Below are 57,671 nucleotides of genomic sequence, written 5' to 3' on the forward strand. Positions count from 1 at the left end.
GTTGCGTTCCATCATATCCTTGGCAACGATAGCCATAATCTGATCACCGTCCAGAATCTTGCCGGTTTCATCAACGACGATGGTACGGTCAGCGTCGCCATCAAGGGCTATACCAATATCCGCTCCGACTTCCTTGACCTTTTCAGCCACAACTTGCGGATAGAGAGAACCAACTTTCCGGTTAATGTTCATCCCATTGGGTTCAATCCCAATAGGGAAGACAGTCGCTCCGAGTTCTTCAAAAACAAGCGGGGCCATGCGATACGCCGCCCCGTTGGCACAATCTACCGCGATTTTGAGACCATCAAAGGTCATGTCCAATGGAATGGAATTCTTGAGGTAAACGATATACCGGCCGGGGCTATCTTGAATTTTACGGGCACGTCCGACGGATTCCGGCGTCGGATAATCCCATTCCGTGTTGGGATCCATCACTTTGGCCGAAATTTCATTTTCAACATAATCAGGTAATTTGAAGCCTAACCCATCGAAAAACTTGATTCCATTATCCATATAGGGATTATGGGACGCTGAAATAACCACCCCGACATCGGCGCGCATGTTCTTCGTCAAAAATGAAATCGCCGGCGTGGGCATTGGTCCCACCATGAATACATCCATTCCGGCAGCACAGAATCCCGAGGTCATGGCATTTTCAAAAATATACCCGGAAAGACGAGTGTCTTTACCAATAACGACCCGATGACGCTTATGACCATTGCGGAAATATTGCCCGGCTGCCAATCCCAGCCGCAAGGCGACTTCAGGAGTCATGGGATGTATATTGACCTGGCCACGAAGCCCGTCTGTTCCAAATAGTCGCCCTGTCATGTCCCCTCCGATTTGAGAATTCGCTGTCATCTGCTCGAACGGCAGTCCATTACATTTTCAATACGATAAGACGTCTCCATGGAATCACGCATCCATGCAACATCGTCTTCTGAACAATCCGTCTACGTTACGGAGTGGGTTCGCTCGTGGGAACCGCAGGCAAAGGTACGGAAACCTGAATCGTCTTTGGTTTTTTCTCGATCAGGCTTACCCCTTCGGGGCCGACCACTTCGTATTCAAGTTCGTGGAGTCCCGGTTCAAGCGTCGAGGGAAGTTTGAGCACAGCGCGTACTCCATCATTCAGCTTGCCCTGCTGCTCCATCAAAACAGGAGCATTCACAACAACACCGACCTGCTTAGGAGAGTAAGTAATATTGCCACCGGGATCGTTGGGTATAATAAGCGGCACAGTAAGACGCACTTTTTTAAATACAGGAGCCATGACAAGACTGGCCTCCACAGAAACAGGATTGGCCTCCACATTGTCCGGCATATCGAGTTCAATAGGAGATTTCCATTGAGTAAATGGTTCCGCAGGAATCACCAAAGGAAGTGTTTTAATTTCATCAATTTCAGACACATCGGACTTGGGCCCACTCAACTGCGCCGTGTTCGGCGTTGGTTGCGCCGAAGAAATACGATACCCGTCAGGAATCTTTCCTTTCAAAACAAGTTTAACAGGAACGGTCTTCGTCAATCGTTGAGTGGCCACGACCTCCATCTTGGATGGATCGATAGCAACGACCTGAAAGATACTACTGAGTGGAATATTTGCCGGATCAAAATTGATAACATTATTTCCGGGCTTAATACGGCTCAAATCAAGATTGTAGGCAAGACCCGCCGTATCGAAACGTTGCATCATCCCTTTGGGACCACGGACAAGGACAGCAATGGTGTTGCGGATACCACGCTCAATATAAACACCATCAGGCATCCCTGACATCTGCACACGCACATCCACCCACGAGTCCACTTTCTCCTGCCCGGTCACGATAAACCAACAAAATATAGCCAGACCCAAGGCAAGCAGACGATATGACCAATTGCCTATCATGACTGCCCCACCCACAATTCAAACAACGATTGTTTCAGCTGACTTTCATTCATGGGAGATGAAAGCCGTCCATTCACAGCAACGGTCACCGATCCGCGTTCTTCGCTGACAACCAAGGCGGCGGCGTCGGTTTCTTCTGTGATCCCCAAAGCGGCACGATGCCTTGTCCCCCAATTAGGATCCATATTCAGACCGGTAGCCAAAGGAAGGATGCAGGACACAGCCACAATTCGATCACCTTTCACGACAACCGCTCCGTCATGTAAAGGGGCTGCAGTATTGAAAACACTCAGCAAAATTTCCTTTTTAATGGGAGCTATGAGCTCCGTCCCTTTCGCCATGACATCGCCAAGAGGGACAGATCGCTCTAAGACGATCAATGCTCCCGTGCGAGTTTTCGCCAGGTGAAACAAGGTCAACACCAACTCTTGGACAATTTCTTCGCTGGGGAGCGTTTTCTTTTGCATGAAAATAAGCCGCGTTGCTCCCATTTGCGATAAGCCCTTCCGGATATCGGCCTGAAAAATAATGACAATGACCAAAATAAAGGAACCCAGAAAGTTGGTCAGAAGCCAATGCAGCGTATAGAGACCAAATGTACCGGAGAGGTAGTACAAGACAAGCAACAACACCATGCCATAAATAATGGACACAGCGCGTGTGCCTTTGATGAGTAGAAGGAGCCGATAAAATATCGTGGCAACTAGAAATACATCTAAGGCCTCTCGCCAACCGATATCAAGAGTTGTCAGCCATTGCAGCATGGTTTTATCGTACTCAAGGAGGAGTGTTTGGAATTATGTATCCCGAAGAGCCAAAGGAGATCGTGGCCTACCGGGGAGGAAACGTCATAGTGTGGCGTTTAACCAATCGATATTGTTTTTTCATGCGAACTTGCGGTCTTGTCAAGAAAACAAACATCCTTGCCACATCCGCACAGTAATTCTCTCACGCCTCAGATGCTGCCGTGATCGCATGCGCCGTGACCAATCCTTGACGAGCAGCCGCAACATCGTGAACCCGGTGAATACCGACTCCGCGCATAAATAACGTAACCGTTGCTGCGAGCGTTGCCGCGCCTCGGTCCGCCGTGGCCAAGCCCAACAAATGTTGAAAGAGCGACTTGTTGGATAACCCCATAAAAACAGGTCGTCCCAAACTCATGAGACGATCCACGTTTCCAAGCAACATCAAATTGTGTTCAAGCGTCTTACCAAAACCAATACCAGGATCAAGTACAATTCGCTCTTCGCGTACTCCTGCGCGTGTCAGCACGCCGAGACGCTCTTCGAAAAATGCTATGACGTCATCAACCACGTTATCGTATTGTGGATTGATCTGCATCTCCTTTGGGCGTCCTGAGGAATGCATCAAAACGTATCCGGGATTTTCCTGAGCAATGACATCGATAAGAGCCGGATCAAATCGACATGCAGAAACATCATTAATAATACTCGCACCGGCATCCAAAGCAGCAGCAGCTGTACTCGCACGATACGTATCTACAGAAATGGCAACAGGTCCTTCAGGGCGCTCCAACCGATACAATCCCTCAACGACTGGTGTCACACGGCGACGCTCTTCTATCATACTCACAGGATCGGAGCCGGGACGCGTAGACTCTCCGCCGATATCAAGAATGTCGGCCCCCTGCTTCAGCAGGGTGATGCTGTAGGCCAAGGCGGTTTTCGCATCGTGCAGCCGTCCACCATCAAAAAAGGAGTCCGGCGTCACATTGACTATGCCTGCAATCAAAAAAGGGGCAGGGCCGAGAACCCTGCCCCCTCGTATTTCCCATGAGACAGTCGGGATGTTCGAATTAGTGTTCATCATCTCCCGAATTCCCGCCATCTTTTCGCGGTTGTCCGACATTGCCATACCGACTTTTAGACGCTTCGTCCGCCGATGCAGACGATTCGGATGTGCCCTGCTCGTGCTGTTCTGTGTCGGCATTTCCGTTCGTGTCCCCACCGCTCGTTTCATCGCTGGCTTCCGTGTCATCATCAGATTCCAGCTTAAACTCTTCTTGCGCCTGGGAACCCGTTGGACTCTGTTCTGCAGGACTTTGGGTGGACAATTCCGGTTCGGGCAGCGGCTCGCCTTTCATAATACGTGTAATATCGTCACCGGAGATGGTTTCGCGTTCAAGCAACGCGGCTGCCACTTTTTCAAGTTCATCGCGGTGATCTTCGAGGAGCTTACGAGCCTCCTTATGAGAAGTTTCAACAATCAGACGAACTTCGGCGTCGATTTCCATGGCGGTCTGTTCACTGAAATTCTTGTGGTGAACCAACTCACGGCCAAGAAAAATCTCATCGTCTTTCTCGCCGTATGAAAGAGGACCGAGCTTGTCACTCATCCCCCACTTGCAGACCATGCTACGTGCCAAGTTGGTAGCACGCTCAATGTCGTTGGAAGCGCCGGTGGTCAATTGATTGAGAATCATCTCTTCTGCGACGCGCCCCCCCAGCAAGACCTGAAGGTTGTTGAGCAGAAAGCTCTTGCTGTAATTATGTCGTTCATCCACGGGCAGTTGCTGCGTTACACCCAACGCGCGACCACGCGGAATGATAGAAACCTTGTGAACAGGATCGGTTCCGGGAAGCAACATCGCCACTAACGCATGGCCGCCTTCATGGTAGGCCGTCGTCGTTTTTTCTTCTTCACTCAAAATAACGCTACGGCGTTCCTTGCCCATCAAAACTTTGTCTTTTGCCGTCTCGAAATCCAGCATGACCACAGCGTCACGACCAAGTTTGGCAGCAGCCAGCGCGGCTTCGTTGACAAGGTTCTCAAGGTCGGCTCCAGAAAAACCGGGAGTTCCCCGAGCGAGGACTTCCAAATCTACTTCCCCGGCCAACGGTGTTTTCCGCGTGTGGACTTCAAGAATCTTCTTACGGCCGCGCAAGTCCGGCGTTGGTACAACGACCTGACGGTCAAAACGACCGGGACGTAAAAGAGCCGGGTCAAGAACATCCGGACGGTTGGTGGCGGCAATGAGAATGACGCCTTCGTTGGATTCAAAACCGTCCATCTCGACAAGCAATTGGTTCAAAGTCTGTTCGCGTTCATCGTGTCCGCCTCCCAGCCCAGCTCCACGCTGCCGACCAACTGCATCGATTTCATCGATAAAGATAAGGCACGGTGCATTTTTTTTGCCCTGAACAAACAAGTCGCGCACACGGGCCGCACCAACACCAACAAACATTTCCACGAAATCCGAACCGGAAATGGAGAAGAAGGGAACGCCAGCTTCCCCGGCAACAGCGCGGGCCAAGAGTGTTTTCCCTGTACCGGGCGACCCGACGAGCAACACCCCTTTCGGAATGCGACCGCCAAGCCGGGTAAACTTCTTGGGTTCACTCAAGAACTCGACAATTTCCGAGAGTTCTTCTTTGGCTTCATCCACCCCTGCCACGTCTGCAAAGGTGACACGCGTTGTATCCTGTGAAATCATGCGCGCCCGAGATCGGCCAAACGACAAGGCTTTGCCTGATCCGTTCTGCATCTGGCGCATGAAGAAAATCCAAACCCCAATAAGCAGGAGCATCGGAAACCATGATACAAGGATTGTCATGTACCACGGTGATTCCTCCGCCGGCTCGGCCATAACCTGCACTTTGTTTTTGATGAGCTTGGAGACAAGCGTAGGATCTTCCGGCGCATATGTGACAAAGCTCTCATCGTCGCTTGTCACACCATTGATACGCTGGCCGTGCATTTTCACAGCCGTAATTTTGCCGCTGTCAACCTTTTCGATAAAATCAGAATACGAAAGCTTGCGTTGCCCCTGCTGAGGCTGGTTGAAAAGATTGAAAAGAACGACCATGAGCAGGGAAATGGCCGCCCACAGCATCAGGTTCTTGGCGAAGCTATTCAAACGGGAAACCTCCGTCGAAGTGTAAACAATTGGTTGCGTGCGAAGTACGTCATGTCAATTGAGACAGTGCAATCAAGCATGTCTATTTTTAGCAAGAAACCGGCGTGCATCACATTATCGTCCATCCTGGATACAAGGGGTAGGAAAAACACCTGTTGACCCCAGCCCGAAAATTGATATTTTGAGCGCCCCACGCAAATGGAAGCGTATCGTCACCGGTGTGGCGCCTGGACTTCAAATCCAGTGGACGGTCGAAAGGTCGTCGGTAGGTTCGACTCCTATACGCTTCCGCCACCATCTTCAAGAGCTTGAAGCCACATCTCGATATCCGATATTTGTTTTTCAACATTTTGATACGCCGTGCCTCCGGGAGTCGTCCGTCTGGCCACAGCGGTTTCATACGCTAAAATATCGGCCACGTCCTCATTAATGAGGTCACTGAATTCTGCGAGTTCTTCAAACGGGAGCATTTCAATGCCGAGCCCCTTCTTCTCACAGTGTGCGACAACCGCACCGGTGACATGGTGTGCCTCACGAAAGGGCATCCCTTTGGTCACAAGGTAGTCGGCTAATTCCGTCGCATTAAGGAAACCGGCCTGCACTGCACGGCCCATGTTTTCCGGACGAAAAATCATGGCATGCATCATATCCGCCATAATCGAAACAGAAGCCGAGACGGTCGCATCGGCATCGAAAAATGGCTCTTTATCTTCCTGCATGTCCCGATTGTAGGCGAGAGGCAAGCCTTTGACCATAGTCAACAGCGACATGAGGTCGCCATACACACGACCAGTTTTGCCCCGCATGAGTTCTGCCACATCAGGATTCTTTTTTTGCGGCATGATGCTTGATCCTGTAGCAAATGCATCAGGCAACGCAACATAGCCGAAATTCGGATTCGCCCACAGAATGATTTCTTCACATAATCGACTTAAATGCGCCATAATAACGCTGCCAACGAAAGTCGCTTCAAGCACATAATCACGATCAGAGACTGCGTCTAGGCTATTGGCGAAATGCGATTGAAATCCGACTTCAGCCGCAGTCATAGCCGGATCAAGTGCGTACGTCGTCCCGGCCAAAGCAGCCGCGCCCAATGGTGAAACTTCAACACGGGCCAAGGCATCCCCTGCACGGTCGAAATCTCGACGAAACATCTGGGCATAGGCCAAGAGATGGTGTCCGAGGCTGATAGGTTGAGCCGGTTGAAGGTGGGTATAGCCGGGAAGAATGGTGTGAACATGTTGCGATGCCCGATCAGCCAGCACCTTGACCAAACGAGACAGCAACAGACGCCATTGCCTGAGCCGAGACGAAACATACAGTCGAAAATCAAGATTGACCTGGTCATTTCGGCTGCGACCGGTGTGCAGCTTGCGGCCGAGAGGACCAAGAAGTTCGGTCAACCGGTGTTCGATATTCATGTGAACATCTTCAAGATCATCACGCCAACTCAGCGCACCGGACTCGATTTCTTGGAGAATCGTATCCAGTCCTTCACGAATCTTCTGCGCTTCGTCCGCTGTCAACACGCCTGCTTTGACGAGCATGGCAGCGTGTGCCTTCGATCCGGTAATGTCCTGTCTATAAAGGAGTCGGTCAAATCCGACCGACGCTGTATATGCCTCGACTTCAGCGGCCACGGATTCGGTAAAGCGGCCGCCCCACATTTTTTTCGTCATGTCCTTTTCCACGCTCAAAACCCAGTGGGTTCTGCTGGTGTTACTTCAACAGTATGTCATGTGCGGCCCGTATACAACATCATGTGCAACCGTGGTATAGCCGGGGAGGTCGCCCTCCCCGATTTCCGGTTATTCCGCCTGGAATCCACCGGTTACATCTCATCGTTCAAATTATTTGCCGCTCTTATATCCGCGAAGTCGCAGACCATTGAGCCGGATAAATCCAGCAGCATCAGCCTGATTATAGACATCATCGGCTTCAAACGTGCTCAATTTTTCATCATACAGCGAATACGGCGATTTACGACCAAGCGGAATAGCATTGCCTTTGTAGAGCTTGACGCGCACTGTTCCGGTCACACGTTTCTGGGTCGCGTCAATAAACGCTTGCAGTGATTCACGCTCAGGCGAGAACCAGTACCCATTGTATATCATCGAGGCGTACTTGGGAATGAGGCTATCACGCAAGTGCAAGGTTTCTCGATCCAGCGTCAAGCCTTCCAAATCACGGTGAGCAGCATGAATGATAGCACCGCCTGGAGTCTCATACACTCCGCGCGACTTCATGCCGACAAACCGGTTTTCGACCATGTCGAGACGTCCCACACCATGCTTGCCGCCCAGCGTGTTCAGTTTTTTGATAAGGCTGGCCGGGCTCAAGCGTTCACCATTGACGGCAACAGGATCACCAGCTTCAAATTCGATTTCAATAATTTCCGGGGTATTCGGAGCATCTTCCACAGGAACACACAACAAGTGACATCCTGCTTTGGGTTCACTCCAAGGGTCTTCCAATTCGCTGCCTTCAAAGCTCAAATGCAACAGATTGCGGTCCATGCTGTACGGCTTCTCTTTCGTCACAGGAACGGGAATACCGTTTTCTTTGGCAAAATTGATCAAGTCCGTGCGCGACTTGAAATCCCACTCGCGCCACGGCGCAATGGTAGCAAGATCCGGAGCCAACGCCATCGTGCTCAACTCGAAACGGACTTGGTCGTTGCCTTTGCCTGTCGCGCCATGCGCAACGGCCTGAGCGCCTTCTGCACGAGCGATATCGACAAGGCGTTTGGCGATAAGCGGCCGGGCAATAGAGGTGCCGAGCATGTAGCGCCCTTCATAAATTGCCGCAGCCCGCAGCATGGGGAAAATAAAATCTTTGGCGAACTCTTCGCGCAAATCGTCTATATAAACTTTCGAAGCTCCGGTACGGGTGGCTTTTTCGTCAAGGCCATCCAGTTCTTCTTCTTGTCCGAGGTCAGCTGTCAGCGTAATGACCTCGCAATTATATGTTTTGGCAATCCACTTCAGGATGACCGAAGTGTCCAAGCCACCGGAATAGGCCAGAACTACTTTATTGATATCGCTCATGGTACGTTGTCCTCAAAGACGAAGTATCGGGTTGACAGTTCACTAAAACGCCACATGCGGTCCAAGATGACCAATGGGGTTAATGCGTGCCGGTACGGGATAGATACTGTAATCGACGTTGCCAAACACCCATTCCAAAATAGCCTTTTGCATGTGTAAACGATTTTCGGCTTGATCCCAAACGATGGACCGTTCTCCTTCAAGCACCTCTTCACTGACTTCCTCGCCACGGTGGGCTGGCAGGCAATGCAGCACCTTGCACTCAGGCTTGGCATGTTTGAGCAGTTCTTCGGTCACCTGATACGGCGCAAAAATACGTTCACGTTTCTTTTGCTCAGCTTCCTGTCCCATGGATGCCCACACGTCGGTGTAGACGAAATCGGCGTCTTCCACCCCTTCGACCGGATCATGTGTCATGTAAATCTTAGCCCCGCTTTTTAAAGCAAGGTCGATAACATTCGTATCGGGATTGTAACCTTCTGGGAAGGACAGAAACAGTTCAAATGGGAAATATATTGCCGCATTGATGAGTGACTGAGCAACATTATTACCATCCCCCACCCAGGCAACACGCGTTTTATCCAGTCCCGGACCATGCTCTTTCATTGTCAGAATATCGCTCATAATCTGGCATGGATGAAAGCTGTCGGACAACGCATTGACAACAGGAATGTCCGAATACAGGCGCATTTCTTCCAAATTGGAATGGGCAAACGTCCGCACGACCAAACCATCGACATACCGCGACAAGACGCGGGTGGCATCTTTAATCGGCTCATCACGACCAAGTTGCGACTCGGCTGGCGTCATGAAAATAGTTTGTCCGCCCAGATGGCGTATCGCCACATCAAAGGATATCCGTGTCCTGGTCGAGGCTTTCTCGAAGATGAGTACAATTGTTTTCCCGGCAAGGAGGTCGCTTCTATAATCGACCTTCTTCATTTCTTCGGCACGGGCGAGCACGCCGAAGGCCTGCGAATACGGAATATCCTGCACGGTGAGAAAATGTTTCAGCATGGTTGTTGCCCTTCGATGTCATAGGAGAAAAGAGTTCAGGTAAAGAAAAAAATGGCTCCTGTCAAAGCGCCATGGAGCAATAGCAATACATATCCTGATCGGAAAAAAACGTCACCGCAAAAAGAGAAGGGAAAAGAAGACGAGTTTCATGCAAAGAGATGTACTAGCACATGAACCGCTCCCGGCCACTGCCAGGGCCAGGAACGGTAAGTACGAGAGCGATATCGTTACAGAATCTGTTCAAGAAACTTCTGCGTACGCGGATTTTTGGGTGCCGTATAAAATTCTTCCGGCGTGGCAATTTCCAGGATTTGCCCACCATCCATAAATACAATGCGGTCAGCAACTTCGCGGGCAAAGCCCATTTCATGCGTTACAACGACCATCGTCATGCCCTCACGGGCAAGCGTCACCATAACATCAAGCACTTCCCCGATCATTTCCGGGTCTAGAGCCGATGTCGGTTCGTCGAACAGCATAATCTTCGGACTCATCGCCAACGCCCGCGCAATGGCAACGCGCTGCTGCTGTCCACCGGAAAGCATGGTCGGATAGACATCAGCCTTCTCGCGAATGCCAACCTTATCGAGGAGCTTGTAGGCCATTTCTTCGGCAGTGGCGCGCGGCATCTTTTTGAGCTTCATCGGAGCCAAGGTCAAATTCTGCAGCACGGTTTTATGGGGAAACAGGTTGAAACTTTGAAAAACCATGCCGAGTTCCATGCGAATTTTATTGATATCATTCGCCGGGTTATCGAGGTCAAAGCCATCAACAACAATTTTTCCTGAAGAAATGTCTTCAAGGCGGTTGATTGAGCGCAACAGCGTACTTTTTCCCGAACCACTCGGCCCAATAATGACAACTTTTTCCCCACTGTCGATATTGAGACTCACGTCTTTCAACGCCGCGACGGTATCGAAATACTTACAGACATTTTCAATGGTAATAATATAATTAGGCTTTGACATGACGGCTCAGCCTCTCTTCCATCGTGCTGACGAGCTTGGACAACACCAGCGTGATAAGCAAATACACCAACGCCACCATGGTGTACGTATCAAAATACAAAAAGGTCGTGGAGGCGAATTCACGGCCGCGGCGCAACAAGTCGGCAATCCCCAAAATTGAGATGAGTGACGAGTCTTTGAGCAGCATGATGAATTCGTTACCGATGGGCGGCAAAATAATACGCCAAGCCTGTGGTAAAATGACGTACATCATCGTTTGGGTTCGGTTAAAACCCAACGATCGGGCAGCCTCAGTTTGTCCCTTGTTGATGGACTTAATGCCTGCACGAAAAATTTCCGCCATATAGGCCCCATAGCAGACACTCATGGCAATAACGGCAGCTGGAATGCCGTCGACCCGCAAGAACTGGCCCATGGCGTAATACAGGTAGAACAGCTGAACAAGCAGCGGAACCCCGCGCACCACTTCAACATACGTTGAAGCAATGAGGTTAATCCAATAATTTCGTGAAATGCGACCAAGCCCGGCAATAAACCCGAAACACAACGCCAAGACCATAGAATAGATCGTAACTTTGAAGGTAACGAGAATGCCGTCCGGTAAAAACATGAGCAGATCGGCGTACGGGTCAGGCTTGGTAACGACGAGGTAGATAAGAATGGCTATGGCGCCAACAAAGGAAATTCTCCAGGCAGAAACGAGTCCCTTGTCTCCCTTTTTGGGAATGGCGGGGCCATCATGATATTCAATGGGGGCATTTTCCTCAGACATGGATACTTCGCGCTCTCAGGCGGGCAAAACAAAAAAATGCCGGCGACCGGCCCAATCGGCCGCCGACAAAAAAGGCAAAACGTATGGACGTTATTTGCCGATCCATTTTTCAATGAGCTTCTTGTCGATGCCCTTTTCTTGGACGGCTTTGATACCCTTGTTGATAAGATCGAGCACTTCCGTGTCGCCTTTTTTCACCGCGACACCATAGTATTCAATATCACCAGTTTCGATAACAGCGGCAATGACGAACTTATCTTTATATTTTTCGGTCTGCAGTGCATAGTTGGCGGCAACTGGATCGTCGCACACAACGCCGTCGATACGGCCATTGTACATATCTTCGAATGCGAGACCGACTTCATCGTAGGATTTGTCTTTGATGCCTTCGGCATTTTTGACGGCAAAATGTCCGGTAGTGGAAATCTGCGCGCCCAAGGTTTTGCCCTTCATGTCTTCAAGCCCGTGAACGTCCTTGGCAACCTCTACAGGCACAACCAACGCCTGGCGAACTTTAAAGTAGGGAACAGAGAAGTCCATGGCTTTTTTGCGTTCTTCCGTAATGGAAACAGAAGAGCAAATGGCATCGTATTTGCCAGTACCCAAACCAGCGAAAATACCGTCCCACGCAACAGCTTCAAATTTAGGTTCAAACCCGGCGAGCTTACCGGCTTCGGTCATGTAATCAATGGCAAAGCCGACGATCTGTTTATTGGCATCGACAAATTCCATCGGAGGCCAGGTGGCATCCGTGGCAAAGGTGATAACACGGGCGAATGCCGGCTGAGACAATAGAGCAAGAAAGACAAACGAGAAGAGTAATTTCTTCAACATAATAACCTCCTAAAGGAAAATAAAAACCAGGCACACAAAAAGGCTGTCAATAAATACCTTTACGTATGCGTCACAGTTTTGCAGTGACCATAATTGTCAAAAACACTGATTAATAGATCGAACCCACTAAAAAGACAAGCCGCTTTCTTTGGTATCAGAAAGATTCCTTGTAAAGAACCATGTCTTGCCAATAGTCCACAAACATGGAATGCGTTCTTCTTTTCCCAAATGAGATACGCACCCTTTCAGACATGGAATTGACGACATGAAATCGAACGCACTTCGTGCTGACATCCTGCTTTTCATCACCGCTGCTATATGGGGAGTCGCGTTTGTTGCTCAACGCGTTGGAATGGATAACGTCGGCCCGTTTACATTTAACGGTGTCCGCTTCGCGTTAGGCGGCCTTGTCCTCCTCCCTCTGGCCCTCAAACGTTCGAATCTCCCTCCTCTGCCCCATACTTTGGAAAAAAAACGTATTTCCTTATGGCTGGCCAGCATACTTGCCGGAGTGTTTCTGTTTGGCGGGGCATCGCTGCAACAGGTCGGGTTATTGTATACAACGGCTGGTAAAGCCGGTTTTATTACCGGTCTTTATGTCGTTCTTGTCCCGATAGGCGCGTTTATCTTCAGCAAAGCCAAGCCCGGCCCCGGAGCTGTCGCTGGCGCAGGGTTGGCTGCCCTCGGTCTCTATTTTCTCAGTATGAATGAATCGTTCTCCCTCGCTTTTGGGGATCTGCTTGAACTCATGTGTGCCGTTCTTTTTGCCGGCCATGTGCTGATCATCGGCCGACTGGCTCCCATGGTCGATCCACTCCGACTGGCTGTAGGCCAATACATGGTCTGTGCCCTGCTGAACCTGCTTGTTGCGGGATGTGTTGAACCTTTGGCTTCGCAAGACATTCTTGCCGCAGCAATTCCCATTGCGTATGGCGGCATCATGTCGGTCGGGATCGCGTACACTCTCCAGGTCGTTGCCCAACAGCACGCCAAAGAAAGCCATGCTGCCATTATTTTGAGCCTGGAGTCTGTTTTTGCTGCGCTCGCTGGTGCAATTATTCTCCATGAATCGCTTGGTCTTCGAGAACTTCTTGGCTGTAGCCTCATGTTCGCCGGCTTTCTTGTGTCTCAACTATGGATCAAACGTAACGAAGCCCAAACATGAGTCACATACAAGAGGAACAGTGTTTGGAGAATGGAGAAGAGAAAAAAACGTAATACAGCTACATTCGTTTTTTGACGAAAAAAAGAGGAAAGGAGAAATATCCCCACTATGCAAGATGGCGATATTTCTCCTTTATTACATTGCGTTGTCAAAAAAGCATATAACCTATGGCACAATCTGCATGATATAAGGCTGATTTTCATCGAAGAAACGTTTCGCCGCATTGCGGACATCGACCGGCGTCAGTTTCTCGGCTTCTTCAATGACCTTCTGATTCCTGTCAACATCGAACCCGCGCCCCACCAATCGTGCGGCTTCTTCACTGCGACTCCGCAGACTTTGGTGATTGCGGTAGTAATCTCCGAGGAGAAGATTCTTGGCGCGTTCAATTTCTTCGGCAGGCAGGTCATTCTGCATGACGAATTGGACAACGTCGTCAAACCCGGCCATGGCCTGTGTCGCTTTCTCCGGTGAAGTCCCAATATAGAACGCGAGGAACCCACCCTCTTTGGCCTGCCACAACATCGCCGTTACCGTGTAGCCAAGTCCTTGTTTGTCTCGAAGCTCACGGAACAAAATCCCCCCCTGCCCAGCCAAAGCGGTTTTCAACAGTTTCAAAGCCGGGGTATCCGGACTTTCACTGCCTGGAACAGGATAAATTTTCAGGATATGCGTCTGATTCCGATCCTGAAGCGTCAGTTTTTTCTCATGATTGTTGCTCCACTGAGGAGCCGTAAAAGCAAACGGCGTAACATTCTCTTGGGCCGCGGCCAACTCACGAGCTAATGTCAATATTTCATCCTGATCAAATTGACCGCATACGGCCAACGCCCACGGCATACTCCGCTGTTTTTCCCAAAAAGAAACCAACTGCGCCGGCGTATATGCTTTTACTTCGTCCGGTATGCCTTGCCGGTAGTAACTGTAATGTCCGGATGCGAAGAGAAATGGAAAGAGCTGTCGAAATGCCAACCCCATGGGCTGGTCATTTTGCGACCGAATGGAAGCGAGCTGATTCTGAATGGATAATAGAACTTCCTTATCGACAAAGGCTGGATGCAACACCGTTGCTTTGAACTGATCCAAGACCTCCGACCCAAAGCGAGCCGGATATTTCGCTGTCACGGCAAACGAATCACGACCGTTGGACGCCCAAATGGCTGAAGCACGATCCGATAATAAGTCCTCAATCTCTGTTGCCGACCGGGTAGATGTCCCCCGCGTCAAAGCACGTGCAGCAAGGTCGGCAAGTCCCTGTGTTTTTTCATCCAGTAAAGCATCTCCACCATTGTACACCAGGGAGACAGCCGCATACGGCAAGGTGGGATCGGGCAAAAAGATGACGCGACGCCCCTGCCCTAAGTCCACGATTTCCTTGTGCGCCGTATCCTTTTGAACATGTGTTACACTCTGTTGTTTTTGAGGAATGGCTTGACGAACCGTATCTTCCATAGACTGCGTCAAACTCGCCGTGTCGGCTCCATCCTTTGCCGGAACCAGAGCCGAAACAAAAAGCGCACTGGGACGAACATACGTCGTAATCAGCTTTTCCAGCTCAGCCCGATCGACATTCGCCAAATTGGTCAGGTAGTTGGCTTCTCCATTCGGCCCATAGCCAAAAAAACGGAAATAGCCGAGCTTCATCGTCAGTCCACCCAGTGTTTCTTTGGCCGTAAATAAGGAATCTTCAATATTGAGCTTACCCCGATCAATTTCTTCCTGGGTGAAGCTGTCGGCCGACAAAGAAGATAATTCTGCAATAAGATCTTTCCAAAACGTCTCAAGGTTGGCTTCATCCAAGGTTGCATCAATATAGAGCAACCCTGCGCGCTCCAACGTCAACGATGACATGGAAATCGAATCCACAAGACGTTTGTCATATTTGAACATACGATACAGCTTGGATGTACGGTCTCCACCAAGCAGTTGGGCCAGCAGCTCCAATCCGGCTTCATTGGCGGTGTTCATTCCCGGGATGGGAAACACCGCATGCAGATAGACTTTGTTCCATTTACCTGCCTCCACAACAACCTTAGGGCCGACAGGCAAGCTTTCCGCGGCGATATGTGGTGGAGGAGTCTGCACATGCGTATTTTTCAGATCACCGAACACCTCTTGCGCAGTGGCAACGACATTCTCAGCCTTGATACGACCGCAAACGGCAAGAAGCATAGACTGCGGTTGGTAATGCTCCCGAATATATTGGCGCAAATCTTCGGGAGTGATGGCGGAAACCGAATCTTTGAAGCCGATGATAGGCCATCCGTAAGTTGTCCCGGAAAAAACTTCCGATTGCAACGTCTTAAAAAGACGGTTGGACGGATTGTCTTCCCCCCGAGCAAGCTCGGACAGCACCACTTGTTTTTCTCGCTCAAGTTCTTTGGGGTCGAACTTCGCTGAGAAAATCATGTCCTTGAAGACTTCCAACGGCAATTTCACATGTGCATCAGGGACGTCGGCAATAAACACGGTGTAATCGAAACTCGTTGCCGCATTCACGTCACCGCCAACACGCTCGATTTCTTGGGCAGCATCGCCGCCGTTACGGGTATTCGTCGGTTTGAACACCATATGTTCGAGCAAATGGCTGATACCAGCCTGTTTCGGCGTTTCAAACGCCGATCCCGTGTGAACAAATAATCGTACAGCAGCCAGCGGGAAGCGATCGTCTTCCATGACAACCACGGTCATACCATTTTCAAGAACAGTAACATGAACATCATCAGGTATTTGATCGGGAGCGGCCAGGGCGATACTCTCCCCCAAGGGACTAAGTACTTGCAGCATAGCAAGAACCCCGATCAGGTGCAGAAAAAATCGTTTCACAATGCCTTCCTTTTGTTCTCGTCACAAAAGCTGGAGAAAAGAGAACGAAACCAAAGAACGCTCTTTTCCCACTGAAAAACCATGGAAAAAAAGACGCTCTCAACAATGAAACCCCCATCACCAGCATGCGTACCCGCCTTCTGTTTCGGTTTTCGAGAACACACGCAGTGTACGCGTTTCGATGCAGATAATAAAGCCAAGAGCCCGATGGTCAAGTCAGAACGATACGTTAACAGGCAGGCAACGCTTACAGGGAATACAAAAATGAGAGTTTCGGTTGTCGGATTGTCAAAAAAACAGTAAGAATCAGCATATTACTTTAGGGCCTTCGAACAAACGTTCCCATTTTGCCCCTTGCCAGTATCAAACCCCAGAGCCACAGGATGACCATGGACATCAAGACATCTGGCCTCTATCGTCTTATCGTCAAACAGGATAAACCAACCTGGGCACGTATTGTTTTTACGGCTGTTGCCGCCGGCTTACTCCAAGGCGGCATTGTGGTCATCATCAATACCGCGGCAACGACCATCGGTGATACCGGACTCAACCTGCGCGCGCTTCTCATGTTTTTTCTCGTGTTAGGAGCCTACGCCCTCGCGAGTCATTATGCTGCCTCGCGAACAATTCGCCTCACGGAATCGGCCCTGTTTGCCACAACGGTAAGAATCGCGGAAAAACTCAGAAGCACGCGCCTTATCGCCTTTGAACGCCTGGGCAAAACACGCATCTATACGACACTCCACACCAATACAGACATTATACTGGAGACTTCAAAAGGCCTCGCCCATGTCGCGGCTGGCTGCGTCATGATCGTGTTTTGCGGCGTGTATGCCGCGTTGCTCTCTCCACTGGCGCTTGGCGTAGTGGCACTATTCTATCTCTTCGGCATTCTGGTCTACACCATCAATCTCAGAAGCATCCAATCACGACTTCGTGAAACCGAACACCGGGAACGTCGTTTCAAACATTTCTTTCAATATATTATCGAAGGATTCAAAGAACTGCGCATCACAAGCGCCATGACAAAGGACATCTTCGACAACCACATCCGCCCTGCCGCATCAACAGCCCTGGAAGAACGCATTCAGGTAGAGAACCAACTGAGCAGCAATACGGTCTTTGTCCAATCCTTCTACTATCTGCTCGTCGCCTCCATGATATTCCTTCTGCCGCGTATCAGTTCCATAAGTCAGGTGAATGTCATCAAAATCGCCGCCATTGTCCTGTTTTCCTATGGTTCGGTGACGCGCATTGTGCAGTCCATTCCGCTCATCCTTAAAGCCGAGAAGGCCGTTGCCTCTCTGACCGACCTGGAAGAGGCTCTGGACAATGCGCAGGTACAAGAAGCATCGGCTCGGCCTGGCCGATTTACCACACGCCCTTCGGAAGATCGGCATATCCGCTTGGAGAATGTGACATTCAGTTATCCATCTCATATTGAGAACGAGCCCGGCCATTTCGCTCTCGGCCCCATCGCGTTGGACATCACTCCGGGAGAAATGCTCTTTATTGTGGGGGGAAATGGAACAGGAAAAACAACGCTCCTGAAACTCATTGCCGGACTCTATGAGCCGAGTCAGGGCGAACTCTTCCTAGGAAAAACCAGCATTACAGACACCAACCGAGCCGATTATCGTAACTTGTTTTCCATAGTTTTTCCGGATTTCTACCTCTTTGACCGTTTTTATGGACAAGAGAGACTGGATGACGAACGCATTCATCAGGCGCTTGCATCCATGGGATTAACGGAGCATGTCACGTGGAGTGATGGCCGCTTCGGGGAGCTGGAACTCTCGGCAGGACAACGGAAACGACTTGCCATTGCCTGCGCTATCGTGCGTGAGGCCCCAATTCTGCTCTTCGATGAAGTTGCGGCCGATCTTGATCCCGTATTCCGTCAATTTTTCTATGAACAATTTTTGCCCGATGCGCAAAAATCAGGGAAGACCATTATCGCCGTCTCACATGACGACGCCTATTTCCACGTGGCCGACCGCGTGGTCAAACTCGATGCCGGGCGCATCGTCCAACACCGGGGAAGACAATCATGAATCCATTGACTTTCTTTCGTCAGCACAAAATCATCAGTATTTCATTTGTGTTCGTCATGCTGTTCCTGTTTGTCTACCTTTCACCGTTGATGTTCGTGTATATCTATCCGGGCCAAGCCGGCGTCTATTTTAATGCTTTGGCTCAAGAGCCGCTGGCCGACGACATTTATCGCGAAGGGCTCTACATGATTGCCCCGTGGAATAAGATGTATGTCTACACGGTGACCAAACAGAAGCGAACATTGCAAGTCGACGCGCTGACCAATAACGGCTTGTACGTCAGTATGAGCGTCTCCGCTATTTTTCATCCGCAGCCTGAAGGGTTGAAGGAGTTGGTTCGTCATATTGGTCCCAATTTTACGGACAATATTTTGGTGCCTGTCATTTATTCGGCAACACGCCAAGTGATAGGCAAATATCTCCCTGAAGCCCTCTACACGTCAGCACGCACAGAACTCCAGCGCGATATTCTGGCCGAAGCCAAGAAAGAACTGGACGGGCAACCGTTTGCCTTTGAAGACTTGGTTATTGAAAAACTTGAGCTTCCCAAAGCCATTAACGCCGCCATAGAAGACAAACTCAAGCGACAGCAAGAAGCCTTGTCCTATCAGTATTTGCTTCAACTCGCCTCGGATGAGGCCAAACGCCGGCGCATTGAGGCCGAGGGCATCAAGCAATATCAAGAGATTGTCGGCAGCAACCTGAGCCCGAACTTGCTCCGCTGGCTGGAAATCAAAGCCATGTCCGACGTGTCGCGCTCCGACAACAGCAAAGTGGTTGTCATCGGTAGTCCGGAAAACATGCCTCTGGTTCTCGATGCGGGTGGAGGGAAATGAGGGAAGGAAGAAGAATGCCTCCGGCGGATCAAGAAACTTTTTGAAAAAAGTTTCTTGATAATCTTCAAAAACTTTAGCTGCTTAAGGATCATTTATAGGGTGTCGAGGTATTTATTGAACGGTGCAGAGTATTCACCAAGACGTGGTGGACACTCCACGTAACGTTACTTTCCTCGACACACCCCACGCGACGAGGTCCGCATAAACTCCATCAAATGGGCAATATGCGGGGACGGCGGAAAGTCTTCCAGTTGCTGCAACGCACTGGAATAGGTCAGGCCGGAACGAAAAAGCAGTCGCAAAGCGCGTTTGAGAAGACGTTTATCTTCATCGGAAAATCCGGCGCGGTCCAGTCCGACACTGTTGAGCCCGACAACGCGTGTCGGCTGTCCTGCCACGGTCATATACGGGGGGGCATCCTGGATGGTTTTGGAATACCCACTGATGGTGGCGTTACGGCCCACTCGTACGAACTGATGCACCGAGGCAGCACCACCGATGTAAGCCCCTTCTCCTACGGTGACGAATCCTCCCAGATTGACCGCATTAACCAACGTAACATGGTCCTCCACCACACAATTGTGCCCAACGTGGCTGTGTGTCAGAAACGCACAATGGTTGCCGACAACGGTCCGCCCTTCTCCCTCGGGAGTAGCTGCATTGATGGTGACATATTCTCGAATCAAATTGTGGTCGCCAACAATGGTCTGCGTGGGTGCTCCAGCATAGTGTAAATCTTGCGGCCAACTGCCGATGACCGCACCAGCAAAAATATGATTGTGCATTCCAACGCGTGTATGCCCCTCGATGGAGACGCGTTCTTTGATGATGGTTCCTTCACCAATTTCGACATCACCGGTGATAAGGGAAAACGGCCCAATGGTGACTTGGGGGCCAATCTCTGCCCGGTCGTCAACAATGGCGGTGTTGTGAATATGTGCGGTCTCATGAATGGACATCGTTTCCCTCCCTCTTGGTCAACATGATTTCCCGTACAGTCCAAACTATACGGTCCACATCGTCATCCGTCAGTCCATGATGAACGGGTAAGGCGAGAATGGAACGACTTACGCTCTCGGTCACCGGCAATGCCGTCGCCATCTGCTCGAACGCCGGTTGTTCATGGACGCCTTTGGGATAATGAATAGCCGTCCCGATATGCCGTTCGGCCAATTGTGTGGCCAGCATATCGCGAGTGACCCCGGTCTGTGCTGCATCGACGCACACACAGAACTGATGCCATGCCGACTCCCCATGTGGGGATATGGTCTGCATGTGTAGCCCGGGAATGTCGCAAAGACCATCGTGGAGTCGAGACGCATTACGGCGTCGTTTGGCAAGCATGGCTTTAAGATGACCGAGCTGAACGCGCCCGATCGCCGCTTCCACCTCACTCATACGCTCGTTCAATCCACTCATGACGTGTTCATACCGTACACGTTGCCCCTGATTGGCAAGGCAGCGAATACGCTCGGCAAGGGTTTCGTCCTGCGTCGTCACCATGCCCCCTTCTCCAGCCGTCCCCACATTTTTGGTGGGATAGAACGAATAACAGCACAACCCGGACAAACTGCCGACATCCCGACCTCGGAAACGTGCACCATGCGCCTGCGCCGCATCCCAAATGATGTGCACACCATGTGTCTCGGCAAATCGGCACACGACGTCGGCGTCACACGGATTACCAAAGAGATGAACCGGAATAATCGCTCGGGTTTGCGGAGTCAGCTTTTGAGCGGCATCGTCCATATCCATGAGGAACGTTTTCGGGTCAATATCACAGAATACGGGCCGACATCCGGCCCGAACTACCGCTCCGGCCGTCGCAAAGAAGGTCAATCCGGGAACAAGCACTTCATCACCGGGTTGCAGCACGGCCAAACAGGACAACAGCAACGCGGCCGTACCACTGGCACAGGACACGGCATGACGTGCCCCCACTGCCGCGGTAAATTCAGCTTCGAACGCTCGACACTCCTGACCGGCGCTCACCTGGCCGGAACGAAGAACGGCAACGGCGGCATCAATAGCATCGTCACCAAACGTCACGTGTGCCGGAGCAAGATATTTTTCCATACCGGTCCATTCCTTCACGTTTCTGTTGGTCCTCATTGCCCGTTAAGACCATGTGGACATCGCGCTGTATCATCTCGACAGAATCCGCCACATTGAGCAGCGCATTCATATCGTGCACCGGTATATCCCGCTCTCCGCTCATTGCGCCACGCACGCGAGACAAAAACAAATACATTTGCAAGGCATACAACTGCGGTTCCCAAGCAAACGAAGTTTTCCCCGCAGGCATATCGTAACGAGGGTGATGCAACTCCACAGAGGAATCAATATCCGGCGTAATGGAAGCCAGAAAGCGCCCGTTCTCGCCATGGATTTCAACCCACTGGCTGAAGGTCTCTGACGTCATATCCGCGTGCAACGCGAGCGAAACGCCGGTTGACGTTGTGCCACGGACCAACACATCGTCCTCGACATCACTCTGTATGGTTTGTCCATCGCATATATATTCGGAATGCTCGTTTTTGGCATGCACAAGCTCGGTATCCGCGAGTCCACCCCAAAGCCAGTGTGCCAAATCAAGCATGTGGACAAGTTTCTCATAGACAGCCCCGCCCCCGAACGCACACTGATACATCCAGGCACGTGGAGCACGGCCACCGATATGGAAACGCGCCGTGTGCAGCTTTCCGAGCGGATTGCGATGTTCATGGATAACACGATGCAACCAGACAAAAGCCGGGACGAATCGGTAGAGATACCCCACTTGTAAAACACATTGCTGCGCGCGGGCTCGCTCGACCAACGTGACGGCTTCATCTCGTGTCCGGCAGAGCGGTTTTTCACAAAACACATGCACTCCGGCCGACAAAGCCTTATGAACAAGCGGAAAATGGCTGGATGTCGGTGTGCACACCATCAAGGCGTCACAGCTCCGCGCCAAAGCGTCGTCAAGATCATTCACCGTCGCAACATGGGCGTCCGCGGCCAACGCCGCCGCTCGGCTCCGATCCACATCAAACACCATAATTTCCACATCGTGTCGCGAAGAAAAATATGCCACATGCCGCCGAGCCTGATTACCACAACCAGCAAAAGCGAGTCGAAAAGGTTGTGTCATGAAAAACGCCTTTCTATAAAATGAGTTCAGATGAAACAATACAATGTGCCAGCATAGCATACAACCGCCGGACACGTCAGATACAAGAATACTTCTTGTAAAATTGAAGTTTTTTATGAAAAAGTATTTGGGGAGTGCCACAAATATTCCCCTCAAAACCCAACCAATATGGAGATGAAGATATTCCCCATGCCCTACAACGTTTTCATCTTGTATGCTCGTACTGACAACCAAGGCGCTTGAATCAACAATGTGGTTACACTTCTCAAAACCATGTACCAAAGAAAGACTGAAAGAAGGATAATGAAAGAGCAATACCGCAAGATCCCTCTTCCAACACAAGAAAGGAGCCTGTCATGAGAAAAATCTGTCTTGCGCTTTTGACCTGCACGCTATTATTCGCTGCTTCGGCGTATGCCAAGGAATGCAAAAAAACGTACGGCGACGGTGAAGTCTTCAGCATTGCCACGGGAAGCCCCGGAGAACTGGGATTACTGGAAGTTCTGGCCGACGCGTTCAATGCAAAGCACGGGTCAGCCATGTGCTGGAAGAAAGCCGGATCTGGGGCTTCACTGATGCTTTTGAAAGAGAAAGATGTTGACGCCATTATGGTGCACGCGCCCGCAGCTGAAAAAAAGGCGGTGTCAGATGGCTGGGCGCGCAATCGCCAACTCATTGGTTCCAATGAATTCTACATCGTAGGTCCCAAGGATGATCCTGCGGGCATCAAAGGTGCAAAGTCTGTGGCCGAAGCATACAAGAAAATCAGCGACGCCAAGGCGTTGTTCCTGTCGCGTGGTGATAATTCAGGGACGCACAAAAAAGAAATGGCCATTTGGAAAAAAGCCGGCGTGGATCCTTCCGGAGACTGGTACGTGACCACCAAGGACTTCATGATGGCCACGCTGTTGCGTGCAGACAAGGACAAAGCCTATTTTATGACGGATTCCTCCACCTGGGTGGCGGGCAAAAAAGACATCGAGAATCTGGATGTGCTTTTCAAAGGCGACATGTTCATCGTGAACACCTATCACGGCCTCTGCCAGCCTGAAGGTGCCACAAAGGGGACAGATCTGGGCTGCGCCTTCATCGAGTTTGTAGGCTCCGACGAAGGACAGAGCATCATCCGTGAATATGGCAAAAAAATGTACGGCGAATCGATGTACAACGACAAGGAATACGCCAAGCAGTACGACCACTGAGTTGTTGACAATCTGAAAAAAGAAATGAATCGAGCGACAAGCGTATTGTCTGAGAAAAATACGCTTGTCGCTCCGTTGCCCCAAAAGCCAAAGCATTTCTCGCAGGAATTTATAAATACAATTTCAGTGTGTTGTTTACTGTCATCCTCCACTATCGTTTGATTCCAATACACGATAGTCAAGGGGATAATGTAACAGCACCCAGAGCGTTCGCAGAGAATCTCCCGTCCCTACCGCACCCGCACCGCTTCAAAATGCGCGGCATTGAGTTCCTTGATGACAGCGTCAGCGTGCTTTTCATCCCTGGTCTCAATAATCAGTTCATAGGCTGTGGACAGCGGCGACGACGCATGAAATATGGGGTCGTACTCCAGGTTAACCACTTCGGCCCCTGTTCGATTCAGCACTGTTGCAATGTCAGGATAGACGTCGGCATGACCGCCATGAGAAACGACGCGAATTTGCGTCAACCGGCCCTGCAAGTACATGTCACGCTGTAACAACGTTGCGAAAAGTCGGGCATCAATGTTGCCTCCGGTGATTGGGGTGACGACCTTCTTTCCGGTAAACATGCCGTCGTATTGCAGGAGGGCGGCAACACCCACGGCTCCCGCCCCCTCGGACACCAATTTGTGCTCGGCCCAAATACAGGTGATAGCGAGAGCGATGTGCTCCTCGTCCACCACAAGCACATCTTCCAGCAAACGTTCGTCAATCGCATACGGAAGTCGACCTATGGTGTGAACTGCGATGCCTTCGGCAAGGGTCTCGCCCCCTGTTTTCACGGGTTGATGATGTAGCATTTGATACATGGCCGCATAATGCGCTGCTTCTACCCCGTAGACCTTGAGTTTCGGATTGATGGCCTTGGCCGCTGTTGCACATCCAGCCACGAGGCCGCCACCGCCAACAGGTACCAAAAGTATCTCGGCGTCAGGCAAATCTTGTATGATCTCCAGCCCAACAGTGCCCTGCCCGGCGATGATCAGAGGATCGTCAAACGGATGAATGAAGGTCAGCCCATTCTGCTCAGCTTTTTCAAGTGCAAAAGCCAGAGATTCATCGAATTCCTCGCCGTGAACGATCACGTCACCGCCCAGATTGCGCGTACGACGAATTTTGCTATGCGGAGTCACCGTAGGCATGACAATGGCCGAGGCAATACCAAGCTGAGTGGCGTGATAGGCCACAGCCTGAGCATGGTTGCCCGAACTGGCCGCAATCACCCCCCGTGACCGTTCGGCGGGATTGAGTGTTGCCATTTTATTGTAGGCTCCACGCTCCTTGAACGCGCCGGTGTACTGCATATTCTCAAGTTTAAGAAAAAGGTTGGTTCCTGTACGCTTCGAAAGTAGACCTCCGTCCACGAGCGGTGTGCGTAGCACATGCCCCTTCAGCCTTGTCGCAGCTTCGTTCACGAGTCCAGGCGTCATCGCGACCTGGATGTCGTTCTCCCCAGCGAAAGCTGCCCTGGACAGCCCGGGCAGGGTCAGTGCGACAGCGCTCGACAACATACTACGCAAAAAATCACGCCTCTTCATTCCAAGAGAAGGTAAAGACATATCATCGACCCCATCTCTAAAACGTTCCGATCATGAATACTCCACGAAACCCGATGGACTTCGCATTCCAATATTGAATCCAAAATCAGAGCCAAATAGTATCTTAAGCAAATCGCACTTCGTCAAAAAAACGCCCTTAAATTGTATTTTGAGTTTCACAAGGCTTATGGAGAGTTCAGAAGCAATATAACAAGATCGGCGATATAGGAAAGATTGTCTATCGTGCATGTCTCCAGACGTTCCAGGCTGGTGGCGATCACGTGTTCTGCATCCGAGACGGTTGCTGCGGCAAAAGTGCAGCTGGGATAGAGCTTGGTTCCCCCCACAACAGCCGTAACAGGGGTCACTGTGAATGTATGCGAGTTCAAAGTCAGCCCGAGGGCGTCGCAGATGTCCCCTGTGGGGACGGAATTAAAAATGCACAGCATCATTCTATGGCTCATGTCAGCTTTACCGGGGCTGCCGCCGATGGCCACGCCGTATTGGAGCTTGACGAGTTGATCGAGTTCAGCCCATTCGTCATCCCCTCTGGCCAAGGAGCGTGCGAGCGTGCCATCCTTGTTGAACCAGCTGAGAATGGGATGGATAGACGTATAGCCGATATACGTCGATAAAAGACAACTCCCATCCGAATACACGAGCATATCCCCAGGGATACCGTTTTTTTCTTCATACTCGTACGGCGCAATTTCGTTCATCCAGTTGACCTTGCCGTCTTTGTCGATCTGGAAGAGCAGTCCTCGATAGTCGTATGTCACGCTGCCTACGCCGACATACACGACGTATCCATTGTCGAATTCTCCCACGGCGAGGTTATTGTTGTAGATGTACCTTCTCGTGGTTTCTCCTGCTCTTGTGTAGTACGGATATCCCTTGGCCCAAATTTGTTCCCCGTCGCGACCGTATCGTTTGAGAGCGAGAATACCGGAAGGAACTTCTTCGTTAGCCTGATTGCTGAGCGCGACAATAAAACCGTCCGAAACGAACCAAGCTTGTCCTTCGTATCCCACGGCCTTTTCCGATATGACGTTTCCTGTATCTGGGTCGAGCGTGTAGTAGTAAATCGCTCTCGAAGTACATCCGCAAGGGCCGTCGCACCAGGACCACCCCATGGACGCCAACAGCGCAACAGAACCGTCTGTATTGATCGCGATGTCCAGAGGCCCGGCCCAACTGGTTTTTTCGTGATCAATGGTATGTTGCCAAACGAGCGAACCGGCTTTTGTGAGCTTGACCATGAACAGGTCCCTTTGGCCGTCACCGTAATACGCCGTACCGACGGCAAAGACGTTGCCCTTATCGTCAGCAGTGACCTTGGAAAGAACTCTGTTGTATTCATAGATGCTTATGTCGCCGAATCGTTGATGCCAGACAACTTCGCCTTTGTAGTCGACAAGCCCAACAGAAGCATGCTGGTAATAACTCCATTCAGATGTGTTCGCGTGCCCGGCGAACAGTAGTCCCTCGTCGATAGCCTTCATGTCACTTATTGAAAGTCCATCGGATACGTCTCCCGTTACTTTGTAGGCAGTGACAAACTGGTTTGACGCAGCGATTGCCCATGCTGGATAAAGAAGCAAAAGACCAGTGAATACAAGTCGTAACATTAACATATCCCCTCCTTACATTCTTCACGTAGTGCGAATTTCCAACATCACTCTATATAAAACGGAACATAATATTTATTTTTATACTACAGGAAAAGATTCTGTGTCCAGACTCATTTACGTACCAACCTTCCATGCGAGGTTGATCCACTCTCCAGACGCTTACTCTGCATTTTCTTTCAATTACAGCAGGCTATTGAATATAAGAAACAAAAATATAAAATGATGTGAGAAATTATATCGCTACTTCCAAACAGATGTATCTTTCCGACGAAGAGATCAAACAGAGAATTCAAGAAATCATACAAAACATTCAATACACCTCCATCTTCCTCCAAATACAAACGCCCACGATACCTCGTTGGCATCGTGGGCGCATTATCGAAAACATCACAAGAGATAGTCTTTTTTGCTTCCCCCTACCCCGCATCCTCAAAACACTGCTCAATCTTTGTCAGCAGCAATTTGCTCGCGTGGACGCCGTCGCACACAGCGCCTACAAGTTTGAGGGGGCTCATGTAGCCGTGTCGCCAGTCGATTTCGAAGGCGAGGCTTTCGTCCTGGATGTCGAGGCTGGCGAAATAAGGACGGATATCGACCTGTTTGGCCCCGCGCTTTGAGGTGACTTCCACGATGCGTTCGGAATCATCCTGGAATTCTTTCCACAGCGGTAAAAAGGATTTTGTCGTTTTTGTATCGACAAAGCGCAGGGTAAAGCGTTCGGCCGTAGGCATGGGGATTTTGCGGGCCATGGTCAAGGGTGTGGCATCGATGATGCGAATCCCTTGGGGTAATTTGGCGTTGAGGATGTCCGGAAGGGTTTCCGGGTCGGTCGGGACGCGGAAAAAGAGCCCAAACCATTCATCGAGGCTGGCGACGCCAACCGGCAAGGCCCAGCCAAAATGAAACAGTGGTTGTGGATTAAAGCCCTTGGAAAATGCCGGCTTGAGCTTGGCGCGGCGCAAGGCGCGGTCGAAGACCGTTTGCAGTTCCAGCTGACTCAGCGCCACAGCCGGGCCGGTTTTTTCGTAGCGCAATTTCAGATGCACCACTTTCTTGCCGAGTTCGTCACGGATATTCGGGTAGTCCACGGTTTCGCCCGATTCCGTTTCCCACCATGGGGTTTTTGAAACCAAATGAGGCGTAATACGGGTCTCTTCCGGCATATTGGCAGACAACGGGGAACGTCGATCGCCCATATCACACACGCCGCAGGCCGAGCAGGCGCCGTACCGGCAATCGGGTGTGCTCTTCTCTTCGAGCGCCCGACGACGTTCACGCAACAAGAAGTCTTTCTCCACGCCCGAGTGCAAATGATCCCAAGGCAAAGGCGCACCTTCGTCACGAGCGCCGAGATAGGCATCGGCGTCAATCCCATGTTCGGCGAATGCCTCTTCCCACGGAGCGAGATCGAGCTGATCAATCCATGAACAAAACAACGCGTCCTTCCGATAGGCCGTTTCCACGGCGTCGGCCAAATGGCGATCACCGCGGGCAAAAATGCCTTCAAGCCATGTCATTTTCGGATCATGCCAACGCACGGTAAACCGTTTGCGATGGCGGAAAAACAAATTGCGCAGAAACGATACCCGGGCGTGGACTTCATCGCGACTGAGCTGTGCTTCCCATTGAAACGGCGTGTGTGGTTTGGGCACAAACGGTGAAACCGCCACAGTAATATTGAGGCGTTTGGCCCTGGGACCGGCCGTGGCCAGCACCTTCATGGCGAGATCGAAAATGGCCCGGACATCGTCTTCGGTTTCCGTGGGCAGGCCGATCATGAAATAGAGTTTTAAATTCTGCCAGCCCGAGGCAAACAGCCCTTCCGCGTGCTTGAGAATATCTTCTTCGGTAATGCCTTTGTTGACGACATCCCGCAGACGCTGCGACCCGGCTTCCGGGGCAACGGTCGCGCCGGTGCGACGCAAGCGCGACATGAGCGACCGCATTTCTTCGGTGAGCGTGCCGGCTCGCAAAGACGGGAGCGAAATGGAAATTTGTTCGGCCAAACACGCCGACGCACTTTGCCGGAACAACGAATCAAGCGCTGAATAATCGCCCGTGGATAACGACAGGAAGGCTAGTTCTTCGTAGCCAGAATCGTCCAATCCATCGCGTAAGGCCTGGGCCAACGATTCAAGGCTGCGTTCGCGTACCGGTCGATACAACATGCCGGCCTGGCAGAAACGACAGCCGCGCGTGCAACCGCGTGCAATTTCAAGCGATAACCGATCATGCACGGCTTTACCGAATGGAAGCACCTGGTGCGTTGGTTGAGTCACAGCATTGAGGTCTTCAACAATGGCCTTGTGGACGACATCATAGCCGGGACAATGCGACGTCACCGCGCCGGTGGTGTCATCAGCATCAAAACAGGACGGGACATAGACGCCCTGAATCGTTTGCAAACGTGTCAACAATTCCGCGCGCGATTCTTCGGCCTGCTTTGCTGCTGCGATAGCATCGAGGATTTCGAGAATAACCCGCTCCCCGTCGCCAAGCACCATGATATCGAAAAACGGCGCCATGGGTTCAGCGTTGAAGGTGCAGCCGCCCCCGGCAAGAATGAGGGGATGGGTTTCGTTTCGATCCTGACTCCGCAAAGGGATACCTGCCAGATCGAGCATGAAGAGCACGTTCGTATAACACAGCTCGTGCGTGAGGTGAAATGCGATGGCGTCAAGCTGGGCAAGCGGTGTTCCGGTTTCCAGGCTGGAAAGGGGCACCCGTTCGGCTTGCATAACCTCGGCAGCTTCACGCGTCGGTGCGAAGACTCGTTCGGCATACCGCGACATTTCGGCATTGACGACTTCATAGAGAATCTTTTGCCCGACATACGACATGCCCACCTCGTAGAGATCGGGGAAGGCAAACGCCATATGAACGTCTACGGCCTCGGGGTCTTTGACAACTGCGCCCCACTCCGAGCCAATATAATGGCTCGGCCGCGGCAACCGATAAAGAATATCCTTCATGCATCCATCCCATAGATCCTTCCGGACCGTATCCAGAAAAAAACGCGGCCCAAGGGCCGCGTCATCTCTTCATATGCCGGCAAGCGAGGGCCGACCGGCCAAAACATTTACAAAAGCGATACCGCTTTATTTTTTGAATAACTGGCTGATGTTGGCGGTGTCACCACCCAGGCCCTTGAGATTCTTCAAGTCGCCCGGCGTAGATAATGTCAAATTGGAAGTCGCTTCAATGTACTTTGTTTCAAGTTCTTCGGGAACTTTCTTAAAATGGTACATGATGTGTTCCGCCTTGATTTCGCCAGCGATTTCATTTTCGAACGGGTAGCCAAAGGGCAAAAGCAGCATCTGAACACCCTGCTGCGTAGGAACAGTCTGGAGTGCAGCAACTTCGGTCAGCTTATTGCCTTCTTCATCCCATTTGCCCAGGCAGTTGTCGCCGTTGATCAGCTTCACCAAACGAATATCATATGCCATTGTCCTTCCTCCGATATCGCAAACGTTCTAGATCATTTGCCACAGGGCAATATGTTCCAACACGGTTGAGCATTCATGAAAAGAGCCGGGAACACACCCGTTCCCGGCTAAGCAAACCTGACATTACCTAGTGATGCGACGCCGCCCTGTCAAGACGCACGAAGCAACAGAAGTATCAGAATGTATTCTCAAGCCTATTCATTATAATCGAAGGTCGTATATCCTTGTGTACGGCATAAATTGTCGCGTTCCGCATCGCGCAAATCAGCCCGCACCATTTCCGCTACCATTTCATCCAACGAGATACATGGCTCCCAGCCAAGTTTCTCTTTGGCTTTGGCAGGATCACCCAAAAGCGTCGCCACTTCGGTAGGCCGGAAATATCGCGGATCAACGGAAACAAGGACGTTGCCGGTTTTGGGATCAACTCCCTTCTCGTCAAGGCCTTCACCTGAAAATTCTATAGCAATCCCAGCTTCTTTGGCTGCAGCGATAACAAAGTCACGCACCGAATACTGCACCCCGGTCGCAATGACAAAATCATCAGGTTCGTCTTGTTGCAACATGAGCCATTGCATTTCCACGTAATCTTTGGCGTGTCCCCAATCGCGCTTGGCATCGAGGTTGCCCAGATAGAGACACTCCTGCAATCCGAGTTTGATACGGGCTATGGCTCTGGTAATTTTGCGGGTTACAAAAGTTTCCCCGCGCACCGGAGATTCATGGTTAAAGAGTATTCCGTTGCAGGCATACATTCCATACGCTTCACGGTAGTTCACCGTAATCCAATAGCCGTAGAGTTTCGCGACAGCATACGGGCTTCGTGGATAAAAAGGAGTCTTTTCAGTCTGCGGCACTTCCTGAACAAGGCCAAAAAGCTCGGAGGTGGAAGCTTGATAAAACCGAGTTTTCTTCTCCAGGCCCAAAATACGAATGGCTTCAAGAATCCGCAACGTGCCCAAGCCATCGGCATTCGCCGTATATTCCGGCGTCTCGAACGAGACTTGCACATGGCTTTGCGCAGCCAAATTATAAATTTCGTCCGGCTGCACTTGTTGGACAATGCGAATAAGATTGGTCGAGTCGGTCAAATCACCGTAATGCAGAATGAACCGGCGTCCATCAACGTGCGGATCTTGGTAGAGATGATCGATTCGATCAGTATTGAACAACGATGCCCGGCGTTTGATGCCATGGACTTCATATCCTTTTCCCAGAAGAAACTCGGCGAGATATGCCCCATCCTGGCCGGTGATACCGGTGATTAGGGCGACTTTTCTTGTGGTCATTTCATCTCCGATTGCACAAGCTGTTGGCGTTGCCCGACCATAAGACGAACAACATCGGGCATATGATTAACGGCACGCCAGCCAAGTTTCTCCGCCGCTTTGGACGGGTCGGCTCGGCTAACGAGAATATCCGACGGCCGTAAAAGCCGTGGATCGCTTTGTACATGATCTTTCCAGTCGAGTCCCACAGCACGAAACGCTTCGGCAACAAGCGCTTGCAATGGGTATGTGGTTCCCGTGGCAATAACAAAATCTTCGGGCTTATCGGCCTGCAGCATGCGCCACATGGCATCGACATACTCGGGAGCCCATCCCCAGTCTCGGGCCACGTCGATATTTCCCAACGTCAGCACTTCTTTCGAACCGGCTGCAATACGACACGCTGCATCAATGATTTTCATGGTAACAAAACGTGCCGGTCGCAATGGGGACTCGTGATTAAACAAAATGCCGGAACAAGCAAAAATAGAATACGCTTCTCTGTAGTTGGCCACTTCCCAGAACGATGCAGCTTTCGCCACAGCATAGGGACTACGCGGATGAAACGGCGTTGCTTCCGTGGCAGGAGTCTCGCCTGTTTCACCGAAACATTCACTCGAACATGCATTGTAAAATCGAATATCCGATCGAAGATAGCGAATGGCCTCAAGTAAATTCAACGTTCCCAGCCCAATGCTGTGAAAGGTCTCAAGCGGTTGTTCGAAGGACAAACCAACCGAACTTTGTCCAGCCAGGTTATAAATCTCGTCCGGTGCCACATCGGTCAACACCTGGAGAACACCACGAAAATCAATCAGCGACAGTGACCGTGTTTCCACGTGATCATAAATACCCAGCGTCTTGAGGCTGGAAAACGACGCAATCTGCGCATCTCGTGAGGTTCCGACAACAGTATACCCCTTTTCCAACAGCAACTTGGCAAGATAGGCCCCATCCTGTCCGGATACCCCCAAAATCAGCGCTTTCTTCATGCAGCTTCCCCGCGCATCTATGCGCCTGCCGTCGAACGAAACCCCGGCAAGGCAAGCGTTTTTTCGTATATGTTCATCATCTGACGGGCAGCGTTGTCCCATGAATAATGCTGAGCCCGTTTTCGCGCCTGCTCTGACAACGTTTCGCGTAATTCTGTTTCTTCAACAAGTCGCGTCATCGCATCTGCAATGGCACTGCTCTCGGTCGGGTCCACAAGAAGCGCTCCATGAGGTCCGGTGACTTCGGGCAACGCACTCGTGTTCGATGTGACAACCGCCGCCCCATGCGCCATGGCTTCCAGCACAGGGAGACCAAACCCTTCAAAAAGCGACGGGTATAAAAACGCATAGCAATTGGCATATAACCAGCTCAGTGTTTCATCCGAAACATATCCGGTCAACACAACGTCTTGCTCAATGCCGAGAGCGCGTAGCTTGGCGACAGCTTCTTCCATAAGCCATCCTTTGCCGCCAGCCAAGACAAGCGGCGCGACGTGACCATGCCGAGCCTTGAACGCTGCATAGGCTTCGAAGAGTCGCGCATGGTTCTTTCGCGGTTCCACGGTTCCCACGGACAACCAAAACGATTTCGGAGCCATACTCGAAAATGCACCAGAGGACGTTGGCAAATTTTGGGCGTCAAACCGGCAGCCCAAGGAAATGGCTTCAATCCGTTCCCTGGGATAGTGCGGAAATATTCGTAAGAAATGCTCGGCCGTGGTGCGCGAGTTGCTTACGATGAAATCGGCATGCATCGCCGCCGTAAATACGCCGTTGAAACAAATGGCACGGTTGTCTTCCGTGGTCCACCCCGGATTTTCCACAAACGACAAATCATGCAGGGTGTACACCAGACGCGCATGACGCAAAGCGCTCGGACAGTAAAAATTGTTGGAATGAATAATGTCGGGCGATCCTAATCGCTTCTCGAAATCTCCCGGGGGATTACGCCAGAATTTTTTGGAGGTATTGAAACAGGAAAACGTCGGTCCGCGCGAAAAGCGAGAATCACCTTTGATACAGAGCGTTTTGGACGTATCCGTATCCCAAAACGCATCACCGAAGACAGGGTATTGGATGTACTCGTTCTCGGTATCGGCTTGAGAAAGTGCCGACAACAACGAGTGTGCCAAATACCCACAGCCGGCCTTGGCCTTCCCGGTCTGACTCACATCAAATCCAATGCGCATGAAAATTATCCAAGAAGTAGAGAACTATTGTGTAGAGAACGAAGGCTGTCTACGTTTTTTCCGTGATGCGGGCAAGGTCTAGCCAGCGAGCCAGTTCCGAATGGTTTGCAGCATGGCTTTCGTGACACGACCATTCATACGGAGCGCCGTCCACACGGAGATGGTACCAACCGCCGCGGCAAACACCTTGTGCCGGTCTCTCGTGATCCCCATGGCCTCCACTTTCGCGTGGGCATAGTTGAAGAGCCAACGGTCTGGCGTTTTTCCCAGCAGTTTTTTCGTAAAATGATTGATCTCTTCATGCACGGCTAAACGATGTTTGACGGTAAACGCCTCGTCATGCAACCGTGTCGCAGCCAAGGTTTGTGGAATGCGAGCAAATGTCGCTCCACCAAGCGCCAAACGAAGCCAGTATTCGTAATCCATACCACGTACGGTTTCGTTCAGCGGACCAAAGCGTTTCACGGTAGACGCACGAAAAAATGCTGCCGGTTGACTGATGAAACAGCGTTCAGTCAACACATCAAAGGAAAAATCTTCCACCGGATAGGCTTCGATAATGGCATCGTCTTCATCAATATGATTGGAGCCGCCATAGACCACATCCACCTCAGAGTGAGCCTCAAAAAACGCGGCAACGGTGGTCAATGCATCGGGATAATAGATATCATCGGCATTGAGCCAGCCGTAAATGTCGACATCAAGACGAGCGAATCCTTTATTGATGGCATTGGCTGGTCCCGTGTCGGGTTCACTGACGAACGTGACCGCGTCTCCATACGTCGACATAACCTGATGGGTTTCGTCACGGCTTTGCCCATCCATGACAATATATTGCAACGAAACGCCGGTTTGCGCCAACACGCTATTAACGGCTTTGCTGATGAACCGGCCTTGATTAAACGATGGCGTAACAATACCGAATGTGAGTGTATGCATAGGTGATTATTGTGTCGTAGCGTAGGAAACGCCCCCAACGTCCAAGGGGCGCCCTGCACCTGTAGTGGGATCAGTCATGGAGACGTCGTGTTTTATATCAACTCCACAGTCTCCTCCTCACCACGTAAACGGGCGGCGAGGCATTTGACGCCAAGAAGACGAGGATCATCACTGAGACCAGCGCGTTTGGGACTGAACGAGGGAGAGACGGTGATTTCGACAAGTCCCCCCTCTTCTTTCACGGGGGTCGTCAACAAACCACGTTCACCACGTTTCAATGTGATGCTGGACGAAGAAATATTTTTTCCGGACAAACTGACCGTTACTTTCTTATGAGGCAGTTCCGGTGGAGCAATCACATCGAGTTCGAGCAGTCGTGTCCCTTCTGCCGGAGCTGCGGTCACGGTAAACGACGACCGCGTCCACGAGCCTTCACCAGAGTCGTCTCTATCCACGCCAAACAAGCCATTCTCATAGCATCGTGTCGACTCAAGAACATCTTTGAAAACCGCCAGATAGCCTTTGGCCATTTCTTCAGGCCCACCGAAATCGGTAAGCCGCTTGCGTCCTTTGGCCACCAGCGCCTCCCGCCGGTCGCGGGCTTCTGCATCATCTAGGCCACTCCCGGCAAGCTCTTCCAGCGCCGTCACCATGGTCTCGGGTCGTTTGGGATCGAAAAACAACGCCGCATCGCCAGCGACTTCCGGCAAGCTCGTCACATTGGAACAGGCCACCGGAACATCATGCAAAAAGGCTTCGAGCACCGGCATGCCGAATCCCTCGTACAGCGACGGAAAAATAAGGGCCATGGCATTGGCAAATAAAGCTTCAAACGCCTTTTCATCGAGATAGCCTGGGAAAACGACCATATCGAATAACTTCATGGCGCGAACCGCATCTTCAATCACGGGCTTTTCATGCCCCGGTGCCCCTGTGAGCACCAGTTTGACCGCATTGTCAGGGTGGCGAGCCTGAAACATTCCGAATGCCGTCAGCAGCATTTTATGATTTTTATGCTGCCAAAAATTCGCCGGATAAAGGAAATATGATCCCGCTGTCAGCCCGAGAGACCCAAGAATCTCCGTCTGACTGGCTTTATCGACCTGCGGTAACCGGTTGGCCATGGTAATGTGCACCGTTTCCACCTGGTCGGGGACGAGAGCCGTATTGTCCAAGACGGTCTGGCGAACATACTCGGAAATACATACGAGCCGATCGGATTTTTCCGCCGCATTTTTGAAATGCAAGCCGCGCTGGTACCGATCTTCATCGGAAAAAAACGCCGGATAATACAGATATTGCAAATCATAAATAACACCCACTGTGGGAATGCGGGGGTCATGATAGAACGGCGCGGTAAACGGATTGAATAAGAGATCGGCCTTCAAAGAATGAACAAGAGAACTATCGCGATTCAATCGGTCATGAACATGGGCTTTGAGACGATACAACACGGAATGTGGAAGCGTTTTTTCCGCTCCCCAAACGAGACGTCCCCGTACTTTGCCCTTGAGTATCTGAAGTCTGGTAGGAGCATGCGGCTTCGTGTTCTCGGCATCAGGAGCTGTGCTCTCCACGGTCAAGCGGCGGGTGATATTTTCGCAATCAAGCCAGGCAAGCTCATCGTGACTTTTGTCGTTGGTCAACAGGGTATACGTCCATTCCGGCGTCAATTGCGCAAGATTGCGTATCAACTCAAGCGTCATGAGCTTGGCCCCGCCATTGGCCCCACCCGGCAGTACGGGCGTCAGGTCGACAACAACATGCCGAGACTTCGTACATGTCTCCTCGGGCTCCTCCGCGGTCTCTTTTTTCGACGAGGAACGAAACAGGCTCTGCGTATTGGGAAGTCGACCCATATATGCCAACATTGAAAACACGGGCTCCAGTCCCATTTTTTTGAGGGCATGAACAAGTTCGGTAATCTGTGCTTGGAGTGCTTCAACGCGTATTTGTGCCGTCCGGGCAAGGTCGGTCAATTCCAAAATTTGATCATGTCGAGCATTGCGGTCGGCTTCGCTTTCAATGAGACGAAGTTGACATTCACGGTCGCGCACCACCACCTCGTCACGTTCACGACACGCGGCAACAAGCGCCCCGACAGCGGCTTTCTCCGGTCCGCCGACAAAGACGGCGTTTCGCGCTGTTGTGTCTGTTGCACCAAGGGAAGAACGTGATGCAAAGACAAACATATCATAGGCAAATCGTGCCGGACGAAACACATGATGGATGAAGCCTGCTTCGGCCAAAAGCTGTTTGATGGATGTTTTACTGTATAAAAACAAATGCTCATCCGGAATCATCATACGCAAAAACGGATCGTCACGGGCAACGAGTTCATCGTAGGTTGCTGTTTCCGGAAAACACGGTGTTTGCAGCATCAACAGGCCGTCTGTTCCGGCAAGCTGACGACACCGGGACAGCACTCCAGCAGGATCGTCTACATGCTCAATCACATCCATCAAAGTCAGCACATCGATGGAACCAGGATCGGCCTCGACATCCTGGGCAGTGCCGACGAGAACATCGACACCAAAATGTTCACGAGCAAACGTCGCAGCAAAAGAACTCATCTCCGTCCCGGAAGCGGAGAAACCGGCAGCCTGTGCCAAAGCGACAAATCCGCCATGTCCACACCCGAGATCGATAAACCGCGCCGGCGGCAGACGGAATTCAAGCAATGTATCAAGCCAGTATGGACAGCGTTCCGATAAATCGGCAACAGACCGGCCTGCAATATCGCTCTGCCCAAGCGTCTCTCGCTGATGCTCAAGCCAATATTGCTTGCCATAGAATCCTTCGTCGGTCGTGGACGCGGACGCTCCTGCTCCCTGTCGGCCGGATATGGCCACCAACGTATAGCACTCTCGACACAGCGCATACGCGTCGGAATACGGTTCGAGTTGGGTATTGCCGCACCAGCATAGAGGAGACTGCTCTTGAGTATGCATCATGTTTCCGGAGTTGTGGTTTCCCCTACGGGACCAACCAACATGGTGGCCCGACCGGGCAGATTGGCGACCCCATGATGGGTAAGTTGAACCGGTTCGGTATTGCGCACACGGTATTGAACAAGAAACGCACCGACTCCGGTGGCGATATGAAGAATCTGAATCACCCCTTCGAGATCGGCATGAAAAAAATCGGAACGCCGGTCATAATCCCGTGGCGTCATCGTGGAGAAACCGAGATTGAACGTATATTCACCTGGCGCAAGATCAAGCTGCAACTCAAATCGTAATCGAATTTCCTGGCCAGCTCGGACTGCCCTTGGAACGGGATTATCGAATTGCAACGTGTTCTTTCCAAAAACAATGACACGCTTCTCGTTGGCAAGTTCCACGCCGGCGATGGGAACTCCGATATCGTCATGCGCCCGATAACGGCAATATACTACAACGGTCTCCCCTTGCTCGAAACTTCCGCGAGGATTCCCCGTAGAGTCGCACAGCGCAACGTCAAGTAACGCCATATGATCACCCGTCGCCATGGACACCGTCGAGATATCAAGCATCGCTTCTGCAGGGGGCCAATAATCGCTGTCAGCGATGGTCATTCCTTCCGTCGTCGCCGGTGTTTTTTGTGTATCGAATCCGGCGTCTGGTGTCTCGACCTGATGAACGATTTGTCCCGACGCAAGAACCATATAAAGTTTCACGGCTTCAGAAGCATCCCCAAGAAAGCGGGTTCGTCCGTGTTGGAGATACAAAGCGCGTCGGCAAAATTGTGCAACGTCGTTCATGGCATGCGAAACAAGAATGACCGCTGTTCCCTTCGCCAAGAGCCCTTCCAAACGGGCATAGCATTTTTGACGAAAAAACACGTCGCCCACCGCCAAGGCTTCGTCGATAATCAGAACGTCCGGCTCCAGACTCGTGGTGACGGCAAAGGCCAGGCGCATGAACATACCGCTGGAATAGGTTTTGACGGGTTGGTCGATGTAATCGCCAATGTCGGCAAAGCCAAGCATGTCATCAAGCTTGTCGCGCACCACGTCCTTCGGAATACCTAACATCGCCGCATTCATAAATATATTGCGGCGTCCTGTATATTCCGGATTGAAGCCACTGCCGAGTTCAAGGAGCGCACTGACGCGCGGCGGCACGTAGACCAATCCCGTCGTTGGCGCAAGAACACCGGCAAGAATCTGCAACAATGTGCTTTTTCCCGCTCCATTGCGGCCAATGATGCCGAAAGCTTCTCCACGCTGTATGGAAAACGACACATCGACAAGTGCGTGATGCTCCTTACAGAACATGCGATCGGGTCGACCCCATACGGCCTGCTTGAGCCTATCAAGAGGCCGATCATAGAGGCGATATGTTTTGGACAATCCTTCAACCCGCATGAGCGGTTGGTTGGTCTCGGACGAAGAAATATCAGACGGCATCGGCAAACCACCGTTTGCTTTTCATAAAAACCACATAGCCGATCATAAAAATGAGGAACCCAAAACAGGTAACCCCACCCAACGCGATCCAATCCGGCGTCTGACCAAAAATGAGAAAACGTCGGAAATGGTCCACGATAATATGCATGGGATTCAATCCAAGATAAAAGCGCATGCGCTCAGGGGCCAATGTAATGGGATAGAGAATCGGCGTACCGAAAAAATAGAGCTGCACCAACACCGTCGTCAAATGCTGAATATCGCGAAGATAGACGCCAGCTGCGGCCAAAAACCACATGAGCCCCAAGGTGAACAGCATAAGCGGAATATACGCCAGGGGGAGAAACACCGCGGTCCATGGAAGCGTTCCCGTCGCGATGACTACCCCAGCAAGAACAAGAAGCAGGCTCAACACCGACCCCCAGAAGGAAGCCAGCAATGAACTGATCGCTAAAATTTCCAAAGGGAAAACAACTTTTTTGACGTACACCATATTTCGCACTACAAGCGTCGGCGCCTGGACAAGACTGATGGAAAACACTTCGTAAGCAACGATCCCGGTGAACAGAATCAAGGCGTATTCAAACAGATTGGACGGCACATCCGGATTCCAACGTGCCTTGAAAATAACGCCGAACACGAAGGTATAGACGCCAAGCATGAGCAGCGGTGACAACAGAGTCCAGAGAACACCAAGTTGTGTTCCCTGATACCTGGCCCGAAACTCCTGCCCGGCAGTTTCCCTAATAAGTTCGCGTTGCGCCCAGAGCCGGTCAAAAAGCCGAACAGGGTTAAACAAACGAAATAACGCCGTTTCGGCCCGCCATTTGGCGGAAAGTTCCATCGGTGTACTATCCTGCATACGGGCGATTACCTATGCTCTTGGTGTCCCGGCGTCAAGAAAGACAGGACTTCTCATGGACCTCTGGAATGAAAGGGAGAAAACGTGCGCGTCAGCATTGATGCTTCAAGCCTGAGTTATCCCAAACGAACCGGTATCGGCCGGATGCTCGAATGCCTTTTACCGCGTATGGTGGACCAAGCCGGCAACACAATACGTTTTATCCTCGTATCGGGGCAGCCACTCCATCATCCCGTTGCCGTCTCTCTTGTCCAATCCGAAGCCGTCGACGCGATAACAGCCTCGTTTCCTTCGCTCTTTGTTTGGCAGCAACTCGCCATGCATCGTCAAGTGCGACAGGCGCAGGCCTCGGTACATATGTGTGTTGACGGTTTGCGTCCCCTGTTTCTTCCATGTGACAGTCTTGGCTTTGCCAATGATCTGCTCTGGCATCGTCATCCTGATACATTGGCATGGCACGTTCGGACGGTCTATCGGCTCCGCCAACGAAGCAGCTTAAAGCAACATAAAGCTGTTCTGGCCATCTCCCGATTCACGCAACGAGAATATCGAGACCACTTCGGTGCAGACGCCGATCATGTCGAAGCGGCTGCCCTTCCAGGTGTGGACATGACCCAGTTTCACCCACTTCAGGAAGACGACGAGCAACAACGCTGTCGTTTTCTGGAGCAAACCGGACTCCAGCCCGGCTATTTTGTCTGTCTCGGCAACGTGATGCCACATAAAAATCTGGCATGTGCCGTTTCGGCCTGGGAAATCCTGGCCGAACGGGTTGATACGCCGCCACAGCTCGCCGTCATTGGCTTGGGAGGACGTACTCTTGCCGGATTCTCTACCGAAGACCTGTCACGTCGTGGGATAGTCTCTTTAGGCTATCTTTCCGATGAAGACGTGCGCTTGGCCCTGCGAAGTTCAGCCGGATTAGTCTTTCCGTCACGATATGAGGGCTTTGGTCTGCCGATTCTCGAAGCCATGGCGAGCGGCGTTCCGGTTGCTGCTTCAACGGCTCCGGCGCTGCTGGAAGCTGCCGGGAATGCCTGTCTGAGTTTTTCTCCGGATTCCCCCGACGAATTGGCCCGTGCTGTATGTCGCCTCATGACCGACACGACTCTCCGCTCGACTCTGATTCAAGCCGGGCTTAAACGTGCCGTTGAACGATCCTGGGACCGCGGAGCAGCCGAACTGCTGAACACCTTGCACCGTCTGGCTTCCCCAGGAAGCTGACTTGTCATTCCTCCCGCTTCAACGTATCCAGCCCAAGCCATGTATACACACGCTTTGCCCACATTCTCTATTGTGACCCCGTCCTACAATCAAGCCGCGTTTTTGGAACAAACGTTGGAAAGCATTCATAACCAGCGTGGAGTCAACGTGGAGCATATTGTCATGGATGGCGGCTCTACCGATGGATCGGTTGAAATCATCACCGCGCGCGAAAAACAAATCGCCTATTGGCAATCGGCCTCCGATGGCGGACAGGCACAAGCACTCCGTGACGGTTTTGCCCGCGCAACCGGCGATATTCTCGGCTGGCTCAACTCGGATGATTATTATCTTTCTCCAACCGTTTTGCAGGAAACCGCGGCGGTATTTGCGCAGCATCCTGACGTTGATATCGTGACCTCCGATGTGGTGTTGGTTTCTGAAACCGGAGAGCCGCTTCTTATGGACATGGTCTTGCGTCCCGATCATTTCCGGATGCGCTACTGCATGGCAATGCCTCAGCAATCAACGTTTTGGCGACGCTCGGCATACGAGGCGGTTGGCGGTATCAATCCAGCATTCGCGCATTGTATGGATTTCGATTTGTTTCAACGCCTGAGCGAAGGGCGCTCAATCAAGCGTATTCCCATGGTTGCCGCAGCATTTCGCATTCATCAATCGGGGAAAACGACGGTGCAAGCCGATGTTCAGCTCAACGAAGCCGGACAACTCCAACATCGATATGGCCAGGGCGTCGGCCATTGGTTTGCCATTAAAGCCGTCACGATGCTCGTTCGACTTGAGTCGACCGTGGCTGAAATCGGAGCGCTTCTCTCTGGGCGATCATTGCCGACATTATTCAATGCTCGTCTCGAACCGATGCGTGGCTATATTAAACGAAAACATCATCTTGTGTTTTAAATCATGCGAATCGGAATCAATGCTCGCATCCTACAATATCCTTCCGGTGGTGCTCGGGAATACCTTGCCTGCCTGCTGGACAGTCTGCTTGAACTCGACCAGGAAAATACCTATGTCTTGTTCTATCAAGAAAAATCTTTCCCTGAAGCGTTTTCCCAAGCAGAACACGTCCAATTAGCACGGAGTCATCGTCTTGTTTTCGATTGGGTTCAACTTCCACGTGCATTGACCAAGCATAGCATCGATCTCGCTTTTTTCCCGGCATCAAGTATGCCCGGAACGGTCCGAACACCAAGCGTCGTCTCCATGCTCGATTTAGGATATTTTGTCCGCGAATACCGTATGTATAAGACTGCAGACACGCTGTACATGCGTTATGCCATTGGCTTGGCGAGTCGAAAAGCTCAACGGCTTACGGCGATTTCCGATTATACGGCCCAGGATGTCGTCAGACGTCTAGGGACACCCCGCAACAAGATTGATGTCACTCCACTGGCCGCCGATCCTATTTATGGAACCGCCCCCCCGGAGAACGCTGTCATCGCTTTCGCCACAAAACATAGCCTGCCCAAGCGCTTTTTTCTCTATACAGGCAATATTTCTCCACGCAAAAATCTGACAACACTGCTCAATGCTTTCTCCCGCATCAAAGACAACACGGACACTCGTCTGGTCATCACGGGAGGAACGTCCTGGGGGGAAGATTTTGACAACGAACTAACGACGTATGACCTTCATGAGCATGTCATTCGCCTCGGACACGTTAAGAAAGCCGAAATGCCATTACTCTATACCAATGCGCTTGCCTTTGTGTTCCCCTCACGATTCGAAGGTTTTGGTTTACCCATTCTTGAAGCGCAAGCTATGGCAGTACCTGTTGCTTCGTCTTCAGCGACATCGCTTCCAGAAGTCGGCGGCGATGGAGCACTCTATTTTGATCCGGACGATCCGGTCCGCCTGGCTGAAATTCTGCAACAGCTTGAAAGCGATCCCCAACTGCGTGAGCAGCTTATCAGGGCTGGTCACAAGAATTGCGCTCAATTCACCTGGCATGAGACCGCCCGAAGAACATTGGCTTCCTTTCAGAAAGCCATGATGCCGTGACCCCTTGTCCATTTCGCGCATCTGTCGTATTTTAGGTAAACTCCTGTGTTATTCTGTCTCCGTTGACGTACCATTTTCCAAGGATACCTTATGTGCCGATGCATGTTGATTGCCGTCCTGGCGTTTGCCTCCCTGTTTGTCTCAGCGAGCCTCGCCGATGCTAAAGCGCATTTTATTTGGACGAATAGCCTCGGTGTCGTCTGCATCGACACCCAGCTTCCCGAAAAACAATACCGGGATACCAGAACTGCCGGCGGTGTCGACATTATCGACTGGCACAACGCCACGACGATGCGCACCAGCGGTCGCATATACCAACGGGTACTCCCCGCCCAAGAGAATATGCAGGAGGATGTCACCGTGGAAAACACGGGGATGGAACACAATCTCCAATCCTTAAGCCAACAGACGAAGCATTTGGCGACACCTCAAGCAGGAAAAACCCTCAATGCTGGTGATATCAAATCCCTGTCACATTCATTGGATATATCGCTTCCGGCAATAGAATAAAATATTGTCGGAGTCCTCTTCTTGCCTCATCGTGCTATCACCTCTGAACAAACGATAATATTATGATTTCTCGGCGTAAACGTACTGTATACCAACGCATGAAGCGAACGATTCGCTATTTTTATCTGCGGCTCCTTCGCATCAAAACGACCCCGCATAGTTTGGCACTGGGGTTGGCTGTTGGAGTCTTCGTTGGGTTCTTGCCCACGCTGCCTATTCAAAGCATCTGGGCCGTGGGACTGTGTTTTCTTATTGGCGGAAGTAAATTGGCCGCCATGCTCGGAACATGGGTATCCAACCCCATCACGTTCGTTCCCATGTTGGTATTAAACGCTCATATTGGCGATATGCTTTTACCTGGACTCAATGTCAGTCCTTCGTTCGCCGATATCAACGTCCATAATATGTTTTCTATGGGCCTCGACCTCATCACATCCATGTTTGTCGGTGGCTTGGCTCTGGGCGTCCCGGCAGCTTTCTTTACCTACGTTTTTACGTTACGTGCTGCTCGCATAGCCCGCCGCCGTCGGCTCGAACGGGCCAGACACCGTATTGCCTTGGAACATCATGAGCAACCAACGTAAGTCATATTCTTGCCTGCATTAGTCTTTCGATTTCCTCGGCTTGTCCTTCTGGCCGCGCTTTTGTATCGTGCTTCCGCAGTATAACCCTTAAGAGGATTATCGACGTGCATGTACGCTACCTCATTGTTGGCGCCGGCCCAACGGGACTTGGTGCCGCCCACTGTCTGGAAGGTCTGGGCGAAAAATCGTTTCTTGTGGTTGAAAAAGAAGATTACGCCGGAGGTCTCGCCGCAAGCTTTACGGATTCATCCGGGTTCACCTGGGACATTGGCGGACATGTCGTCTTTTCCCATTACGGATATTTCGACCGCTTGCTGGAAGAACTGCTCGGGGACGCCTACCTTGAACATCAACGTAAGTCGTTAATCCGGCTGGCAGGCACCTGGACTCCCTATCCTTTCCAGAACAACATCAGACATCTCCCGAAAGAGCTTGTATGGGAGTGTCTGGAAGGTCTGTTCGACGCCAAAGAAGCCCCTCCGTCACGGCCATCAAACTTTCGAGAATGGATTTTGTCTACCTTCGGTCAGGGCATCGCCAGACTCTTCCTCTTTCCATATAATGCCAAAGTCTGGGCCATTGATCCGGAACAGATGAACAGCACCTGGGTTGGAGAGCGCGTAAGCGTCGTCGATGTCCGCCGCGTGCTCCGTAATATCGTTTTGGAACAAGACGATGTCGGGTGGGGGCCTAATAACCTCTTTCGCTTCCCTCTTTTTGGTGGAACAGGTGAAATCTTTCGGCGTTTGGCAGCGCGGTTCGGAGAACGTGTACGGCTGGGATGTCCTGTTATTTCCATTGATGCTGACAAAAAAGAGGCTCTTCTCAACGACGGACAGCGTATCACGTATGACGCCATGTTGTTTACCGGCTCCATAGATTTGCTTGTCCGCACTCTGTTGACATCCCCTCACGACGCGGCGTTTACAGCGGCCGGAAAACTCAAACACAATGGTTCACTCATTGCCGGTGTTGCTGTCGATGGCATGAATGAGGACGACACGTGCTGGATGTATTTTCCGGAAAGCAATTGTCCGTTTTACCGGGTAACGAACTTTCATAATTATTCCCCCAACAACACCCCCGACCCCGTCGGCATGCGTGCCATCAAACGGGCTTTGATGACTGAGGTTTCGTTCTCTCGATGGAAGCCGGAAAATGAAGCCGACCACATCGATCGGGTTATTGACGGTCTTGTGAATGCTTCGCTTCTTAAGCAAGACGAAAAAAAACACGTTTTGTCTGTCTTCGAATATAAAGCCGAGCGAGCCTACCCTATTCCTTGCCTTGATCGCGATGCGGCTCTCGCCGTTATCCAACCCTGGCTTCAGTCCCTTGATATTTACTCCCGCGGTCGCTTCGGCGGTTTCAAATATGAAGTCGGGAATATGGATCATTCCGTCATGCAGGGCGTACAATGGGCTAACCTGGTCACAACGAAGACTCCGGAAACCATCTATTCATACACACAACCATAGTCGATCGGAAACGCAACATGCACAACAACTCTTTGCCGCAAAATATTTTTACCAAACGACGTGAAGCCCTAAAAAAACGCCTCACAAGCCTCGGGCATCGCGCCATGCTCGTCAGCCACGCGGCCAACCGCTATTATTTGAGCGGGTTCGAATTACATGATCCTCAGTGCAATGAATCGGCTGGCATGCTCGTCATTACACCAGGAGACCATGATTACCTTTTGACCGACTCACGATTTCTCGATGCGGCGAAACGCGTTTGGCCGGAAGAAGATATTTTTATTTATACTGGAAATCGGTATCAGGCCATCAGCTCGTTTTTGCGAGATAAAGGAATAACCACGCTCGCATTTGAATCGCGCTCTCTTACCGTGGATACCCACGCTCGACTTTCCGAATTTCTCAACCTTGTCCCGTCCGTTGAGATTGTTGAAAAGCTCCGGCTTATCAAAGACGAATATGAACTTGAGCTCATGGCAAAGTCATGTGCGCTCAACCACCTGGTATTCAGCAAGGTTCCCAACTTACTTGTTCCCGGGCGTACTGAAGCCCAAGTCGCCTGGGATATCGAACAACTCTTCCGTAACAATGGTGCCAGTGAACTCGCCTTCCCGACCATTGTCGGCATCGGTCCCAATGCAGCCTTGCCTCATGCCATTCCGGGAGACACGCAAATAACGGAAAATTGTTGTGTCCTCATTGATATGGGCGGCCGGCAATACGATTATTGTTCCGACCAAACTCGCACCTATGCTGTCGGAAATCCCACAGCTGAATTTTCTCGGACTCTTGAGCAAGTCCAGAATGCCCAACTTGATGCCATTCGGGCAATTAAACCGAGGATGACATCACGAGAAGCATACGCCATTGCTCGGAATTCTTTCAGCAAAAACGGTGTGGAGATGCACTTCACCCATGCACTCGGGCATGGCATCGGACTGGAAACCCATGAAGGGCCAAGCCTGGGACCTATTTCCAACATCGTCCTGGAACCGGGCATGGTCGTCACGGTTGAACCTGGATTATATTACCCCGAATGGGGCGGCGTTCGGTGGGAACATATGGTTGTTATTACTGAAGATGGCTGCCGGATATTGTAATTCCGACGTATTGATGCTGGGGAGGGAAACCCTCCCCAGCTCCTACGCATGGGGTCCTGGGTGTGATGAGGTGGAGGCAAAACGTGGTGAGTAAAAAAACGGGCTGCCAAAGAATGTGTTGTTCCAATCAACGCTCTCGTTATTGATATGCTCGCATAGAATCAGAGTGCTGTGTGTACCCTGGCATGGCTCCGGTATCGGTCATGTGGACAAGCGGACCGTGTCCAGATTGAGTATAACATGACGCAAACGTCCTTCTTTGTTGGGAATGTCGTGTGGAGTTCCACCCTTGCGCCCACCCCATATGATATCCCTGACCGTAATCACTCCCGTGAATGGATGCGCCCCGATGGGCTCCACCCATCGCCATGGCTCCCGGAACAACAACGAACGAAATGAAAAAAAGAAATATTATCAATCCGCTGCCCAAAATCACAGACAAGACATTTCGACTCATGAATAACTCCTTTGCTATCGTGCAAGAAAAATTGCTTTCTTACACGAAAGCAAGGGCTGTTCCAAACTTTAAATATAATGATATCAACAAGTTAATCCACTCAAGAAACATAGCGGCGTACAAAAAATATACACTTCGCATGTACCGAAGCGATTTATATGCTTATTTTTTATACAGGAAATCCATTCTCTGCCCTTACCAACCATGTAACAACAATTTCAAGAAGGACCACCATGCCCCCATCGTCTCGACGTCGTCATAAGAAAAAAGCCCGACCACGTACGACCCCACTGCCGACAAGGTCTGCACGACTTTATGTCCGGCTGGCATCACGCGATATCGGGCTTTTTCGTTTTCTGCTTGAGGCGTGCGACAATCTGGCGTATTTTACGGTTATTGATAAGTACTCTGCGGTGGTGCGGCTGCGCTTTTCGCCTGACGATGAACAGGACGTACGCGCGTTTCTCGATCACCAAGCAACGGCTCTTGTCCAAGCCGTCATCACTCCGCCTCTTGTTTAGATGTCAAATTATGTCAGTGGGTCTAATCCAAAAACATCAATGGCGTTTTGGCCGGTCTTACGCCACAGTTCAGCCGTCTCCATCTCGCGGAGCATGGCGATCTTTTGCGCTGTAAAAACAAGATAACTTGGCTCATTCGGTTTCCCCCGATACGGCTCGGGCGACAGGAATGGGCTATCGGTTTCAATAAGCATACGCTCAAGAGGGATAGTTGCCGCGGCATTGGCTAGTGCCGTATTCTTAGAATATGATACGGGGCCAGGAATGGAAATGTACCATCCTCGCTCAAGGATAGCCTCTGCCATGGTGACGTCACCATTGAAACAATGCCAGATAAGTGGGTGATCCCGAAAATTCATGTCATCAAGAACAGTAATGGTATCTTCAAATGCGTCGCGGCTATGAATGACAGCTGGAACTCCACGTTCGCGTGCAAAGGCAAGCTGTTCTCGAAAAAACTGTTTTTGTAGATCCTGCGGAGATCGATCCCAATAATAATCGAGTCCGATTTCGCCGACAGCCACCAATCTGGACTCACGGTCAAACGCGGTTGCCATATCTGCCACGGCGGTTCGCTTTTCATCGACAACATCATTGGGATGAACTCCCAAGAGGAAAAAAACCTCGTCAATGTCGTTAAAAGCCGAAGCATGTGCATTGAATTTATCTGGGCCGAGAAATACATTGCCGAGACGCGCTACGCCAGCCACGTGTGCCCGAGAAATGGTGTCGAGAAGTGTCTCTTCGAAATTGGCATCATAATCAAGATGTGCATGAGTCTCCACTCCGACGCACGGCAAACCAAGGCTTGCCGGTTCGGGGCGGTTCTTTTTTTTCGCCATGATCAAATAGTCCTTATTTTGGGGGATATGGTCGTTGTGACGTCCCCGATTTCTCACGAGGAAAAGCATTGCCCAGCGCTGCAAGAATGAGTAGGGTTACGACCTCGAAAGCGCATGTGGAACCGTCAATAATTTATGAAAAAGTCGTCAAGGATATGCTATGCGCAAACTTGTTGCTTCAGTTGTTTTTAGCCTTTTCTTCGTCGTCGCCAGTTTTTCGCCGATAGCCCATTCCATCGCTGTATCACCAGCTTACGCAGCTCAAAAATACACGGTGAAAAAGGGAGATACACTCATTGAGATTGCCAAAAAGTTTCATGTTTCGGTCAGTGACCTCAAAAAGGCAAACTCTTCCATTAAAGCATCAAAGATTAAGATAGGTCAAAAACTGACCATTCCGACCCAAAATTCGTCCTCTCAAAGCCAAAAGTCGAGGAGCGGGTCGACGTACACGGTGCGCTCTGGGGATACATTGACCTCGATCGGAAAAAAATTCGGTGTAAAGGTCAGTGACATAAGCAAGGCGAACGGGAACATCAAGTCCAAGAACTTAAAAGTGGGTCAAAAACTGACCATTCCGACCAAAAACTCGTCCTCTCAAAGCAAAAAGTCGAGTAGCAGATCGACGTACACGGTGCGCTCTGGGGATACATTGACCTCGATCGGAAAAAAATTCGGTGTAAAGGTCAGTGACATAAGCAAGGCGAACGGGAACATCAAGTCCAAGAACTTAAAAATGGGTCAAAAACTGACCATTCCTGGTAAAGCTGGCAAAACATCTACTCCCAGTGCCCCCCCTGTTGAAACCGTGTCCTACACAGTTCAACGAGGAGATACGCTGTCTTCAATCTCTCGAAAATTCAATGTGAGCATCACAAAAGTTCGTCAAGCCAACAGGATTTCCGGAAATGAAATCATGGCGGGACAACACTTGAAAATTCCTGGAAAAGCTGACCGGGCAAATCTTTCCAAACAGGCAACATCAACATCACGTCCTGCGGCTGCAGAAAAACAACAACAAGCCCCAACGACGACTGCACCGACCGAGGCTCCAGCCGAGAAGGAGAATAACGTCTCCGTCGCAAAGGAGAAAACTCCGTCAGTAGAGAAAAACACACCTGCCCCCCCAAAAGCGGCGCCGGAGAAGCCGAAGCAAGCAGCCTCAAAAGTATCAAAAGCCAATATGACGGCTGTGGACTATTATGCCAAAGGCAACGACCTCGGCTTGAAAAAGAAATACGACGAGGCGATCAAACAATTCGACAAAGCCATTACGCTCGACCCGAAGAACCCAACGTACTTTGCCAGTCGTGGACATGCTCACTACTATCGGCGCAACTACAAAAAGGCCATTGTCGACTATACCGATGCAATTCAACTCGATGATACATTTGCATTAGCCTATTCCATGCGTGGTCTGAGTTATACCAGGACAGGGAATTACAAACAAGCTATTGGCGACTACGACAAGGCCATCAAATTGAACAATCAGGAAGCCGATTTCTATAAAGGGCGTGGCTACGCTTACTATCATCTGAAACAGTACGGTCCTATGTGCCAAGACTATGAGAAAGCCTGCAAGCAAGGAGACTGTCAACTGTTGAAGACGTCTCAAGAACAAGGCTTATGCAAAACGCCATAATATTCTCGATTGACTGCATACCAATATACAACGAGGGAGGCACATGACTCCCTCGTTTTTTAATTTTCACAAAGCAAACACAAAACGTCTCAAAAGGGATATTTTGTCAGATAAAGGAATTTATAAGACACGACATCGTTCAATCTCTTTCAGTGCTCTTCGGTATCAGACTGGACACGATAAATTGTTGAGCTGTATTATAAAGATGCGGAAGTTCGTATGGGGTGAGAATTGATGTCCGAACCGCTCCCACGATACTGCCATAGATCATGAAAGCGGTTTCCCGGATAGGTACGTTGCGAATGCTGCCATCGGCAATGCCTCGCTTCAGACAATTTTCTATTTCACGGATGATTTCTAAAAATTTTTCCGCTATTCGTCCCCGATCAACATTGTGCTCGACATCACTAAAGGGAGAACATCGAATCAATATGGAAAATCGCCTTCGATGCTCAGTTGTATAGCTCAGATACGTCTCGGTAAAAATTTCGATTGCTTCAATTCCGGACCGGGCTCTGCTCATTTCAACACGAACACGGAGTAAGACCGCATCCACCATGCTAAAACCGGCCGTCATGAATAATTCTTCTTTATTACCAAAATAGTGAGAAACTAATCCAAAAGCGACACCGGCTTTCTCAGACACCATTTTCATTGTTGTGCCGGAATAGCCGTATGTTCCGAAGAGTTCCTGAGCAGCATCCAAGATGATTCGTTTCTTTTCCGCTCCGTTAGCTCGCGCCCCCCTCTCACGAAGACGAAAACTCGTCATGAAAACACCCCCCAAACGCTCTTTCAACATTCCCCAATGCAGAAAGACCATGATTTGATTAATCAATCAATACCATGTTTTTCTTCAAACTGAAAGTCAACCAACCGTACTTTCAAATATAAACAAAGATGAAAAACACACGAAAAAACGGCATCCCGTAAGTGCAAACGAGATCATTGAGAACACGACGCTGGGGGAAACGTTATAATGTTCTGTCAGCGATCCAACTCAACGTGCATCTCATCAAGCCGCTGGATCCATGCATGCTTCTCCTCAGGAGACAATGATAAGCTTTCGATTTGGTTCTTCATAACCTCCAAGAAAGAGGATCGTTGTGTAAAATGTTCAAGTTCTTCAAGCTTTTCAACGGAATATAATACAGCTTCGAGAAGAGCTATTGCTCGTCCAATGTCACGATTTGGAGCATGCTGAAATGCAGCACATAAAACATGCATTGTGTCACCAATAACATCCGAAACAGACACATACCGCTTCCCAAAATCTTGTGCATCCGTCTCATGGTCACTCAACATCTCGACAATATCACAACGTCCTTGCATAACTGATGTTTCCAAATCAGTATTATGACAGTCCAGTACAGTATTATATGGAATATACTTTACGCTCCGTCCTGAAATGGCCTTGGAAAACAATGTACATCTTTCGTTCACTTCATCCTCCGCGATATACTGCTTATGCCTCAATACATTCAGGCACTCGTATACTTTCATCGATAAATATTTTTTAAACAAACAAAAAGTGTCATCGCATAGCCAAAATCTCTTTTGATTTTTGGGGTCTGATAGTACAAGCACTCTTTTCACTGTCCGGAAAAATACAGAGAGATATTATTTTGTGTTTTATACGCAATCTCCTTGAACTATAGCTTCTTTTCCGTCATGATTCTGTGAACGTACAGGGGATGGCTGCGCAATCACAGCTCCATGCAATGATATCTGTCCCTCAAAACGATCTCCTCACATTGTATGCTCCGAGAACAACAGAACATGGTATTCCACCGGTACAGAGACTACACAACCATGACAAACGCTTCGCTTTCTCCTCATTTTTATATGTTGACCGCCATGGCCTCAGAGGCAGCCACAGTTCCCCATCTAAGACAGTGGTATAAAAACAACGAGGATCATTGGGAGTCGAACATGCATACAGGCCATGTATCTGTGCGACGGGCCGGTATCGGGCAGAGTCATGCCTATGCCTGTGCAAAAAGTATTTTTTCTCAAGGTGCTCCACATATTGTTGTTTTTGGCGTTGCAGGAGGACTGAGCCCACATCTTTTGCCAGGTGATATTGTTATATCGTCATCTATTATACCTCAGCATTCCAAAGAATACTATCAGGCAAACCCTGAAGTTCTCAGAAAACTCACACAAAAAAAAAGCGATCTGGATCCGTCGCGCCTTTTTTTAGGGGATATTCTGTCGTGTGAAAGCGCATTGTGCACCCCGAGTGCCAAAGAAGCAGCGTACCGAAAGACACACGCTCTTGCCGTAGACATGGAATCCGCAGGTGTGGCACGAGCCGCCAAGGAAGCTAACCGTCCTTTTGTATCCATCCGTGTGGTCTGCGACCCGGCCAATCGAACCGTACCCGAGCCTATGAACTCGTGTTTGACACAACAAGGAACCGTCAGTCCTTGGCGCGTTTTTACGGCATTATGCAATTCTCCCGGGCTTATTGGGAAACTCCCGAGAATGCAAAAAGATTACGCCTTAGCCCTTGACGGGTTGAGGCGGGTCTGGAAAGTCCTTTTATAACGGGAATACGATATGAGAAATGCGTGGATTTAACGCAATCGACGGCGTAACGCGATCTGAGCAGCTTTGAGAGGGTGACCGACTGTATCGAGAACAGCAGTAGGTTCAAAACCACAGTGGACCATACACTGCTCACAGCGACGATCATGTCCGCGGCCATAAGCATCCCAGTCCGTTTCTTCCATAAGGGTATGAAAACTCTCGGCATAGCCATCATCAAGGAGATAGCACGGGCGTTGCCAACCAAAAATGTTTCGAGTTGGGTTACCCCACGGGGTACATCTGTAGTTTTGGTTCCCTGCGAGGAAATCGAGATAGAGGCTTGAATGATTAAACCGCCAGCCACGTCCATGGCTCATTTCCAAAATACGTCGAAAGAGCTCCGTAGTGGATTGGCGTTCCAAAAATGCATCTTGATCGTCAGCCGAGGCATAGTTATATCCAGGAGATACAGTCATTCCCTCGACGCCAAGCGCGCTGACCGTATCAAAAAACGTTGCCAGACGTTCGGCGGAATCTCCGGCAAAGACCGTCGTATTGGTCGTTACCCGATATCCTCTAGCAACCAACCGCTTGATAGCGGAAACGGCCGTATCGAAGACCCCTTCGCGTCGAACCAAGCTGTCATGACGATCCCGAAGTCCATCCAAATGCACGTTGAACGTCAGGTAGGGAGACGGTTCAAATTCATGAAGCCGTTTTTCCAACAGCAGTGCATTGGTGCATAAATATACAAAACGCTTCTGTTTCACGAGCCCGGCAACAATTTTATCCATCTCGGGGTGAAGCAAAGGTTCCCCCCCTGGAATAGACACCACCGGAGCGCCGCACTCCTCAGCCGATCCGAGACATTCTTCTAAACTTAGTCGTTTCTTCATCACCTCTGGCGAATGTGCAATCTTGCCACAGCCTTTGCATTGCAGATTACACGCAAAAAGCGGCTCCAACATAAGCACCAGTGGAAACCGTTTTGTTCTAGTGGCAATGTTCTTGAGGATATAGCCCCCGATTCGGGCTTGCTGAATGGCTGGAATGCTCACAAGGACATCCTTATCTCTTTTGGTGGTGGAAGAGGAGGCAGAGAGAGTGCCAGTTTTCAGCTTAGGGGGCAATACCCGTTTTTCTGAAACCACTGCGCCGCATCAACCAAGGCTTTATGTGCCGGGCCAGGTGTATACCCTAATTCGTCTTGCGCTTTTCGACTCGAAAAAAACATTTTTTTCTTAGCCATACGGAGCCCATCTCGATTAATCCGACATTCATTTTGACGACGAAGACGGGCCACAGTTTCACACACGTAGGCCAAAGGCATAAGCATATTGGGCGATAGACGCCACGTAGGGGGGCGTAAGTCTCCCAGGCGGCAAATCTCCGATAAAATTTCACATAACATCATGTCGTCACCACCCAGAATATAGCGTTCTCCGACACGACCTCGTTCGAGCGCTAATAAATGTCCTTTAGCAACATCGTCAACATGGACGACATTGAGGCCCGTATCCACGTAAGCGGGCATTTTTCCTTGTAAAGTATCAACGATAATCGCGCCGGTCGGCGTCGGTTTGATATCTCTCGGCCCGATCGGTGTTGAGGGACTTACCGTTACGACAGGTGCACAGTGCTCACGAACCAGCCGATCGACTTCCCGTTCAGCCAGAAATTTGGATCGCTTATAATGGCCGATCATATCAGCAAGCGTTGCCTTAGAGGTTTCATCAACGGGATTGCCCGCGGGATCAAGTCGAAGTGTACAGACGCTACTCGTATACACCACGCGCTCAACTCCCGCTTTTAATGCTGCCAATACCACATGACGCGCCCCGCCCACATTGGCGGCATACATCTGGTTTGGATCACGAACAAACAGACGGTAATCGGCAGCCACATGAAAAACGACTTCTATTCCATCCATCGCACGAGCGACAGCGTCAGCGTCGGTCAGATCTCCGTGTACTGTCTCCACATCAAGGTCTTTGAGGTTATCAAGTGGGCTGGAGGAACGTACAAGACACCGAACAGAATACCCGTTTTTCACGGCTTGTTTGGCCACAGCGGAACCAACAAATCCGGTCGCACCTGTTACAAGAACACGCATAGTTTCCCCGTGGATATGAAAAAATTCAGTTGATAAGAAATGTCAGTGAGAATGAAGGAGGGAGAGACTTTTGTCCCTCCCTCTTGTGAAATTATTGGAGCCACCCTACTCACGGCATGCTCGCCGCAAAGATTGAGGAGGCGTTTCTCCATAGTCGGGTTTTCCATCGTCAACAAGTTTCAGAAATCGATGATACTCAATACAGGCTTTGTCTGTCTGTTCATCCTCAAGAAATGCCCGTGCCAATCCCAGACGATTTGGGGCAAATTGAGGAGCCAAAGCAACAGCAGCTTCATAGTGCTCAACAGCCAATGCGCTATCACCGATGCTCACGGGAAACGCCGGTGCGCGGAGATAGAGTTCTCCCAGAAGACGATCAGGTCCCCCATGATCAAGTTCTGGGAAAGCCTGTGCCGCTTCTTTGGCAAGACGTTCAATCTCTGGAACAGCTTTGAGGCCTTGTTGCGGAAATCGTTCAGCCCATAAGCCGGTCAGCGCGGCAGTCACATACTGCGCCAAAGGACTATCTGGCTTGACCTCTAAAGCACGACGGGCCAAACGTAATCCTAAGGCGGCATCCTGCCCTGCTTTGTCAAAATCCTCTCCGTGACGTGCCCAGACTCCCAGACACATTGCACCTTTCAATGCATCGACAGGATTGCCTTCCGCCTGATCCCGATATTGTCGCACCTCTTGCGTTGTACACCCTGGCCACATGGAAATCGATTCTTGACCAAGCGCCGTATCCACAAATTCTCCCGTGGATATGGTGGGCGGAGGCGGTGCCTTTCGACCAGCACACCCGACCAATGCGACGACCGCCATAACAAGAACAAACGCGGTGCCCCCGCTGAACTTATTGAGGACAGCTGCCATCGGGATTCAACCGAAATGCGGGTAATGCCGGATCAGCAGGTGCGAAACCAGCGGTTTGAAGCAATTTCAGTAAATCTTGTGCTTCCGGGTCCTTCTGCATTGCCATCATGACACGAGCCGCCGATTCCGCCGCAGGAGACACGGCACCAAAGGTAACAACAGGCGAATTGGGGAGATGCGGTGTGATAAGATACGGCATAAGATCCTTGACCGCAGGCAAGGCCTTTCCGGCTTCGTACTGGACTTTCGTGGCAACGATACCGTCCAATGTACCGGCAGACACGTCACGAGCCGCTTTCATAGGACGACCCGATCCATGAAAATGAACAGGGACGGGAAAAGGCAACAAGCATGCAGCGGCTTTTGGTGTATACAACATAGTCCCCTTAAAATCGGCATCCTTATCAATCGCCTTGGATTTGGTCAGCACCCACCACGCATCATATGTATAGCCATGCGGTAACGTCGCAGCCAACGGCTCAAGATTCAGTTTCCGAGCATTTTCCATGTAGTAACCCAGCGTAACGATACCAAACCCCGGGTTCACTTTGGACAAATGGCTTTTGGCCAGAACAAGATCATTGAAATAGGTTCCGGCATAGGTAAAATTCCCATCATTCTTTGCCGTTAAATACTCGGCAAACGCCTGCATGACGGGTGCTGCTTCTTCCGTGCTTCCGGGTTGCCCCGGCATGATCATGACAAAATCAGTCGGTTTGGCCAAAGCAATCGAGGCCGTTGACGTGAAGAACACAACCGCGACCAACCATGCCATCACTCGTGATGAAAACGCCATTTTTACTCCCTGTTTGCATGCACCCGCAGGCGACATTGTTGCCGGCACCATAAAACTCCGCCTTCTTTCACATGGTGCGTCAAATGCTTGTGCTCCACAAGCATTCTTTCTCCATCTTCAAGCCCTCTGTATATGTCGTATCTTTCTCTGCTATACCATTGATCGTACCATATATTTTCATTTCATATACGGCCGTTTTCGAGCATCAATTTCCTTAAAGACAGCAGGCATCACAAGAAGACACGCCGCCATACAAGTGAAGGATCCAAGCACCATAATGGCACCAAGTCCGGCCAGACCTCGATGATGCGCAAAAAGCAATCCTCCAAATCCAATCATTGTTGTCGCAAAACTTAACGTAACAGCCGTTGGTGTTCCTGTATCAAAAAGTGATTGTCCATGCCCAAGTTTGGAGTGTCGAGCAAGAAAATGCACTCCACCATCAACCCCAATGGCAATGAGAACAGGAACAGCAAAAAAGTTCGCCAAGGTAAATGGAATACCGATTATACCCATCAATTCCAACAACCACAAAAGTCCAACACCCAACGGGAGCAAGTTCAGGGCAACAGCCACAATATTGCGCTCATACACCCACAAAATGCCCGCCACAAGGACAAGAGTTGTCAACGCTGCTATCATAAATGTACGATGCATAAGTTGCGACGATTCATATACTCCCACGGGGACGCCGGTGACATCAGGGTCAACTGTTCGCAATGCCGCAACAAACGTGGTCAGCTTGTCGAACTGCCAAATATTGTCTTTGGGCATGATTTTAACCAAATATCGCCCATCCTTCCCAATGGTCAAATCGCGTATGGAAGCCGGTAAATCATCGATCTCGGCTGGAGATGTTGATAACATTGGCAATAAATGCGTCAGCGTGTCCGCAAATTCATTGCGAAGCGTTGTCTGGAGTCCCTGAAGCCGAGATGCCGAGGCCGAATCGGTGATGAGTATATCCCGAACCGCCTCAACTTTCTCTATCAACTCGGCCACGGCGGTTAACGGAGCAGAAGCCGCCATGGCAAAAAGTTTATCAGAGAGCGATTCCAATGCTCCCTGAAAGAACATCAATGCCTCATCAAGTTGAACCGGGTCTACA

49 protein-coding genes and 1 tRNA gene (2 of these 50 cut by a window edge) are annotated in these 57,671 nt (G+C 50.7%); 15 read left to right on the plus strand and 35 right to left on the minus strand.

Annotation, left to right across the window (positions count from 1 at the left end; all coding sequences use genetic code 11):
* The 5 genes from glmM to ftsH form a co-directional block, all read right to left on the minus strand.
* A protein-coding gene (gene glmM, locus G451_RS0115665; protein ID WP_027185002.1) for a phosphoglucosamine mutase crosses the window boundary here: on the minus strand, positions 1–831 show its 5' portion. It extends 522 nt beyond the left edge of the window; the window shows 831 of its 1,353 coding nt (coding positions 1–831); it begins with the start codon at positions 829–831; its stop codon lies off the left edge, out of view.
* A 127-nt stretch (positions 832–958) separates the two neighbouring features.
* On the minus strand, positions 959–1,888 hold the full coding sequence (locus G451_RS0115670) for a CdaR family protein (RefSeq protein ID WP_027185003.1): 930 nt from the start codon (positions 1,886–1,888) through the stop codon (positions 959–961).
* Complete coding sequence (cdaA, locus tag G451_RS0115675; RefSeq protein ID WP_027185004.1) at positions 1,885–2,652, minus strand: diadenylate cyclase CdaA; 768 nt, start codon at positions 2,650–2,652, stop codon at positions 1,885–1,887. Before cdaA ends, G451_RS0115670 begins: the two co-directional genes overlap by 4 nt.
* Positions 2,653–2,836: 184 nt before the next feature.
* Positions 2,837–3,718: a dihydropteroate synthase gene (gene folP / locus G451_RS0115685; protein ID WP_027185005.1), complete on the minus strand. Its 882-nt coding sequence runs from the start codon at positions 3,716–3,718 to the stop codon at positions 2,837–2,839.
* Positions 3,708–5,768, minus strand: a complete 2,061-nt coding sequence (ftsH, locus tag G451_RS29765; RefSeq protein WP_084448605.1) for an ATP-dependent zinc metalloprotease FtsH — start codon at positions 5,766–5,768, stop codon at positions 3,708–3,710. Before ftsH ends, folP begins: the two co-directional genes overlap by 11 nt.
* A gap of 200 nt (positions 5,769–5,968) precedes the next feature.
* Here ftsH and G451_RS0115695 point away from each other — a divergent pair.
* Positions 5,969–6,062: transfer RNA gene (locus G451_RS0115695), tRNA-Sec, on the plus strand.
* On the opposite strand, the gene argH is transcribed toward G451_RS0115695, so the two are convergent.
* The 6 genes from argH to G451_RS0115725 form a co-directional block, all read right to left on the minus strand.
* Positions 6,047–7,450: an argininosuccinate lyase gene (argH, locus tag G451_RS32940; RefSeq protein ID WP_027185006.1), complete on the minus strand. Its 1,404-nt coding sequence runs from the start codon at positions 7,448–7,450 to the stop codon at positions 6,047–6,049. The two genes, G451_RS0115695 and argH, sit on opposite strands and share 16 nt — an antisense overlap.
* Before the next feature lie 171 nt (positions 7,451–7,621).
* Positions 7,622–8,818, minus strand: coding sequence for an argininosuccinate synthase (locus G451_RS0115705; protein WP_027185007.1), 1,197 nt, complete (start codon positions 8,816–8,818; stop codon positions 7,622–7,624).
* A 42-nt stretch (positions 8,819–8,860) separates the two neighbouring features.
* A complete protein-coding gene (argF, locus tag G451_RS29770; RefSeq protein ID WP_084448606.1) occupies positions 8,861–9,835 on the minus strand; it encodes an ornithine carbamoyltransferase in 975 nt (324 codons plus the stop codon).
* Positions 9,836–10,062: 227 nt separating this feature from the next.
* Complete coding sequence (locus G451_RS0115715; RefSeq protein WP_027185008.1) at positions 10,063–10,803, minus strand: amino acid ABC transporter ATP-binding protein; 741 nt, start codon at positions 10,801–10,803, stop codon at positions 10,063–10,065.
* Positions 10,790–11,575 carry an amino acid ABC transporter permease gene (locus G451_RS0115720; RefSeq protein WP_027185009.1) on the minus strand — a complete coding sequence of 262 codons (786 nt, stop codon included), beginning with the start codon at positions 11,573–11,575 and terminating at the stop codon, positions 10,790–10,792. Before G451_RS0115720 ends, G451_RS0115715 begins: the two co-directional genes overlap by 14 nt.
* Positions 11,576–11,665: 90 nt before the next feature.
* A complete protein-coding gene (locus tag G451_RS0115725) occupies positions 11,666–12,409 on the minus strand; it encodes a basic amino acid ABC transporter substrate-binding protein (RefSeq protein WP_027185010.1) in 744 nt (247 codons plus the stop codon).
* 265 nt (positions 12,410–12,674) lie between these two features.
* Between G451_RS0115725 and G451_RS0115730 the strand changes: the two genes are divergently transcribed.
* Positions 12,675–13,574, plus strand: a complete 900-nt coding sequence (locus tag G451_RS0115730; RefSeq protein ID WP_027185011.1) for a DMT family transporter — start codon at positions 12,675–12,677, stop codon at positions 13,572–13,574.
* Between the two features lie 165 nt (positions 13,575–13,739).
* Here the strand turns inward: G451_RS0115730 and G451_RS0115735 are convergent, their stop codons facing one another.
* A complete protein-coding gene (locus tag G451_RS0115735) occupies positions 13,740–16,400 on the minus strand; it encodes a M16 family metallopeptidase (protein WP_156921675.1) in 2,661 nt (886 codons plus the stop codon).
* Between the two features lie 389 nt (positions 16,401–16,789).
* Here G451_RS0115735 and G451_RS0115745 point away from each other — a divergent pair, with 389 nt between their 5' ends.
* Both G451_RS0115745 and G451_RS0115750 read left to right on the plus strand, forming a co-directional pair.
* Positions 16,790–18,454: a cyclic peptide export ABC transporter gene (locus tag G451_RS0115745; protein ID WP_027185013.1), complete on the plus strand. Its 1,665-nt coding sequence runs from the start codon at positions 16,790–16,792 to the stop codon at positions 18,452–18,454.
* Positions 18,451–19,290, plus strand: a complete 840-nt coding sequence (locus G451_RS0115750) for a prohibitin family protein (protein WP_027185014.1) — start codon at positions 18,451–18,453, stop codon at positions 19,288–19,290. Before G451_RS0115745 ends, G451_RS0115750 begins: the two co-directional genes overlap by 4 nt.
* Before the next feature lie 164 nt (positions 19,291–19,454).
* On the opposite strand, the gene lpxA is transcribed toward G451_RS0115750, so the two are convergent.
* The 3 genes from lpxA to G451_RS0115765 are packed head-to-tail and all read right to left on the minus strand — an operon-like array spanning position 19,455 to position 22,423.
* Positions 19,455–20,249: an acyl-ACP--UDP-N-acetylglucosamine O-acyltransferase gene (gene lpxA, locus G451_RS0115755; protein WP_027185015.1), complete on the minus strand. Its 795-nt coding sequence runs from the start codon at positions 20,247–20,249 to the stop codon at positions 19,455–19,457.
* Positions 20,236–21,366, minus strand: coding sequence for a DegT/DnrJ/EryC1/StrS family aminotransferase (locus tag G451_RS0115760; protein WP_169727890.1), 1,131 nt, complete (start codon positions 21,364–21,366; stop codon positions 20,236–20,238). The genes lpxA and G451_RS0115760 overlap by 14 nt, the downstream gene beginning before the upstream one ends.
* Positions 21,326–22,423, minus strand: a complete 1,098-nt coding sequence (locus tag G451_RS0115765; protein WP_027185017.1) for a Gfo/Idh/MocA family protein — start codon at positions 22,421–22,423, stop codon at positions 21,326–21,328. Before G451_RS0115765 ends, G451_RS0115760 begins: the two co-directional genes overlap by 41 nt.
* A gap of 356 nt (positions 22,424–22,779) precedes the next feature.
* On the opposite strand from G451_RS0115765, the gene G451_RS0115770 reads away from it, so the two are divergent.
* Positions 22,780–23,625, plus strand: a complete 846-nt coding sequence (locus tag G451_RS0115770) for an ABC transporter substrate-binding protein (protein ID WP_027185018.1) — start codon at positions 22,780–22,782, stop codon at positions 23,623–23,625.
* 230 nt (positions 23,626–23,855) lie between these two features.
* Here G451_RS0115770 and G451_RS0115775 read toward each other — a convergent pair whose 3' ends face one another.
* The 11 genes from G451_RS0115775 to G451_RS0115825 form a co-directional block, all read right to left on the minus strand.
* Complete coding sequence (locus tag G451_RS0115775; RefSeq protein ID WP_051261563.1) at positions 23,856–25,187, minus strand: pyridoxal-phosphate dependent enzyme; 1,332 nt, start codon at positions 25,185–25,187, stop codon at positions 23,856–23,858.
* 164 nt (positions 25,188–25,351) lie between these two features.
* Positions 25,352–26,800, minus strand: coding sequence for a hypothetical protein (locus G451_RS0115780; RefSeq protein ID WP_027185020.1), 1,449 nt, complete (start codon positions 26,798–26,800; stop codon positions 25,352–25,354).
* Between the two features lie 413 nt (positions 26,801–27,213).
* On the minus strand, positions 27,214–29,769 hold the full coding sequence (locus tag G451_RS0115785; protein WP_027185021.1) for a TIGR03960 family B12-binding radical SAM protein: 2,556 nt from the start codon (positions 29,767–29,769) through the stop codon (positions 27,214–27,216).
* Between the two features lie 126 nt (positions 29,770–29,895).
* Positions 29,896–30,243 (minus strand): hypothetical protein, encoded by a 348-nt coding sequence (locus G451_RS0115790; protein ID WP_027185022.1) that lies wholly within the window; start codon positions 30,241–30,243, stop codon positions 29,896–29,898.
* Positions 30,244–30,437: 194 nt separating this feature from the next.
* Positions 30,438–31,532: a GDP-mannose 4,6-dehydratase gene (gmd, locus tag G451_RS0115795; RefSeq protein WP_034642468.1), complete on the minus strand. Its 1,095-nt coding sequence runs from the start codon at positions 31,530–31,532 to the stop codon at positions 30,438–30,440.
* Positions 31,529–32,503 (minus strand): GDP-mannose 4,6-dehydratase, encoded by a 975-nt coding sequence (locus G451_RS0115800; RefSeq protein WP_027185024.1) that lies wholly within the window; start codon positions 32,501–32,503, stop codon positions 31,529–31,531. The genes gmd and G451_RS0115800 overlap by 4 nt, the downstream gene beginning before the upstream one ends.
* Before the next feature lie 17 nt (positions 32,504–32,520).
* A complete protein-coding gene (locus tag G451_RS0115805; protein WP_027185025.1) occupies positions 32,521–33,693 on the minus strand; it encodes a glycosyltransferase family 4 protein in 1,173 nt (390 codons plus the stop codon).
* Positions 33,694–33,771: 78 nt separating this feature from the next.
* Positions 33,772–34,632, minus strand: a complete 861-nt coding sequence (locus tag G451_RS0115810) for a glycosyltransferase family 2 protein (protein ID WP_027185026.1) — start codon at positions 34,630–34,632, stop codon at positions 33,772–33,774.
* Positions 34,633–34,724: 92 nt separating this feature from the next.
* A complete protein-coding gene (locus G451_RS32945) occupies positions 34,725–37,586 on the minus strand; it encodes a glycosyltransferase (RefSeq protein WP_084448609.1) in 2,862 nt (953 codons plus the stop codon).
* Positions 37,583–39,022 carry an ABC transporter ATP-binding protein gene (locus G451_RS0115820; RefSeq protein WP_027185028.1) on the minus strand — a complete coding sequence of 480 codons (1,440 nt, stop codon included), beginning with the start codon at positions 39,020–39,022 and terminating at the stop codon, positions 37,583–37,585. The genes G451_RS32945 and G451_RS0115820 overlap by 4 nt, the downstream gene beginning before the upstream one ends.
* The gene (locus G451_RS0115825; protein WP_051261565.1) at positions 39,012–39,866 is read right to left on the minus strand and encodes an ABC transporter permease; all 855 of its coding nucleotides are present in this window, start codon (positions 39,864–39,866) and stop codon (positions 39,012–39,014) included. The genes G451_RS0115820 and G451_RS0115825 overlap by 11 nt, the downstream gene beginning before the upstream one ends.
* Positions 39,867–39,968: 102 nt before the next feature.
* On the opposite strand from G451_RS0115825, the gene G451_RS32950 reads away from it, so the two are divergent.
* The 7 genes from G451_RS32950 (at position 39,969) to G451_RS0115855 (ending at position 46,784) form a co-directional block, all read left to right on the plus strand.
* The gene (locus tag G451_RS32950; RefSeq protein ID WP_051261566.1) at positions 39,969–41,108 is read left to right on the plus strand and encodes a glycosyltransferase family 4 protein; all 1,140 of its coding nucleotides are present in this window, start codon (positions 39,969–39,971) and stop codon (positions 41,106–41,108) included.
* 39 nt (positions 41,109–41,147) lie between these two features.
* Entirely contained in the window at positions 41,148–42,008 is an 861-nt protein-coding gene (locus tag G451_RS29780) for a glycosyltransferase family 2 protein (RefSeq protein ID WP_051261567.1), read from the plus strand.
* A gap of 3 nt (positions 42,009–42,011) precedes the next feature.
* Positions 42,012–43,112 carry a glycosyltransferase family 4 protein gene (locus G451_RS0115835; RefSeq protein WP_027185030.1) on the plus strand — a complete coding sequence of 367 codons (1,101 nt, stop codon included), beginning with the start codon at positions 42,012–42,014 and terminating at the stop codon, positions 43,110–43,112.
* A gap of 90 nt (positions 43,113–43,202) precedes the next feature.
* Positions 43,203–43,622 carry a hypothetical protein gene (locus tag G451_RS0115840; RefSeq protein WP_027185031.1) on the plus strand — a complete coding sequence of 140 codons (420 nt, stop codon included), beginning with the start codon at positions 43,203–43,205 and terminating at the stop codon, positions 43,620–43,622.
* 62 nt (positions 43,623–43,684) lie between these two features.
* Positions 43,685–44,206: a DUF2062 domain-containing protein gene (locus G451_RS29785; RefSeq protein WP_051261568.1), complete on the plus strand. Its 522-nt coding sequence runs from the start codon at positions 43,685–43,687 to the stop codon at positions 44,204–44,206.
* Positions 44,207–44,310: 104 nt separating this feature from the next.
* Positions 44,311–45,684 (plus strand): protoporphyrinogen/coproporphyrinogen oxidase, encoded by a 1,374-nt coding sequence (locus G451_RS0115850; protein WP_027185032.1) that lies wholly within the window; start codon positions 44,311–44,313, stop codon positions 45,682–45,684.
* Positions 45,685–45,701: 17 nt separating this feature from the next.
* Complete coding sequence (locus G451_RS0115855; protein WP_034642469.1) at positions 45,702–46,784, plus strand: M24 family metallopeptidase; 1,083 nt, start codon at positions 45,702–45,704, stop codon at positions 46,782–46,784.
* A gap of 139 nt (positions 46,785–46,923) precedes the next feature.
* On the opposite strand, the gene G451_RS0115860 is transcribed toward G451_RS0115855, so the two are convergent.
* Positions 46,924–47,241, minus strand: a complete 318-nt coding sequence (locus tag G451_RS0115860) for a hypothetical protein (protein ID WP_027185034.1) — start codon at positions 47,239–47,241, stop codon at positions 46,924–46,926.
* 233 nt (positions 47,242–47,474) lie between these two features.
* On the opposite strand from G451_RS0115860, the gene G451_RS29790 reads away from it, so the two are divergent.
* On the plus strand, positions 47,475–47,762 hold the full coding sequence (locus G451_RS29790; protein ID WP_034642471.1) for a DUF4911 domain-containing protein: 288 nt from the start codon (positions 47,475–47,477) through the stop codon (positions 47,760–47,762).
* 8 nt (positions 47,763–47,770) lie between these two features.
* On the opposite strand, the gene G451_RS0115870 is transcribed toward G451_RS29790, so the two are convergent.
* Positions 47,771–48,604, minus strand: a complete 834-nt coding sequence (locus tag G451_RS0115870) for a TatD family hydrolase (protein WP_027185035.1) — start codon at positions 48,602–48,604, stop codon at positions 47,771–47,773.
* 160 nt (positions 48,605–48,764) lie between these two features.
* On the opposite strand from G451_RS0115870, the gene G451_RS0115875 reads away from it, so the two are divergent.
* Positions 48,765–50,246: a LysM peptidoglycan-binding domain-containing protein gene (locus tag G451_RS0115875; protein ID WP_027185036.1), complete on the plus strand. Its 1,482-nt coding sequence runs from the start codon at positions 48,765–48,767 to the stop codon at positions 50,244–50,246.
* A gap of 139 nt (positions 50,247–50,385) precedes the next feature.
* Here G451_RS0115875 and G451_RS0115880 read toward each other — a convergent pair whose 3' ends face one another.
* Positions 50,386–51,018, minus strand: coding sequence for a TetR/AcrR family transcriptional regulator (locus tag G451_RS0115880; RefSeq protein WP_051261574.1), 633 nt, complete (start codon positions 51,016–51,018; stop codon positions 50,386–50,388).
* Positions 51,019–51,233: 215 nt separating this feature from the next.
* Positions 51,234–51,689 (minus strand): hypothetical protein, encoded by a 456-nt coding sequence (locus G451_RS0115885; RefSeq protein WP_027185038.1) that lies wholly within the window; start codon positions 51,687–51,689, stop codon positions 51,234–51,236.
* A 489-nt stretch (positions 51,690–52,178) separates the two neighbouring features.
* On the opposite strand from G451_RS0115885, the gene G451_RS29795 reads away from it, so the two are divergent.
* On the plus strand, positions 52,179–52,796 hold the full coding sequence (locus G451_RS29795; RefSeq protein WP_034642473.1) for a phosphorylase family protein: 618 nt from the start codon (positions 52,179–52,181) through the stop codon (positions 52,794–52,796).
* A 29-nt stretch (positions 52,797–52,825) separates the two neighbouring features.
* On the opposite strand, the gene hpnH is transcribed toward G451_RS29795, so the two are convergent.
* The 5 genes from hpnH to G451_RS0115920 form a co-directional block, all read right to left on the minus strand.
* Complete coding sequence (hpnH, locus tag G451_RS0115895; protein ID WP_027185039.1) at positions 52,826–53,836, minus strand: adenosyl-hopene transferase HpnH; 1,011 nt, start codon at positions 53,834–53,836, stop codon at positions 52,826–52,828.
* A gap of 56 nt (positions 53,837–53,892) precedes the next feature.
* Positions 53,893–54,891: a hopanoid-associated sugar epimerase gene (gene hpnA / locus G451_RS0115900; protein ID WP_027185040.1), complete on the minus strand. Its 999-nt coding sequence runs from the start codon at positions 54,889–54,891 to the stop codon at positions 53,893–53,895.
* A 105-nt stretch (positions 54,892–54,996) separates the two neighbouring features.
* Positions 54,997–55,767 (minus strand): tetratricopeptide repeat protein, encoded by a 771-nt coding sequence (locus tag G451_RS32955; RefSeq protein ID WP_051261569.1) that lies wholly within the window; start codon positions 55,765–55,767, stop codon positions 54,997–54,999.
* Positions 55,748–56,563 carry a substrate-binding domain-containing protein gene (locus G451_RS29805; protein WP_051261570.1) on the minus strand — a complete coding sequence of 272 codons (816 nt, stop codon included), beginning with the start codon at positions 56,561–56,563 and terminating at the stop codon, positions 55,748–55,750. The genes G451_RS32955 and G451_RS29805 overlap by 20 nt, the downstream gene beginning before the upstream one ends.
* Before the next feature lie 177 nt (positions 56,564–56,740).
* Positions 56,741–57,671, minus strand: the 3' portion of a protein-coding gene (locus tag G451_RS0115920; RefSeq protein WP_051261571.1) for an MMPL family transporter. 1,778 nt of this gene lie beyond the right edge of the window; the window shows 931 of its 2,709 coding nt (coding positions 1,779–2,709); the start codon falls outside the window, past its right edge — the gene reads right to left on this strand; the stop codon is at positions 56,741–56,743.

It is taken from the genome of Desulfovibrio inopinatus DSM 10711 (assembly GCF_000429305.1).
GTDB lineage: Bacteria > Desulfobacterota > Desulfovibrionia > Desulfovibrionales > Desulfovibrionaceae > Alteridesulfovibrio > Alteridesulfovibrio inopinatus.

Coding starts and splice junctions, on each gene's coding strand:
- G451_RS0115670 (WP_027185003.1), bottom strand. CDS start 1,888: ATGATAGGCAATTGGTCATATCGTCTGCTTGCCTTGGGTCTGGCTATA.
- cdaA (WP_027185004.1), bottom strand. CDS start 2,652: ATGCTGCAATGGCTGACAACTCTTGATATCGGTTGGCGAGAGGCCTTA.
- folP (WP_027185005.1), bottom strand. CDS start 3,718: ATGAACACTAATTCGAACATCCCGACTGTCTCATGGGAAATACGAGGG.
- argH (WP_027185006.1), bottom strand. CDS start 7,450: ATGACGAAAAAAATGTGGGGCGGCCGCTTTACCGAATCCGTGGCCGCT.
- G451_RS0115705 (WP_027185007.1), bottom strand. CDS start 8,818: ATGAGCGATATCAATAAAGTAGTTCTGGCCTATTCCGGTGGCTTGGAC.
- argF (WP_084448606.1), bottom strand. CDS start 9,835: ATGCTGAAACATTTTCTCACCGTGCAGGATATTCCGTATTCGCAGGCC.
- G451_RS0115715 (WP_027185008.1), bottom strand. CDS start 10,803: ATGTCAAAGCCTAATTATATTATTACCATTGAAAATGTCTGTAAGTAT.
- G451_RS0115720 (WP_027185009.1), bottom strand. CDS start 11,575: ATGTCTGAGGAAAATGCCCCCATTGAATATCATGATGGCCCCGCCATT.
- G451_RS0115725 (WP_027185010.1), bottom strand. CDS start 12,409: ATGTTGAAGAAATTACTCTTCTCGTTTGTCTTTCTTGCTCTATTGTCT.
- G451_RS0115730 (WP_027185011.1), top strand. CDS start 12,675: ATGAAATCGAACGCACTTCGTGCTGACATCCTGCTTTTCATCACCGCT.
- G451_RS0115745 (WP_027185013.1), top strand. CDS start 16,790: ATGGACATCAAGACATCTGGCCTCTATCGTCTTATCGTCAAACAGGAT.
- G451_RS0115750 (WP_027185014.1), top strand. CDS start 18,451: ATGAATCCATTGACTTTCTTTCGTCAGCACAAAATCATCAGTATTTCA.
- lpxA (WP_027185015.1), bottom strand. CDS start 20,249: ATGTCCATTCATGAGACCGCACATATTCACAACACCGCCATTGTTGAC.
- G451_RS0115760 (WP_169727890.1), bottom strand. CDS start 21,366: ATGGAAAAATATCTTGCTCCGGCACACGTGACGTTTGGTGACGATGCT.
- G451_RS0115765 (WP_027185017.1), bottom strand. CDS start 22,423: ATGACACAACCTTTTCGACTCGCTTTTGCTGGTTGTGGTAATCAGGCT.
- G451_RS0115770 (WP_027185018.1), top strand. CDS start 22,780: ATGAGAAAAATCTGTCTTGCGCTTTTGACCTGCACGCTATTATTCGCT.
- G451_RS0115775 (WP_051261563.1), bottom strand. CDS start 25,187: ATGTCTTTACCTTCTCTTGGAATGAAGAGGCGTGATTTTTTGCGTAGT.
- G451_RS0115780 (WP_027185020.1), bottom strand. CDS start 26,800: ATGTTAATGTTACGACTTGTATTCACTGGTCTTTTGCTTCTTTATCCA.
- G451_RS0115785 (WP_027185021.1), bottom strand. CDS start 29,769: ATGAAGGATATTCTTTATCGGTTGCCGCGGCCGAGCCATTATATTGGC.
- G451_RS0115790 (WP_027185022.1), bottom strand. CDS start 30,243: ATGGCATATGATATTCGTTTGGTGAAGCTGATCAACGGCGACAACTGC.
- gmd (WP_034642468.1), bottom strand. CDS start 31,532: ATGACCACAAGAAAAGTCGCCCTAATCACCGGTATCACCGGCCAGGAT.
- G451_RS0115800 (WP_027185024.1), bottom strand. CDS start 32,503: ATGAAGAAAGCGCTGATTTTGGGGGTATCCGGACAGGATGGGGCCTAT.
- G451_RS0115805 (WP_027185025.1), bottom strand. CDS start 33,693: ATGCGCATTGGATTTGATGTGAGTCAGACCGGGAAGGCCAAGGCCGGC.
- G451_RS0115810 (WP_027185026.1), bottom strand. CDS start 34,632: ATGCATACACTCACATTCGGTATTGTTACGCCATCGTTTAATCAAGGC.
- G451_RS32945 (WP_084448609.1), bottom strand. CDS start 37,586: ATGATGCATACTCAAGAGCAGTCTCCTCTATGCTGGTGCGGCAATACC.
- G451_RS0115820 (WP_027185028.1), bottom strand. CDS start 39,022: ATGCCGTCTGATATTTCTTCGTCCGAGACCAACCAACCGCTCATGCGG.
- G451_RS0115825 (WP_051261565.1), bottom strand. CDS start 39,866: ATGGAACTTTCCGCCAAATGGCGGGCCGAAACGGCGTTATTTCGTTTG.
- G451_RS29780 (WP_051261567.1), top strand. CDS start 41,148: ATGTATACACACGCTTTGCCCACATTCTCTATTGTGACCCCGTCCTAC.
- G451_RS0115835 (WP_027185030.1), top strand. CDS start 42,012: ATGCGAATCGGAATCAATGCTCGCATCCTACAATATCCTTCCGGTGGT.
- G451_RS0115840 (WP_027185031.1), top strand. CDS start 43,203: ATGTGCCGATGCATGTTGATTGCCGTCCTGGCGTTTGCCTCCCTGTTT.
- G451_RS29785 (WP_051261568.1), top strand. CDS start 43,685: ATGATTTCTCGGCGTAAACGTACTGTATACCAACGCATGAAGCGAACG.
- G451_RS0115855 (WP_034642469.1), top strand. CDS start 45,702: ATGCACAACAACTCTTTGCCGCAAAATATTTTTACCAAACGACGTGAA.
- G451_RS0115860 (WP_027185034.1), bottom strand. CDS start 47,241: ATGAGTCGAAATGTCTTGTCTGTGATTTTGGGCAGCGGATTGATAATA.
- G451_RS29790 (WP_034642471.1), top strand. CDS start 47,475: ATGCCCCCATCGTCTCGACGTCGTCATAAGAAAAAAGCCCGACCACGT.
- G451_RS0115870 (WP_027185035.1), bottom strand. CDS start 48,604: ATGGCGAAAAAAAAGAACCGCCCCGAACCGGCAAGCCTTGGTTTGCCG.
- G451_RS0115875 (WP_027185036.1), top strand. CDS start 48,765: ATGCGCAAACTTGTTGCTTCAGTTGTTTTTAGCCTTTTCTTCGTCGTC.
- G451_RS0115880 (WP_051261574.1), bottom strand. CDS start 51,018: ATGACGAGTTTTCGTCTTCGTGAGAGGGGGGCGCGAGCTAACGGAGCG.
- G451_RS29795 (WP_034642473.1), top strand. CDS start 52,179: ATGCATACAGGCCATGTATCTGTGCGACGGGCCGGTATCGGGCAGAGT.
- hpnA (WP_027185040.1), bottom strand. CDS start 54,891: ATGCGTGTTCTTGTAACAGGTGCGACCGGATTTGTTGGTTCCGCTGTG.
- G451_RS32955 (WP_051261569.1), bottom strand. CDS start 55,767: ATGGCAGCTGTCCTCAATAAGTTCAGCGGGGGCACCGCGTTTGTTCTT.
- G451_RS29805 (WP_051261570.1), bottom strand. CDS start 56,563: ATGGCGTTTTCATCACGAGTGATGGCATGGTTGGTCGCGGTTGTGTTC.